This is a genomic window from Nonomuraea sp. NPDC049504 (assembly GCF_040676845.1).
GTDB classification, from domain to species: domain Bacteria; phylum Actinomycetota; class Actinomycetes; order Streptosporangiales; family Streptosporangiaceae; genus Nonomuraea; species Nonomuraea salmonea.
Genome location: NZ_JBFAPT010000017.1, coordinates 140871 through 197882, shown reverse-complemented (window position 1 = coordinate 197882; position 57012 = coordinate 140871). Strand labels below are relative to the sequence as shown.

At 69.5% G+C, this 57012-nt stretch carries 51 protein-coding genes (1 of these 51 cut by a window edge); 30 read left to right on the top strand and 21 right to left on the bottom strand.

Annotated features, from left to right (window positions below):
* Positions 1–1151 carry the 3' portion of a hypothetical protein gene (locus AB0K28_RS30250; protein ID WP_364376771.1) on the top strand. The gene continues 208 nt to the left of window position 1, outside the view, so only the last 1151 of its 1359 coding nucleotides appear in the window; its start codon lies off the left edge, out of view; it ends in the stop codon at positions 1149–1151.
* 72 nt (positions 1152–1223) lie between these two features.
* Here the strand turns inward: AB0K28_RS30250 and AB0K28_RS30245 are convergent, their stop codons facing one another.
* From AB0K28_RS30245 to AB0K28_RS30220, 6 genes are all read right to left on the bottom strand, one after another.
* Positions 1224–2708 (bottom strand): hypothetical protein, encoded by a 1485-nt coding sequence (locus AB0K28_RS30245; RefSeq protein WP_364376768.1) that lies wholly within the window; start codon positions 2706–2708, stop codon positions 1224–1226.
* A gap of 176 nt (positions 2709–2884) precedes the next feature.
* Positions 2885–4432: a hypothetical protein gene (locus AB0K28_RS30240; RefSeq protein WP_364376766.1), complete on the bottom strand. Its 1548-nt coding sequence runs from the start codon at positions 4430–4432 to the stop codon at positions 2885–2887.
* A 436-nt stretch (positions 4433–4868) separates the two neighbouring features.
* A complete protein-coding gene (locus tag AB0K28_RS30235) occupies positions 4869–6401 on the bottom strand; it encodes a hypothetical protein (RefSeq protein ID WP_364376763.1) in 1533 nt (510 codons plus the stop codon).
* A gap of 550 nt (positions 6402–6951) precedes the next feature.
* On the bottom strand, positions 6952–8112 hold the full coding sequence (locus AB0K28_RS30230) for a hypothetical protein (RefSeq protein ID WP_364376760.1): 1161 nt from the start codon (positions 8110–8112) through the stop codon (positions 6952–6954).
* A gap of 198 nt (positions 8113–8310) precedes the next feature.
* Positions 8311–9357 (bottom strand): trypsin-like serine protease, encoded by a 1047-nt coding sequence (locus AB0K28_RS30225; RefSeq protein WP_364376757.1) that lies wholly within the window; start codon positions 9355–9357, stop codon positions 8311–8313.
* Between the two features lie 345 nt (positions 9358–9702).
* The gene (locus tag AB0K28_RS30220) at positions 9703–10851 is read right to left on the bottom strand and encodes a serine protease (RefSeq protein WP_364376754.1); all 1149 of its coding nucleotides are present in this window, start codon (positions 10849–10851) and stop codon (positions 9703–9705) included.
* A 273-nt stretch (positions 10852–11124) separates the two neighbouring features.
* Here AB0K28_RS30220 and AB0K28_RS30215 point away from each other — a divergent pair, with 273 nt between their 5' ends.
* The 6 genes from AB0K28_RS30215 (at position 11125) to AB0K28_RS30190 (ending at position 16497) form a co-directional block, all read left to right on the top strand.
* Positions 11125–12585: an acetyl-CoA synthetase gene (locus AB0K28_RS30215; protein WP_364376752.1), complete on the top strand. Its 1461-nt coding sequence runs from the start codon at positions 11125–11127 to the stop codon at positions 12583–12585.
* 95 nt (positions 12586–12680) lie between these two features.
* Complete coding sequence (locus AB0K28_RS30210) at positions 12681–12944, top strand: DUF6364 family protein (protein WP_364376749.1); 264 nt, start codon at positions 12681–12683, stop codon at positions 12942–12944.
* The gene (locus AB0K28_RS30205) at positions 12931–13362 is read left to right on the top strand and encodes a type II toxin-antitoxin system VapC family toxin (protein ID WP_364376746.1); all 432 of its coding nucleotides are present in this window, start codon (positions 12931–12933) and stop codon (positions 13360–13362) included. Before AB0K28_RS30210 ends, AB0K28_RS30205 begins: the two co-directional genes overlap by 14 nt.
* 47 nt (positions 13363–13409) lie before the next feature.
* The gene (locus tag AB0K28_RS30200) at positions 13410–14291 is read left to right on the top strand and encodes a hypothetical protein (RefSeq protein ID WP_364376744.1); all 882 of its coding nucleotides are present in this window, start codon (positions 13410–13412) and stop codon (positions 14289–14291) included.
* Positions 14292–14604: 313 nt separating this feature from the next.
* On the top strand, positions 14605–15561 hold the full coding sequence (locus AB0K28_RS30195; RefSeq protein ID WP_364376741.1) for a zinc-binding dehydrogenase: 957 nt from the start codon (positions 14605–14607) through the stop codon (positions 15559–15561).
* Positions 15562–15636: 75 nt separating this feature from the next.
* Positions 15637–16497 carry an oxygenase MpaB family protein gene (locus tag AB0K28_RS30190; protein WP_364376739.1) on the top strand — a complete coding sequence of 287 codons (861 nt, stop codon included), beginning with the start codon at positions 15637–15639 and terminating at the stop codon, positions 16495–16497.
* 48 nt (positions 16498–16545) lie between these two features.
* Here the strand turns inward: AB0K28_RS30190 and AB0K28_RS30185 are convergent, their stop codons facing one another.
* From AB0K28_RS30185 to AB0K28_RS30165, 5 genes are all read right to left on the bottom strand, one after another.
* Positions 16546–17298 carry a helix-turn-helix transcriptional regulator gene (locus AB0K28_RS30185; RefSeq protein WP_345389496.1) on the bottom strand — a complete coding sequence of 251 codons (753 nt, stop codon included), beginning with the start codon at positions 17296–17298 and terminating at the stop codon, positions 16546–16548.
* Entirely contained in the window at positions 17295–18098 is an 804-nt protein-coding gene (locus tag AB0K28_RS30180; RefSeq protein WP_364376736.1) for a DUF4097 family beta strand repeat-containing protein, read from the bottom strand. Before AB0K28_RS30180 ends, AB0K28_RS30185 begins: the two co-directional genes overlap by 4 nt.
* A gap of 122 nt (positions 18099–18220) precedes the next feature.
* Complete coding sequence (locus AB0K28_RS30175; RefSeq protein ID WP_080045373.1) at positions 18221–18400, bottom strand: DUF6104 family protein; 180 nt, start codon at positions 18398–18400, stop codon at positions 18221–18223.
* A 102-nt stretch (positions 18401–18502) separates the two neighbouring features.
* On the bottom strand, positions 18503–22153 hold the full coding sequence (locus tag AB0K28_RS30170; protein WP_364376733.1) for a multifunctional oxoglutarate decarboxylase/oxoglutarate dehydrogenase thiamine pyrophosphate-binding subunit/dihydrolipoyllysine-residue succinyltransferase subunit: 3651 nt from the start codon (positions 22151–22153) through the stop codon (positions 18503–18505).
* 204 nt (positions 22154–22357) lie between these two features.
* Positions 22358–23002, bottom strand: a complete 645-nt coding sequence (locus AB0K28_RS30165; RefSeq protein WP_345389488.1) for a phenylalanine--tRNA ligase beta subunit-related protein — start codon at positions 23000–23002, stop codon at positions 22358–22360.
* Positions 23003–23076: 74 nt separating this feature from the next.
* Here AB0K28_RS30165 and AB0K28_RS30160 point away from each other — a divergent pair, with 74 nt between their 5' ends.
* Together AB0K28_RS30160 and AB0K28_RS30155 are read left to right on the top strand one after the other, a co-directional pair.
* Positions 23077–23643, top strand: a complete 567-nt coding sequence (locus AB0K28_RS30160; RefSeq protein ID WP_364376730.1) for a winged helix-turn-helix domain-containing protein — start codon at positions 23077–23079, stop codon at positions 23641–23643.
* The gene (locus AB0K28_RS30155) at positions 23640–24929 is read left to right on the top strand and encodes an MFS transporter (RefSeq protein WP_364376727.1); all 1290 of its coding nucleotides are present in this window, start codon (positions 23640–23642) and stop codon (positions 24927–24929) included. Before AB0K28_RS30160 ends, AB0K28_RS30155 begins: the two co-directional genes overlap by 4 nt.
* Here AB0K28_RS30155 and AB0K28_RS30150 read toward each other — a convergent pair.
* Complete coding sequence (locus tag AB0K28_RS30150) at positions 24877–25722, bottom strand: glutathione S-transferase C-terminal domain-containing protein (RefSeq protein ID WP_364376724.1); 846 nt, start codon at positions 25720–25722, stop codon at positions 24877–24879. The two genes, AB0K28_RS30155 and AB0K28_RS30150, sit on opposite strands and share 53 nt — an antisense overlap.
* A gap of 45 nt (positions 25723–25767) precedes the next feature.
* Between AB0K28_RS30150 and AB0K28_RS30145 the strand changes: the two genes are divergently transcribed.
* The 8 genes from AB0K28_RS30145 to AB0K28_RS30110 all read left to right on the top strand — a co-directional run bounded on the left by AB0K28_RS30145 (position 25768) and on the right by AB0K28_RS30110 (position 34811).
* Complete coding sequence (locus tag AB0K28_RS30145; protein WP_345389480.1) at positions 25768–26826, top strand: MBL fold metallo-hydrolase; 1059 nt, start codon at positions 25768–25770, stop codon at positions 26824–26826.
* Between the two features lie 51 nt (positions 26827–26877).
* On the top strand, positions 26878–27750 hold the full coding sequence (locus tag AB0K28_RS30140; RefSeq protein WP_345389477.1) for an SDR family oxidoreductase: 873 nt from the start codon (positions 26878–26880) through the stop codon (positions 27748–27750).
* Between the two features lie 179 nt (positions 27751–27929).
* Entirely contained in the window at positions 27930–29087 is a 1158-nt protein-coding gene (locus AB0K28_RS30135; RefSeq protein ID WP_364376721.1) for an ROK family transcriptional regulator, read from the top strand.
* 13 nt (positions 29088–29100) lie between these two features.
* A complete protein-coding gene (locus tag AB0K28_RS30130; protein ID WP_345389471.1) occupies positions 29101–30585 on the top strand; it encodes a sugar ABC transporter ATP-binding protein in 1485 nt (494 codons plus the stop codon).
* A complete protein-coding gene (locus AB0K28_RS30125) occupies positions 30585–31592 on the top strand; it encodes an ABC transporter permease (protein ID WP_364376719.1) in 1008 nt (335 codons plus the stop codon). Before AB0K28_RS30130 ends, AB0K28_RS30125 begins: the two co-directional genes overlap by 1 nt.
* Positions 31589–32638: an ABC transporter substrate-binding protein gene (locus tag AB0K28_RS30120; protein WP_345389462.1), complete on the top strand. Its 1050-nt coding sequence runs from the start codon at positions 31589–31591 to the stop codon at positions 32636–32638. Before AB0K28_RS30125 ends, AB0K28_RS30120 begins: the two co-directional genes overlap by 4 nt.
* Positions 32639–32655: 17 nt before the next feature.
* The gene (locus AB0K28_RS30115) at positions 32656–33807 is read left to right on the top strand and encodes a Gfo/Idh/MocA family oxidoreductase (RefSeq protein WP_345389459.1); all 1152 of its coding nucleotides are present in this window, start codon (positions 32656–32658) and stop codon (positions 33805–33807) included.
* Entirely contained in the window at positions 33804–34811 is a 1008-nt protein-coding gene (locus AB0K28_RS30110; RefSeq protein WP_345389456.1) for a sugar phosphate isomerase/epimerase family protein, read from the top strand. Before AB0K28_RS30115 ends, AB0K28_RS30110 begins: the two co-directional genes overlap by 4 nt.
* Positions 34812–34882: 71 nt before the next feature.
* Here AB0K28_RS30110 and AB0K28_RS30105 read toward each other — a convergent pair whose 3' ends face one another.
* Genes AB0K28_RS30105 through AB0K28_RS30095 form a run of 3 tightly spaced genes read right to left on the bottom strand, consistent with a single transcriptional unit; the run spans position 34883 to position 36640 of the window.
* Entirely contained in the window at positions 34883–35974 is a 1092-nt protein-coding gene (locus tag AB0K28_RS30105) for a Zn-dependent alcohol dehydrogenase (protein WP_364376714.1), read from the bottom strand.
* A 25-nt stretch (positions 35975–35999) separates the two neighbouring features.
* Positions 36000–36191, bottom strand: coding sequence for a ferredoxin (locus AB0K28_RS30100; protein ID WP_345389450.1), 192 nt, complete (start codon positions 36189–36191; stop codon positions 36000–36002).
* Positions 36188–36640, bottom strand: coding sequence for a pyridoxamine 5'-phosphate oxidase family protein (locus AB0K28_RS30095; protein ID WP_364376711.1), 453 nt, complete (start codon positions 36638–36640; stop codon positions 36188–36190). The genes AB0K28_RS30100 and AB0K28_RS30095 overlap by 4 nt, the downstream gene beginning before the upstream one ends.
* 79 nt (positions 36641–36719) lie before the next feature.
* On the opposite strand from AB0K28_RS30095, the gene AB0K28_RS30090 reads away from it, so the two are divergent.
* A complete protein-coding gene (locus AB0K28_RS30090; RefSeq protein ID WP_345389445.1) occupies positions 36720–37355 on the top strand; it encodes a class I SAM-dependent methyltransferase in 636 nt (211 codons plus the stop codon).
* Positions 37356–37359: 4 nt separating this feature from the next.
* Here the strand turns inward: AB0K28_RS30090 and AB0K28_RS30085 are convergent, their stop codons facing one another.
* From AB0K28_RS30085 to AB0K28_RS30070, 4 genes are all read right to left on the bottom strand, one after another.
* Complete coding sequence (locus tag AB0K28_RS30085; protein WP_364376708.1) at positions 37360–38340, bottom strand: DUF1702 family protein; 981 nt, start codon at positions 38338–38340, stop codon at positions 37360–37362.
* 145 nt (positions 38341–38485) lie between these two features.
* Positions 38486–39535 (bottom strand): prenyltransferase, encoded by a 1050-nt coding sequence (locus AB0K28_RS30080; RefSeq protein ID WP_364376705.1) that lies wholly within the window; start codon positions 39533–39535, stop codon positions 38486–38488.
* Complete coding sequence (locus AB0K28_RS30075; protein ID WP_364376702.1) at positions 39532–40242, bottom strand: class I SAM-dependent methyltransferase; 711 nt, start codon at positions 40240–40242, stop codon at positions 39532–39534. Before AB0K28_RS30075 ends, AB0K28_RS30080 begins: the two co-directional genes overlap by 4 nt.
* A 3-nt stretch (positions 40243–40245) precedes the next feature.
* Complete coding sequence (locus tag AB0K28_RS30070) at positions 40246–41496, bottom strand: glycosyltransferase family 4 protein (protein ID WP_364376699.1); 1251 nt, start codon at positions 41494–41496, stop codon at positions 40246–40248.
* A gap of 250 nt (positions 41497–41746) precedes the next feature.
* Between AB0K28_RS30070 and AB0K28_RS30065 the strand changes: the two genes are divergently transcribed.
* A complete protein-coding gene (locus tag AB0K28_RS30065; RefSeq protein ID WP_364376696.1) occupies positions 41747–42769 on the top strand; it encodes a GDP-mannose 4,6-dehydratase in 1023 nt (340 codons plus the stop codon).
* A gap of 223 nt (positions 42770–42992) precedes the next feature.
* On the opposite strand, the gene AB0K28_RS30060 is transcribed toward AB0K28_RS30065, so the two are convergent.
* Entirely contained in the window at positions 42993–43823 is an 831-nt protein-coding gene (locus AB0K28_RS30060; RefSeq protein WP_364376693.1) for an AraC family transcriptional regulator, read from the bottom strand.
* A gap of 51 nt (positions 43824–43874) precedes the next feature.
* On the opposite strand from AB0K28_RS30060, the gene AB0K28_RS30055 reads away from it, so the two are divergent.
* From AB0K28_RS30055 to AB0K28_RS30040, 4 genes are all read left to right on the top strand, one after another.
* Complete coding sequence (locus AB0K28_RS30055) at positions 43875–44453, top strand: helix-turn-helix domain-containing protein (RefSeq protein WP_364376690.1); 579 nt, start codon at positions 43875–43877, stop codon at positions 44451–44453.
* Positions 44446–45282 carry an SRPBCC family protein gene (locus AB0K28_RS30050; RefSeq protein ID WP_364376687.1) on the top strand — a complete coding sequence of 279 codons (837 nt, stop codon included), beginning with the start codon at positions 44446–44448 and terminating at the stop codon, positions 45280–45282. The genes AB0K28_RS30055 and AB0K28_RS30050 overlap by 8 nt, the downstream gene beginning before the upstream one ends.
* A 71-nt stretch (positions 45283–45353) precedes the next feature.
* A complete protein-coding gene (locus tag AB0K28_RS30045; RefSeq protein WP_364376684.1) occupies positions 45354–45764 on the top strand; it encodes a DUF2000 domain-containing protein in 411 nt (136 codons plus the stop codon).
* A gap of 563 nt (positions 45765–46327) precedes the next feature.
* Positions 46328–47116, top strand: a complete 789-nt coding sequence (locus AB0K28_RS30040; RefSeq protein ID WP_364376681.1) for a DUF559 domain-containing protein — start codon at positions 46328–46330, stop codon at positions 47114–47116.
* Positions 47117–47489: 373 nt separating this feature from the next.
* Here AB0K28_RS30040 and AB0K28_RS30035 read toward each other — a convergent pair whose 3' ends face one another.
* Complete coding sequence (locus AB0K28_RS30035; protein ID WP_364376678.1) at positions 47490–48674, bottom strand: cytochrome P450; 1185 nt, start codon at positions 48672–48674, stop codon at positions 47490–47492.
* Positions 48675–49423: 749 nt separating this feature from the next.
* On the opposite strand from AB0K28_RS30035, the gene AB0K28_RS30030 reads away from it, so the two are divergent.
* The 7 genes from AB0K28_RS30030 (at position 49424) to AB0K28_RS30000 (ending at position 56844) form a co-directional block, all read left to right on the top strand.
* Positions 49424–50269 carry a fumarylacetoacetate hydrolase family protein gene (locus tag AB0K28_RS30030; protein ID WP_364376675.1) on the top strand — a complete coding sequence of 282 codons (846 nt, stop codon included), beginning with the start codon at positions 49424–49426 and terminating at the stop codon, positions 50267–50269.
* Positions 50266–51561, top strand: a complete 1296-nt coding sequence (locus tag AB0K28_RS30025) for an L-fuconate dehydratase (protein WP_364376672.1) — start codon at positions 50266–50268, stop codon at positions 51559–51561. The genes AB0K28_RS30030 and AB0K28_RS30025 overlap by 4 nt, the downstream gene beginning before the upstream one ends.
* Complete coding sequence (locus AB0K28_RS30020; RefSeq protein WP_364376669.1) at positions 51558–52298, top strand: SDR family oxidoreductase; 741 nt, start codon at positions 51558–51560, stop codon at positions 52296–52298. Before AB0K28_RS30025 ends, AB0K28_RS30020 begins: the two co-directional genes overlap by 4 nt.
* Positions 52299–52419: 121 nt before the next feature.
* Positions 52420–53442: a sugar ABC transporter substrate-binding protein gene (locus AB0K28_RS30015; RefSeq protein ID WP_345389406.1), complete on the top strand. Its 1023-nt coding sequence runs from the start codon at positions 52420–52422 to the stop codon at positions 53440–53442.
* Positions 53442–54920 carry a sugar ABC transporter ATP-binding protein gene (locus tag AB0K28_RS30010; protein ID WP_364376666.1) on the top strand — a complete coding sequence of 493 codons (1479 nt, stop codon included), beginning with the start codon at positions 53442–53444 and terminating at the stop codon, positions 54918–54920. The genes AB0K28_RS30015 and AB0K28_RS30010 overlap by 1 nt, the downstream gene beginning before the upstream one ends.
* Positions 54917–55906 (top strand): ABC transporter permease, encoded by a 990-nt coding sequence (locus tag AB0K28_RS30005; protein ID WP_364376663.1) that lies wholly within the window; start codon positions 54917–54919, stop codon positions 55904–55906. The genes AB0K28_RS30010 and AB0K28_RS30005 overlap by 4 nt, the downstream gene beginning before the upstream one ends.
* Complete coding sequence (locus AB0K28_RS30000) at positions 55906–56844, top strand: aldo/keto reductase (RefSeq protein WP_364376660.1); 939 nt, start codon at positions 55906–55908, stop codon at positions 56842–56844. The genes AB0K28_RS30005 and AB0K28_RS30000 overlap by 1 nt, the downstream gene beginning before the upstream one ends.
* Positions 56845–57012 lie beyond the last annotated feature (168 nt).

The window sequence follows — 57012 nt, the reverse complement described above, 5'->3', positions numbered from 1 at the left end:
GGCTGGGCAGGCCGGTCACCCCTGAGGACCTCGGCATGCCGGCCACCATCACGCCCCTCGATCTCGGGCAGGAGTTCACGCACACGTGGCAGGAGGGGGTCGCGACCGTGACGGCACTGTGGCGGGCCGATGTAGAGAGACGGAGGTTCCTGATCGACTCGACGTTCGCGATAGGAGCCGGCTCCGTTGGAGCCGTACGCTGGCTGACGTCCCCGCAGGAGGGACGCATGAGCGGCATGGGGACGCGGCGGATAGGCCGCGCCGACATCGCCGCGATCCACGAGGTCACCCGTTCGTTCAGTGAGCTCGACAACCGGTTCGGCAGCGGCAGGGTCCGCTCGTCCGTGATCAAATACCTCGACACCGCCGTCTCCCCGTTGCTCAAGGACGGCGCCTACGACGAGGCCACCGGCCGCAAGCTGGCCTCCGCAGCCGCGGAGCTGACCAGGCTGGCCGGCTGGATGGCCTACGACATGGAGCAGCACGGTCTCGCCCAGCGCTACCTCATCCAGGCCCTGCGCCTGGCCAGGGGCGCCGACGACCAGACCCTGGGCGGCGAGATCCTGGCCGGGATGGCTCACCAGGCCATCTACATGGGCCAGCCGGCACACGCGCTCGACCTCGCCAGGGCCTCCCAGCTGGCGGCGCGCAAGGCCGGCGTGCAGACGCTCCTCGCCTCCGCCCACGTCCTCGAGGCGCACGCGCACGCCGGGCTGGGCGACTCCCGGTCCTGCGGCGCCTCGCTCAACGAGGCGGAGCGGGCCTTCGAGACCCGCAGGCCCGCCGACGAGCCCACCTGGCTCGGCTACTTCGACGAGGCCTATCTGTCCGCCAAGTTCGCCCACTGCTTCCGTGACCTCGGTGAGGGCGAGCGGGTCGTCCGCCAGGCGCGGCGGTCCCTCGACATGGACGGCCGTTACGTACGGGGGCGGATGTTCAACCTGTCGCTGCTGGCGGCGGGGCTGCTCCAGTGCGGCGAGCTGGAGGAGGCGTGCTCGGCCGCCGGCGGCGCGCTGGCGCTGGCGGGTGAGCTGCAGTCGGCGCGGTCCCGGTCGTACGCGGCCGACCTGCGGCGGCGGCTCGAACCGTACAAGAACGAGCGGCCGGTGATGGTGCTGCGGGAGCGCACCCGCGAGCTCACCGCCGTATGACCTGCCGTACGAACGCGCGAACGGCCCGCACTCCGGCGAAACGCCGGGGTGCGGGCCGTCGGTGGCGGGTGCTTACGTCAGCAGCTCGCCCTTGGGGGTCACGATGGCCCCGGTGTCCTTGAAGCTGGCCTTGTTGTAGACGTCGGCGACCTCGCCGTCGAAGATGGCCGAGCTGATGTGGTCGATCCGGTTGTTGCCGTCGTTGTCGGCGAACACGCTGGTCACGCCGTTGACGTAGCCGGTGCGCTTGCTGTTGTTGTACTTGATGAGCCAGGGGCCGCCGTCGGCGCCGCCGGTCATCGAGCACTTCAGCATCTGGTGCGTCTCGACCTTGAACGTGTTGACCTGCACGGACTTGGTGTAGGTCTTGCCGGAGCACCACTTGGGCGTCACACCGGAGTACGGCTTGTTGCCGTCGGGGTGCGGGGCGCTCGGGTAGCCGAAGGCCGTCACGCTCTGGCCCAGCGGCTGGTTCCAGGCCACGCCCTGGCCGCCGACCACGTCGCCGAGCGCGCCGAGGTCCTTGGCGATGCCGACCATCCACTGCGCCTGGTAGTACTTACGGCCGCTGTCGGGCTTGACCCACTTCTGCGTGTAGTAGTGGGTGATGGTGTAGTTGCCGACCTTGTCCTTGCCCTTGGTGCCGAGGCCCTTGTACGCCTGGTACTGGTTGGCCGTCACCTGCTCCACGATCGGCTCGCCGAACTTGAAGCCCTGGCCCCTGCCCTCGCCGGCACGGTCGTAGGTCGCCTTGCTGACCTCGACCCGCTCGAGCGCGGCGTCCGGGTGGTCAGGACCGACCAGCGACGGCGTCCCGTGACCCTGCGACCAGCACTCGCCCAGGTTGAGCTTGCACTTGACGAACTCCTGCGCGGTGATCTCGCGCGGCTTCATCCACTTGTCGCCGAGCCACTCGTTGAACTCCTTGCGGGAGACCGCCCGCTCGGGAGCCAGGGCGAAGCCGTTGTGGACCGCGACGAAGGCGAAGTCGCCGTCGTAGTCGTCGTAGGTGTCGAGATCGTAGGCGGTGAAGGCGTACGCGCCGACGTACACGCCCCAGGGGGCCTTGCCCTGGTAGTAGCCGGGGACGAAGACCCACTTGTCGAACACGTCGTCCTTGCCGTGCTCGAACACGCAGTGACCGGCGGTGGCGACGAGGTTGCGGTTCCTCGACTGGATGGAGGTGGCGGAGCACCAGCGGTACCGGCCCTGCTCGTCAAGGAAGAAGACCTTGCCGATCGTCTTGGGCAGGTTGACGTTCTTGCTGGTGGTGGCCTTGCTGGTGGTCGTCGGGCCGGTCATGCCCGGCTTGCCGTCCGGCACGGTCTTGCTCTGCGCGGAGACGAGCTTCGGGACGTCCTTGGTGTCCAGGGTGTACTGCGTCGCCTTGCGGAGCGCGGCTCCGTTGGCGTCCAGCCAGAAGAAGGCGTCGCCGTACGCGTCGGCCGCCTTCGGCGTGAGGTTCTCGGAAGCCCAGCTCGGCTGGGCTGAGGCGGGTGCGGCGAGTACTGCGGCGCTGAGGCCGGCGCTTACAAGGGGGATGAGCAGGCGCTTCAACGGGGGCTCCACTGTTGTCAAAAAGGGTGTAAAGACCCTATCGACCCACCAGTCACTCTGGTAAGGGATATTCCCAAATTGGGCCGAAAAAGGCCGAAGGGCCCGGCTGGCTGCCGAGCCCTTCGGTTCCTAGCTGCTGGACAGGAACAAATCGCTGTCCACGAAGCCGCGTCTTACTACGGGACGAGCTTGCCGGACCACGAGGCCGCAGCGGCCTTGTAGACGACGTTGGTCTCACCGTCGAAGTAAGGCGTGGTGATCGTGTCGTAGCGGTTGTTCTTGTCGGTGTCGGCGATGAGGCTGGTGACACCGTTGACGTAGCCGAGACGCTTGGCGTTGCTGTACTTGTACAGCCACGGGCCACCGTCGTAGCCGGCGGTCACGGCGCACTTGAAGGACTGCTGCTCCTCGACCTTGCGGGACGGGATCTGCAGGGCCTTGTGCGAGGTCTTGCCGTAGCACCACTTCGGCGTGACACCCGTGTAGGGCTTGTTGCCGTCGGGGTGCGCGCCCTGCGGGTAACCGAACGTCCGGACGTACTTCCCGGACGGCTGGTTCCACGCGAAGCCCTGGCCACCGACGTTGTCACCCAGACGGCCGCCGCTCTTGAGGCCGCTGACCACGGTGTAGAAGTCCTTGCGGACCCAGCCCTTGTCCTCGCCCTTCTTCACCCACAGCTGGGTGTAGTAGTGCGTGATGGTGCTGTTGCCCGCGCGGTCCAGCTTGACGGTGCCGGGGAACTCCGCGTTCGGCTTGGCCTCCGTGCCAGGCTTCCAGCCCTGACCCTTGAGGTACTCAAGCGCCTGGTTGTAGGTAACCTGCTCAACCTCGGGCTCACCGTACTTGCGGCCCTGGCCCTGGCCGGAGCGGGCGCGGAAGTACTCGCGCGCGGTGACCTCGTGCTTGGTCACCTCGGCGCCCGGGTAGTTGGGGCCGACAGCCTCGTCGGGGGTACCACCCTTGAAGTAGTAGACGTCCTTGTTGTGCGGGTCGAGGCGCTTGCGAGCCTCTTCCCGGCTAACCGGGACCTCCTTGACGAACTTCTCGCCGCGGTACTTGCGGTACTCGTCCCAGTACACCTTCTTGGGCTCCTTGGCGGAACCGGCGAGGGCGTCGTAGACGGTGACGAAGGCGTAGTCGCGGTCGAAGTCCTCGTACACCTCGAAGTCGTAGTGGGTGAAGGCCTGCTTACCCACGTACAGACCCCACGGAGCCTTGCCCTGGTAGTAACCGGGGACGAACACCCAGCGGGAGACGACTTCCTTGTTCGAGACCACGTCGTAGACGCAGTGCCCGGCCGTGGCGACCAGGTTGCGGTACTGCGACTGGATCGAGGTGCCGGAGCACCAGTACAGCTTGCCGTCGTGGCCCTCGAAGAACACCTTGCCGATGGTCTTCGGCAGGTTGACGTTCTGGACCTTGGCGGTGGTCTTCTTCTCCTCGCCGATGGGCTGCGTGGAGCCCGGCTTGGTGTCAGAGGTATAGCCGCCACCGGTCACGGTCTTCTTGACCTCGAGCGCGTCGGGGCTGAAGGCCGTGGCGCCCTTGAGCGCCGCGTTGTTCGACTTGGTCCAGAACTCGACGACTTCCTGGGCCTGGGCCGCGGTCTTCGCCAGGTCGGCGTTGGCCACGGTGTTGTCGGCCTGAGCGGTGCCGGCCAGGCCGGCAGCCAGGAGACCAGTGGCCAGAACGGCGCCACCGGCCGGGAGGAGGATGCGCTTCACGGTAACTCCTTGCGCTGTCGTGGAACGCCTCTTGCGTCCCATGCGTCAGTAAAGGGATGGCAGGAACATACAGTGTCGATCTTGAGGTCCGGTAGCCGCTTTGGAAGGAAAAGAGGCGACTCGTCGGGCGTGATCGATCTGTGATGTTTAAGAGGCGTTGGCGCAGAAGCTCGGAAGAAGGCGATCTCTCTCCCATTTGCCCTGATCAACATAAAGACGGTGTCAGTGGGGCGCCCGGGGAGCGAGGCGTTGCGTCGTTCCGGCCGGCGTTGGCCATGTGACGCACATCACATTGGGTTGATGGCACCGTATCGGGCTCCCGTGCGTCCAAAGCGCTTCACATCCGGGGACGGAACGCAGAAGGGCCCGGCAGATGCCGGGCCCTTCGCGTGTAACAGGTCTACGAACGGTTCAGGACCGGTCGCCGGCTGTTACGTCAGACAACCTTGCCGGACCACGAGGCCGCAGCGGCCTTGTAGACGGTGTTGGTCTCGCCGTCGAAGTACGGCGACGAGATGTAGTCAACGCGGCCGTTGCCGTCCTGGTCGTTGAAGGTGCTGGTGACACCGTTCACGTAGCCGAGACGCTTGGCGTTGCTGTAGTTGTACAGCCACGGACCACCGTCGGCGCCCTCGGTCATGGCGCACTTGAGGGCGACGTGCTCCTCGATCTTCTTGGCAGCCGAACCGACCAGCTTCTTGGTGGTCTTGCCGTAGCACCACTTCGGAGTAATGCCGGTGTAGTTCTTGTTGCCGTCGGGGTGCGCAGCGGCCGGGTAGCCGAACACGCGGATGGCCTTGCCCGTGGGCTGGTTCCACGCGAAGCCCTGACCGCCGACGTTGTCACCGAGCCGACCCGCGTCCAGGGACTTGTGGTCGATGATGTAGAAGACGGTCTTGTAGAACTTCGTGTCCGAGCCCGGCTTGTACCACTGCTGCACGAAGAAGTGCGTGATGGTCCAGTTGCCGCGACGGTCGCGCTCGACCTTGGCCGGGTACTTGAAGGAGTTCCGGCGCTGCTTGGCCTTGTAGGCAGCGGCGTCGTTGGCGGTCACGTTCTCGGTGACGGGCTCACCGAACTTGCGACCGTTGCCCTTGCCGATGCCGGCGCGGTTGTAACGACCCTCGGAGACCTCGACCTTGCCGACGGTGGCACCCGGGAAGTCGGGGCCCGTCGCCTCGGGGGCGGAGCCACGCTTGACCCAGTAGGACTCGGTCGACGTGGGGTCAACCGAACCCTTCAGGTACTCTTCCTTGCTGATCTCGACGTCCTTGGAGTCCTTCAGGCCCGTGTACTTGTCCCACTCGGCCTTGGAGACGTTCTTGCTGGACTCGGAACCGTCGACCTTGACACCGTTGTAAACGGTGACGAACGCGTAGTCGCGGTCGTAGTCCTCGTAGACGTCGAAGTCGTAGTGGGTGAAGGCCTGCTTACCCACGTAGATGCCCCAAGGAGCCTTGCCCTGGTAGTAACCGGGGACGAAGACCCACTTGTCCATCACGTCAGCGTTGGCGCCGGTGTCGTAGACGCAGTGCCCGGCCGTGGCGACCAGGTTGCGGTACTGCGACTGGATCGAGGTGGCGGAGCACCACTTCTTCTCGCCCTTGCCGTTGACGAAGAACACCTTGCCGATGGTCTTCGGCATGTTGACGTTCTGCACCTTGGCGGCGGTCTTCTTCTCCTCGCCGATCGGCGAGGTGGAGCCCGGCTTGGTGTCCGTGGTGGAGCCGCCCTTGCTCTGCAGCTTGGCGACGTCGCTCTTCTCCCAGACGTTGGACTCGGTGGCGGCCTTGAGGGCGGCACCGTTGTTCTCGGCCCAGAAAGAGGCGATCGCGTTCGCGTTGGCCGCAGAGGTCGCCAGGTTGTCCTTGGCGACGTCAGACGCGGCGGAGGCCGTACCGGCGAGGCCGGCGGCCAGCAGACCGGTGGCGGCGATAACGCCACCGGCGGGGATGAGGATGCGCTTCAAGGGAACTGCTCCTTGCTCTGTCGTGGGTCGCAATTTGCGTCCCATGCGTCAGTAAAGGGATAGCAAGGAACATAGCGTGGTGATCTCCGCAGGTGAAACCCGCTTGAGAAGATCCGGTAGCCACCCTTACCGCCGTGACCTTTCCGTTACCAGTCAGAGATCTTCGCGCGGCGTGACGAGGAGATCACGTTTTTGCAGGATACGCGTGGGGTGATGCTCTTGGTACGGAAGTTTCGTTAGTGCCCCGATACTCTCTGTGATCGGTTGATCGTGACTCAGATCACAGGAACCGAATTGGAGCCTCAGCCCGTCTAAGCTCACCCTCGCTCCCAGGTGATCTTCAGCTTCGGCCTATTGACCTCTCAGGAAGCCCGTCCGCACGGGGGTTCTGGACGCGTTCCCGGCATGTGCCCGACAGGTTCCCGACATGCGAAGACCTCCGTGCCGTTGGCCGGCCGGAGGTCTTCTGAGGGCGCCAGGGGCCTTTCTGAGCCCGTGAAAACAAGACGAGGGCCTCGGAGGCCGAGGCCCTCGCTTCCCCTGGTAGGGCTTACTTGTACAGCTCGCCGTTCGGGCCGACGATCTTGCCCGACCACACGTTCTTGGCCGCGTTGTAGACGGAGGCCGTCTCGCCGTCGAAGTACGGCGAGGTGATGTAGTCGATGCGGTCGTTGCCGTCCTGGTCGGCGAAGGTGCTGGTGACGCCGTTGACGTAACCGGTGCGCTTGCCGTTGCTGTAGTTCAGCAGCCACGGGCCGCCGTCGTAGCCCGGGGTCACCGCGCACTTGAGGCCGACGTGCTCCTCGATCTTCAGCCAGGAGGCGCCGAGCTTCTTGCCGGTGGTCTTGCCGTAGCAGTGCTTCGGCGTCACGCCGCTGTACGGCCGGTCGCCGTCGGGGTGCGGCGCGGCCGGGTAGCCGAACGTGCGGACCGGCTTGCCCGTGGGCTGGTTCCACGCGAAGCCCTGACCACCGACGTTGTCACCGAGCCGGCCCGCGTCCTTGACCACCAGGAGGTTGTAGCGGCCGCCCCAGGAGCGCTTGGGGCCGGTGAAGCGCTGGTAGTCGCGCTTGCTCACCGGCTTGACGCGCTGGAGGGTGATGCCGTTGTAGACGGTGACGAACGCGTAGTCGCGGTCGTAGTCCTCGTAGACGTCGAAGTCGTAGTGGGTGAAGGCCTGCTTGCCCACGTAGATGCCCCAAGGAGCCTTGCCCTGGTAGTAACCGGGGACGAAGACCCACTTGTCGAGGGTGTCCTTGTTGCTGTCGGTGTCGTACACGCAGTGGCCGGCCGTGGCGACCAGGTTGCGGTAGTTCGACTGGATCGAGGTGGCCGAGCACCAGCGGAACTTGCCGTGCGCGTCGACGAAGAAGACCTTGCCGACGGTCTTGGGCAGGTTCACGTTCTGGCCGCCGGCCGCCTTCGTGCCTCCGGTGGGCGCGGTCGTGCCGGGCCGGCCGTCAGGGGTGTAGCCGCCCTTGGAGACGACCTTCCTGACTTCCTTCGAGTCCCACGTGTACTGGGTCGCCGACCGGAGCGCGGCACCGTTGGAGGCGAGCCAGAAGGAGGCGATGGAGACCGCGGCCGAGGAGTTGCGGGCCATCGGGTCGTGGGCGACACGCGCGGCGGCCTGCGATGTCCCGGTCAGGCCGGTGGCGAGCAGACCGGTGGCCAGGACGGCGCCGCCGGCGGGCAGGAGGATTCGCTTCAACGTAACTCCAGGTTGCGCTGGCGAGGAGGCGCCTCGTGGCCCTCCTGAACTCAGCAAATGGACAGCCCGGAACCTACAGCTTTGATCCTCTTCCTGGGAATTTGCTGTAGATCATCCCCATGGTCTCCAAGCGCGCCGTGATCGTCTCGTGACAGAGAAGTTGCTGGACGTCTGAGGGTGCCGATCGGTTTCTATGATCTACGTCACATTTGCCGGCGTGGTCAGCCCGGCCGCGTGCCGGTAGACCTCCCCGGTGGTGGTGTCGAAGTAAGGGGACGACACCGCGTCATAGCCGCCCTTGGCGTCCCTGTTCCAGGTCAGGCTGTTGACGCCGTTGAGGCTGCCGAGCCGGCGCGTGTCGTCGTAGCCGATCACCCACGGGCCGCCGCTGGCGCCCGGGCTGAAGTCGCACGGCGCCAGCTCCACGCCCTTCTGCAGGTCGCGGCTGGGCGCGACGGTGAAGCGCGTCGTGCGCTCCCTGCACTTCATCAGCTTCTTGCCGTTGAACGGGGTCGAGCCGTCGGGCTGCACGCCCGCCGGGTAGCCGAAGGCGGCCGAGGTGTACGTGCCCGGCTTCTTGTTCAGGGCCATGCCGAGCCCGCCCACGTTGTCCTGGAGCCGGCCGACGTCCTGCATGACGTAGCCGCCGTCCTTGGCCGTCCAGGTGAAGCCCCGGTGCACGGTGACGAACGCGTAGTCGTAGTCGTAGTCGGCCCGGCCCGACCAGTCCTCGTGCAGGCTGATCGATGAGCCCACGTAGATGCCGTACGGCGTCTCGCCGTTGGGGCCGGGGTTGGGGACGAAGATCCAGTAGTCGGCGGGCTTGGCCTGGCGGGAGTCGTACGCGCAGTGTCCCGCCGTGGCGACGACGCTGCGGTTCCTGGCCGCGACCGAGCTGGCCGAGCACCAGTACTCCTTGTCGCCGAACCGGAAGAAGACCTTGCCCATGGTGGCGGCGGCCCCGCCCTTGCGCGGCGGCACGGCGTTGACGCTCTGCGCGGCGAGCGAGCGCCTGACCGCCGCCACGGGGGCGGCGGAGGCGGTGGTGGTCGCGGCGACGTTCTCCGAGGTGCCCGGCGTCGCCGGGTTGAAGCTGTCGGCCTTCTTCAGGCGGTCGGGCTTCCAGTACTCGGCGACCCGCTGGACGTCGGCGGCGGTCTTAGCCAGCGGAGCGGCGTAGACCTTGCTCGCCGGGGCGGCATGGGCGATCCCCGTGAATGTGGACAGGGTCAGCGCAGGCAGCATCAGCAGCGCGCTGCTGAGGGCAGCGGCCGCTAGGTGCCTGGCTCGGGGGATCATCAAATGCCTTTCTCGGGTCGTAAGGGTGGATTTTTCCAGAAGTGTTGACTGTATTGCAGCTCGGATAGAGATTCGTTACCTGATCAAGAGTGTGCCGTGAGGTATAAGGACTCCGTCAGGCATACGCGTAAATGATCATTAACTTGCTGTGTTTCCGCAGGTCGGGGGCGGGTTTGGCGTACCTGGAATTGTGTGTGGCGCGGCCCGGGGCGCCGGTGCTCGGCGCGATCGCATTTGGGCATGGCTGGAGGCCCCGGAACCAGGGGAACCGGGGCCCGGGGCGCCGTTCGATCACCGCGGCATGTTGCCGGTCCAGCGGTTGGCCGCGGCCTTGTAGACCTTGTAGGTGTCGCCGTTGAAGTACGGCGAGGAGATGTGGTCGTAGCGGTCGTTGCCGTCGGTGTCCCACGCGACACTGTTGACGCCGACGAGGTAACCCGTGCGTGACGCGCTCTTGTAGTTGTAGAGGAGCGGGCCGCCGCTCGCGCCGGCCGTGAACGAGCACTTGACGCCGATGTGCTCCTGGAGGTTGTACTTCTTGGCCTCCGGCATCGCCTTGGTCTTGCCGTAGCACCACTTCATCGTGCGCCCGGTGAACGGCTTGTCGCCGTCGGGGTGCTCACCCGCGGGGTAGCCGAACGAGAACACGTTCAGCTTGGTGCTCCTGTTCCAGGTGAAGCCCTGACCGCCGACGTTGTCGCCGAGCCTGCCGACGTTCTTGACCGTCCACCGCCACCGGTTGCCGGACTTCTCCCAGTTGACCTTGATGCCGTTGTAGACGTTGACGAACGCGTAGTCGTAGTCGTAGTCCTCCTTCACCACGAAGTCGTCGTGCGCGTTGAAGGTCTTGGCGGCGTAGATGCCGTAGGGGGCCTTGCCGGTCCAGGCGGTGTCGCCGTCCCAGTACGACGGGATGAAGACCCAGTTGTCGTAGAAGGTGTTCTTCTTCGTGTCGTACACGCAGTGGGCCGAGGTCGCCACGAGGTTGCGGTACTTGCCCTGCACGGAGCTGGCCGAGCAGTAGCGCCAGTTCTTCGGGTTGCGGGGGTCGGTCTTCGGCAGGGTGAAGAACACCCGGCCGACGGAGTTGGGCAGGTTGACCTGCTTGCTCTTCTTGGTCTTGCCGCTCTTCTCCCCGCCGATCGGCGGGACGGAGCCGGGCGGGCCGTCGGGGGTGTCGTTGCTGCCCTTGACGCCCCTGGTGGAGACGTCGACGCCGTCGTCGTAGTCGGTGGCTCGCTTGACGCGGTCGGGGGTCCAGAACTGGACGGCCTGCTCCGCGGGGGTGGCCGCGTTCCTGGAGATGACGTCGGAGCGTGCCGTCGTGCTCGTCGTGCCTGTCGCGGTGCTGGCCGCGGCGCTGCTGACCGTCCCTGCCGTGAGCCCTAAGGCCATCAGGCCGGCCAGGGGGATCGCGATGCGCCTTGCTCGGGAAAACATGGAGCTCCTCTCGGCTTTCGGCGGCCCAGAGCGGGGTACTGCGCCCCGGTGGGCCAGGAAAACGTTCGAAACGCTAATGAATGGCGCTCCTGGGTCGCCATAAAGCGACGAGAAAAAGCATGGGACGGTTCCGTTCCGTTATCCGAATAGCTAAGTCGCTGGTCTCGTCTGTAGGTATCTTCGCTGGTCAGAGCCGTGTTTTATTGTCCTGAACATCAGTGGTAACCGTTATTATCACGCGCCACTCGACGTGCGGTGCTTATCAACAGAGCGATGTTCTGGTTAGCTGTGGTCATGGATCCACGCACCCCCTGTCTCATCGGCATCGCGCAACGCACCATTCGCGAACAACCCGGCCCCGAACCGCTCGATCTGTGGGAGTCGGTCGCGCGCGAGGCCGCCGACGACGCGCGGCTGCCTCTTTCGCGGCTCGGCTCGCTCCAGGTCGTCTGGACCGACTCCTGGCAGTACGACTCGCCCGTCGGCCGGCTCGCGGAGCGGCTCGGGGCCGCGCCACGCCATCGCGCGTACTCGGCCGTCGGCGGCACCGCGCCGCAGCTCCTCATCGGGGCGGCGGCGGCCGGGATCGCGGCGGGCGAGTTCGACAGCGCGCTCGTGGCCGGAGCCGAGGCGCTGGCGACGCGGCGGGCGTACAGGAAGGCGGGGGAGCACGTGCCGTGGAGCCATCCGGCCGACCCCAAACCGCCGTACGGGTGGGAGCGCCCGCCGCACCCGTCCGCGCTGGCGCACGGGCTGTTCCTGCCCGTGCACACCTACCCGATCATGGAGACCGCCCGGCGGGCCCGTCTCGGGGTGACGATCGAGGAGGAGGTGCGCGAACGGGCCCTGATGATGGCGCCGATGACGGAAGTGGCCGCCGCCAACCCCCATGCGTGGCGGCGGACCGTGCGCACCGCCGGCGAGCTCGCCGCCGACCGGCGGTACGTCGGCTGGCCGTACACGCGCTCCACCGTGGCCGTGCTGGAGGTCGACCAGGCGGCGGCCGTCGTGCTCGCCGGCTCTGGGCTCGCCGACCGGCTGGGAGTGCCCGCCGAGCAGCGGGTGTACCTGCGGGGGTGGGCGTACGCGGAGGACACCTGGGAGGTGGCCGCGCGGCCCTCGCTGGGCTTGTCGCCGGCCGCCGGCGCAGCCGCCCGCGCCGCCTTCGACCGCGCCGGGCTCGGGCTCGGCGACATGGACGCGCTCGACGTCTACAGCTGCTTCGCGGTCGCGCTCCGGCAGGCGTGTGACGCGCTCGGGTTCGACCCGCTCGACCGGCGGGGGCTCACCGTCACGGGCGGGCTGCCGTACGCGGGCGGGCCCGCGAGCGACTACGTGCTGCACTCGACGGCCACCATGGCCGGGCTGCTGCGCGCCCAGCCGGGGCACGGGCTGGTGACCGGAGTCGGGATGCACCTGACCAAGCACAGCAGCGCGGTGTGGTCCAGCTCGCCGGGCGGACGGGCGGGGGACTCCGCGCCCGTTCACGTCGGCACGGAGGTGCCCCTGGTTCCGGCCTATTCGGGGCGTGGTGTGGTGGCCGGGTACACGGTGGCGCACGGGCGGGACGGGGGCTTCGAGAAGGGGTTCGTCGTGGTGGAGGTGCCGGGCTCCGGGCGGGCTTACGCGGTGGTCACGGAGGAGGAGCTGCTGGCCGAGGCCGAGTCGCGGGAGCTGGTCGGGCAGGAGGTGCGGGTGGTCACGGACGGCAAGGTCAATGTGGCTTCGTGGTGACGCAAAGTGAGTGCAAAGCTGTGACGATGTGACTACTGTTTGTTCTTGACATTTTTATGTCACCGGCACACGCTGGAGCCATGCGGAGGACAACAGTGCGCATCGACGAAGCGCTCCTCAACGAGGCGAAGGCGTACGCGGCCAGAAACGGACGAAGTCTCACCTCAGTGATGGAGGACGCCTTGCGCCAACTGCTCAACCGCTCCACGGAGGCGGCCGAACGGCCCCGCGTGGAGCTCGTCACCAGCAACGCGAAACTGAAGCCGGGGATCGAGCTGACCCCCGAGTACATCCACTTCCTGATGGAGCAAGACGACATCGAGAAGTATGGGCAGGTGCACGACGATGCTGCTCAGTGACGTCAACATCCTCGTCAACGCCTTCCGCACGGAAGCGCCGCACCACGTCGTCTGCCACAAGCTGCTCGAGGAACAGGTCAACGGCGAGTCCGCCTACGCGGTCTCCGACTTCGTGATCAACGGGTTCATCCGGGTGCTCAGCATCACGGCGATCCACTGCGACCCCCCACCGACCATGCGGCAGATCCTCGCCTTCGCCGAGCAGGTCCGCAACCAACGCCACGCCATCGTCGTCGCCCCCGGGGAGCGTCACTGGGAGATCTTCACGAGGCTCTGCAAGCAGACCGACGCCCGCAGAAAGCTCATCCCCGACGCCTATCTCGCTGCGCTCGCCATCGAGCACGGTTGTGAATTTGTGACCTGCGATACCGACTTCGCCCGGTTCGAGGGGTTGCGCTGGCGGTCGCCGCTCAACTGAACTGAGGACAAAGGGCGCAAGCCAGCACTACTCGGCTAGGAACGTCGGTGGCTGACCGGTTCGACGTCATCGAGGCAGGGGGGCGCGGCCGCCGCCGGTGGGTCGGCGTGACGGTGGTGGTGGCGCTCGTGGTCATCTGTGCCGTCAACCTGCTCAACCGGCGCGAGCCCGCCCCCATGACCGACGCCGAGGGGCCGACGCCCGCGCCGATCCGGTCCCTCACCAGAGTGCAGAGCGAGCCCAACATCCTCACCGCGCCCGCCACCCGCAAGGGCGGCGACCGGGTGCTGCGGGTCGTGTTCCCCGACGGCGCGCGGGGTGAGGTGCGTTATCCGGCCGAGCTGGGGCTCGCTGAGATGGGGTCGCGGCCGTTCTGGGGCGGGTGGGTCGACGGGCGGTTCCGGCAGTTCGTCGCTCCCTACCTCGGTGAGGTCGAGATCACCCGGGGCGGGCAGCCCATCAGGAGCTTCACCTCCAACGTCACCCTCTGGCCGCGGCAGGCCGGTGGCGGGTCCTACGGGCAGGTGCTGCTGTTCGCGTTCGGGCCGTGGCGGCTGGCCGTCTATGACCGAGGGCCGGGGCTGACGTTCGAGCAGCGGATGACGCTGGCCCGCCAGATGAAGGGCCGGGTGACCAAGGACGGCTACCTCGTGCTGGCGGCCGGCAAGGACGTCCGGCTGGCCCCGCCCGGCACGGTCGTGCAGGGCTATCCCGCGGGGCCGCAACTGTGGTTCGGCGGCGGGATGGGCGAGCTGGTGGCACTCGTCCCGACGCCCGACTGCGCGTCCAAGGCCAAGATGCCGGCGGTCACCGACGGCCCCGGGCGGCGCGGCGAGATGGTCTGCCGCGGCGACGTCCTGGTAGCGGTCACCGGCCCACCCGAGTTCCGCCGCACCGTCCTCAACGACCTTCGTGTCACCCTGCGCTGACCACCTCCTTTCACAGGGCCCCGACCCCCAGGTCACCGTCACCTGACGGAGGCGGCGGGAGGTGAGCGCTTTTTCGAGAGGGTCCGGCTCATCACCTCCCATCGCGCCACCTGACAGAGGGGGTGAGGGGTGAGCGCTTCCCCGTAGGGTCTGACAGTTCCGGGGTGCTCACCCGTAACCGGATTCGTGACCTGATCGCCGGACACGTGGCGGTGATCTCCGGTGGTGGGCTAGCTCTCTCTCCCCTCCTTTCCGCTGATGGTTGCGGCTCGGTAGGTGGGTGTGTGGGGGTGGGCTGAAGTAGGGTGCGGCCATGTTCGCCGTTACCGCCACGCAGATCGATCCCGACAACCCGCTCGCCGGACTGACGCTGGGCGAGCACCCCGAGCCGAAGGTGCCGGACGGGTGGACGACCGTCACCGTACGCGCCGCCGCGCTCAACCACCACGACCTGTGGACGCTCAAGGGCGTCGGCATCCGCCAGGACCGCCTGCCGATCGTGCTGGGGTGTGACGCCGCCGGCGTGGACGAGGACGGCAACGAGGTCATCGTGCACTCCGTGATCGGCTCCGGTCCCGACGAGACGCTCGACCCGAAGCGTTCGCTGCTGTCGGAGGTGCACGACGGCACGTTCGCCGACCGGGTGGCGGTGCCGCGGCGAAACCTGGTGCCCAAGCCGGCGGCGCTGAGTTTCGAGCACGCCGCCTGTCTGCCGACGGCGTGGCTGACCGCGTACCGGATGTTGTTCGAGAAGGCTGGGCTGGAGCCGGGCTCGACCGTGCTCGTGCAGGGGGCCGGCGGCGGCGTGGCGACGGCGCTGATCGCGCTGGGCCGGGCGGCCGGCTACCGGATCTGGGCCACCAGCCGGACGGAGGGCAAGCGGGCGGCGGCCCTGGAGCTGGGCGCGGACCAGGTGTTCGAGCCGGGGGCGCGGCTGCCCGAGCGGGTGGACGCGGTGATGGAGACGGTCGGGCAGGCCACGTGGGACCACTCGCTCAAGTCGCTCAAGCCGGGCGGGCGCATCGTCGTGTGCGGGGCGACCAGTGGCGCGGTGCCGCCCGCCGACCTCAACCGGGTCTTCTTCCTGCAGCTGTCGGTGGTCGGCTCGACGATGGGGACGCGGGAGCAGCTGCGGCGGCTGGCGGTGTTCCTGGAGCAGACGGGGGTGCGGCCGGTGGTCGACCGGGCGATGCCGCTGGCGGAGGCACGCGACGGGTTCTCCGCGCTGGCGTCGGGGGAGATCTTCGGGAAGATCGTTTTCACCCGTTAGATAAGTGACAAGTTACTTATGCTGACTCCTGGGTGATACAAGAAGGATGAGGCGTCTCACCCAGGAGTGATCAGCGTGGACGTTGTGCCGTTCGGCCCGGGTTCGATGCACTGGGACACCGCCGGGGAGTACCGCAACCTGCTCATCGCGGGCAGTGCGCTGGTGCTGCAGACCATGCATCCGGCCGTGGGGGCCGCGGTGGGGGAGCACTCGACGTACAAGCAGGATCCGTGGGGGCGGCTGCAGCGCACGCTGATCTCCGTGCAGAAGTGGGTGTACGGCGGCGCCGAGGGGCCCGCCGAGGGGCAGCGGCTCAGGCGGCTGCACGAGCCGATCGGCGGTGTGGACGAGCAGGGCCGGCGCTACCACGCTCTGAACGGTGAGGCGTGGGCCTGGGTGCATCTGACGTTGTTCGAGCGGTTCATCACGCTCAACCGCTATTTCGGCACCCCGTACACGAAGGGTCAGTTGGAGCGGTTCTACGAGGAGTCGCGGCAACTCGGGGCGATCCTGCGGGTGCCCGAGCGTGAGGTGCCCGCCGATCTGCCGGCGTTCCGTGCGTACTTCGACAGGATGGTGGCCGAGCGGCTCGAAGCCCACCCGACCGCCCTCGACGTGCTGGCCGCCATGCGCGGCACCCCCGCGCCGCCCGGACTGCCCGCTCCGCTGCGGCGGTTGTGGCGGCCGGTGGGGGCCGGAGCGGGGGAGCTGACGTCCTTCCTCACGGTCGGCACCCTGCCACCGGCTGTCCGGCGCAGGCTCGGCTTACGTTGGACGGCCCGCGACGAACGCCGCTTACGCCACCTGGGCCACGCGGTGGCGATGCTCAACCCGCGCCTCCCGGAACGCCTGCGTTACATGCCGCTCGCCTACCAGGCCCGCCGAGCCGCCCGCCGCACCCACCGCCCGGCCCCTCGGCACGTCCGCTCCGCCTGACTCCACGTTCGCCGGAGGAGACCCGCGCCGGCCAGAGGGGTGGGTGGGTCAGCGGTCGAGGATTTCGCGGATGCGGGTGGCGCTTTCGGTGAGGGTTGTGCGGAGTTCGGCAAGCTTGTCGGGGGTCAGGCGGGCCTCGGAGGCGTCGCGGCGGGCTTGGCCGACGAAGTCGGCGAGCAGTTCGCCCAGCTCGGCGTCCAGGTCGGCGCGGCCGGCGGGGCCGCCGGGCGGTGGGCCGCCGAGCGTGCTCCACGCCTCCTGCCAGATCCTGCGCCACTCCCTGCTGAGCCGCTCACCTTCGTCCTGCCAGTGGTAGGCGTGCTCCATCCACTGGCGTTTCTGTTCGTCCCGCAGCCGCTTGAGGTCCTCCTTCTGCTGGCGGCGCAGCCGCCTGGTGTCTTCGGCGGCGCCGGTGCGCACGTCCTTGGCCATCCTGGTCAGCTCGTCGCGCAGCGAGCGTACGGTGTCGCGGACGTCCTCCTTGACCTCGCGCGCGATGTCGCGGACGGAGGCGGAGATCTCCTGCTCCAGGTCGGCGAGCTCGTCGAGCCGGTCGTTGAGCTCCTCGCGGCCCTTGTCGGTGATGGAGAACACCTTCTTGCCCTCGACCACCTCGTGCGTCACCAGGCCCTCTTCCTCCAGCCTGGCCAGGCGTGGGTAGATGGTGCCGGGGGAGGGCGAGTAGACGCCGAGGAAGCGGTCCTGGAGCAGCCGGATGACCTCGTAGCCGTGGCGCGGGCTCTCGTCCAGCAGCTTGAGCAGGTACAGCCGGAGCCGGCCGTGACCGAAGACAGGGCTCATTCCTTCTCTCCCTTGAGCAGCGTGACCTCGCCGGAGACCGTGGTGGCCGACAGCGAGGCCATGCCGCCGCCGAGCCGCCCGGACATCGACTTCATGCCGGGGGAGCTCTTGGTGGACAGTTCCTCGAACGTGCTGACGAGCCGTCCGGAGGTGGATCGGGCGGTGACGTCCGCCTCCACGTTCTCGGGCAGCCTGACCAGGATGTCACCGGAGACGCTGTTGATGGTCACGTGTCCGGTGGGACGCAGTGACAGGTCGGCGGTGATGCGGCCGGAGACGGTGTTGGCCTTGAGCCGGTGCGGCGTGCCGTCGGCCACGGTGAGGTCGCCCGAGACGCTGATGAACGACAGGTCGCCGTCCATGGCGCGGGTCTCGACCGGGCCGGATACGGTGTTGGCCGTCACCTCGCCGCTGACGCCGTCGAGCACGATCTCGCCGGAGACGCTCTTGACGTCCGTGACGCGCTCGAACCCGGCGACCACGGCCGGCGCCGTGACGACGCCCGCTTTGACCCGGCAGGTCTTGGGGACGGCGATGGACAGCACGGTTCTGCGTTGGTCGCGGCGCAGCCAGCCGAGCAGGCCGTCCCAGGTGAGGTCGCGGTAGGCGACGGTGAGCGTGCGGGCCAGTTCGTCGTACGTGACGAGGAGCGGCGAGGCCGACGCGATCTCGGCGATCTCCAGGGTGGGTGGCCCGTCACTGGCCAGGACGTCGAGCCGGCCCGCGACGATGCGTACGTCGAGGTCGTCGACCTGGTCGAAGGTGAGCCGGTCCGGCGCGTCGATCGTCCACTGCTGCATGCTCCCGCCCTTTCCCTGACGTCATCCCTACACAAGACACGATATGTCGCGTTCGCCCGAGACTCAAGATGTATCGCGTTTTGCTTCGAGACTACCGCCGCACACCTTCAGGCGGGCGGCCGTCAGTCGTCCTCGTCGTCGTCGAGCCGGGCCAGCCACGTGGCCAGCCGCTCGATCGGCGTCTCGAACTCGGGGTTGAGATCGACGAACTCGCGCAGCCGCTCGCCCAGCCACAGCAGGCTGACCTCCTCCTCGCCACGCCGCTCGACCAGCTCTTCGATCCCCCGATCGGTGAAGTACATCGTTCTCCCTCGACTACCCGGGGCGACGCCGCCCCGTCTGACTGACAGCAGTGAGCCCCCGGCCACGAGGGGCAGGGGGCTCACCGTCGATCACCTGAATGCTCAGCCGAAGATCTGGTGCAGGATCTCCTCGAGCTCCCGGTCGTGCGCGTTGTGCGAACCGGTCGCCGGCGAGCTGTTGGCCGTCCGCGACACCCGGCGCAGCGACCGGCCGCCCAGCACCTGCGGGTCCTCGGCCAGCTTGAGCGTGAGGTACGGCCACGGGCCCATGTTGGTGGGCTCGTCCTGGGCCCAGACCAGCTCGGCCTGCGCGCCGTAGCGGGTCAGCTCGGCCGCCAGCTCCTCCGCCGGGAACGGGTAGAGCCGCTCGAGCCGGACCAGCGCCACGTCGTCACGCCCGCTCTTCTCGCGCTGCGCGAGCAGCTCGTAGTAGAGCTTGCCGGACGTGAGCGCCACCTTGGTCACCTTGGCCGGGTCGACGGTGGTGTCACCGATGACCGGCTGGAAGGTGCCCGAGGTGAAGTCGGACGCCTTGGACGTGGCCGCCTTGTGGCGCAGCAGCCACTTCGGCGTGAAGACCACCAGCGGCTTGTGCCGCTCGGACTCCACCTGCCAGCGCAGCAGGTGGAAGTAGTTGGCCGGCGTGGTGGGCTGGGCGACGGTCATGTTGTCGAGCGCGCACACCTGGAGGAAGCGCTCGATGCGGGCCGAGGAGTGGTCGGGGCCCTGACCCTCGTAGCCGTGCGGCAGCAGCAGCACGACCGAGGACCTCTGGCCCCACTTCTGCTCGCCCGACGAGATGAACTCGTCGATGATCGTCTGGGCGCCGTTGACGAAGTCGCCGAACTGCGCCTCCCAGCAGACCAGGGCGTCGGGCCTGACCACGCTGTAGCCGTATTCGAAGCCGAGCGCCGCGAACTCGCTGAGCAGCGAGTCGTAGACGTAGAACTTCGTGGTGCCCTGGTTGAAGGTCTTGAGCGGCGTGTGGTCGGCGCCGGTCATGCGGTCGACGAGGACGGCGTGGCGCTGGGTGAACGTGCCGCGCCTGGAGTCCTGGCCGACCAGGCGCACCGGGTGGCCGTCGATCAGCAGCGAGCCGAAGGCCAGCGTCTCGCCCATCGCCCAGTCGATCGAGTCCTGCTCGACCATCTGGCCGCGGCGCTGCAGCACCGGCGCGAGACGCGGGTGCGGCGTGAAGCCCTCGGGCAGGCTGAGCTGGGTGTCGACGATGCGCTTGAGCGTCTCGTCGCTGATCGCCGTCGGCGTGTCGGCGTGGGACCACTTGACGACCTCGGCGGGCGGCACCCGCATGGCGGCCGCCTCCTTGGGCTTCTTCGCCGCCTCGCGGACCTCGGTGAACGCCTGCTCCAGCTTGGCCTGGTAGTCGCGCAGCGCCTGCTCGGCCTCTTCGACCGTGATGTCGCCGCGGCCGATCAGGGCCTCGGTGTAGAGCTTGCGGGTCGAGCGCTTGGCGTCGATGAGGTCGTACATCAGCGGCTGGGTGAAGGCGGGGTTGTCGCCCTCGTTGTGGCCGCGGCGGCGGTAGCAGATGAGGTCGATGACGACGTCCTTGCGGAACGCCTGGCGGTATTCGTAGGCCAGCTGGCCCACCCGCACGACGGCCTCGGGGTCGTCGCCGTTGACGTGGAAGATCGGCGCCTGGATCATCCGCGCGACGTCGGTCGCGTAGACCGACGAGCGGGAGGAGGCGGGCGAGGTGGTGAAGCCGACCTGGTTGTTGACCACGACGTGGACGGTGCCGCCGGTGCGGTAGCCGCGCAGCTGCGACAGGTTGAGCGTCTCGGCCACCACGCCCTGGCCCGCGAAGGCCGCGTCGCCGTGGACGAGGACGGGAAGGACGGTGAAGCCCTCCTCGCCGCGCTCGAGAAGGTCCTGCTTGGCCCGGACGACGCCCTCCAGCACCGGGTCGACCGCCTCCAGGTGGGAGGGGTTGGCGACCACGGAGGCGGTGATCGTGTTGCCGCTCGGCGCGGTGAACGTGCCGGCGGCGCCCAGGTGGTACTTCACGTCGCCGGAGCCGTGGGCGGTGCGGGGGTCGATGTTGCCCTCGAACTCGCCGAAGATCTGCGCGTAGGACTTGCCGACGATGTTGGCCAGCACGTTGAGCCTGCCGCGGTGGGCCATGCCGATGACGACCTCGTCGAGGCCCTCGTCGGCGGCGTCGCTGATCACCGAGTCGAGCAGCGGGATGAGGGACTCGCCGCCCTCGAGCGAGAAGCGCTTCTGGCCGACGAACTTCGTCTGCAGGAACGTCTCGAACGCCTCGGCGGTGTTGAGCCGCGACAGGATGTTGAGCTGCTCGTCGCGCTCGGGCGACTTGTGCGGCTTCTCCACCCGCGCCTGGATCCAGGCCCGCTCTTCGGGGTTCTGGATGTGCATGTACTCGATGCCGACCGTGCGGCAGTAGGAGTCGCGCAGCACGCCCAGGATCTCGCGCAGCTTCATCAGCGGGCGGCCGCCGAAACCGCCGGTGGCGAACTCGCGCTCGAGGTCCCACAGCGTCAGGCCGTGGCTCTGGATGTCGAGGTCGGGGTGCTTGCGCTGCTTGTACTCCAGCGGGTCGGTCTCGGCCATGAGGTGGCCGCGCACGCGGTAGGCGTGGATCAGCTCGATCACGCGAGCGGACTTGGCCACGTCGTCGTCGTGGGAGGCCGAGATGTCCTGGACCCAGCGGACCGGCTCGTACGGGATCCGCAGCGCCTCGAAGATCTCGTCGTAGAAGCCGTCCTCGCCGAGCAGCAACCGGTGGATCTGGCGCAAGAAGTCGCCCGACTGGGCGCCCTGGATGATCCGGTGGTCGTAGGTGCTGGTCAGCGTCATGACCTTGGAGACGGCCAGGCGCGACAGCGTGTCGGGCGATGCGCCCTGGTATTCGGCCGGGTATTCCATGGCGCCGACGCCGATGATGGTGCCCTGGCCGGGCATCAGGCGCGGGACGGAGTGGACGGTGCCGATGGTGCCGGGGTTGGTCAGCGAGATCGTGGTGCCGGAGAAGTCGTCGACGCCGAGCTTGCCGGCCCGCGCCTTGCGTACGACCTCTTCGTAGGCCATCCAGAACTGGCGGAAGTCCATCTCCTCGGCGCCCTTGATGGAGGGCACGAGGAGCTGGCGGTCGCCGTTGCTCTTCTGGACGTCGATGGCCAGGCCGAAGCCGACGTGCTCGGGCTTGACCAGGGTGGGCTTGCCGTCGATCTCGGCGTAGGAGTAGTTCATCTCCGGCATGGCCTTCAGCGCCTTGACGATCGCGAACCCGATCAGGTGCGTGAAGGAGATCTTGCCGCCTCGACCCCGCTTGAGGTGATTGTTGATCACGATGCGGTTGTCGATGAGCAGCTTGGCCGGGATGGCACGGACGCTGGTCGCGGTCGGCACCGACAGCGACAGGTCCATGTTGGCGGCCGTGCGGGCCGCCGCACCGCGCAGCTTGACCTCCTCGGCGCCCTTGGGCACCGGGGTGGCCGGCTGCTTCGGCTTGTCAGCCGCGGCGGGAGCCGAGGGTGGCGCCTTCGGCGGCGCCTTGGGAGGCGCGGGCGCGGTCACAGTGCCGTTCGCCGCCTCCCTGACCGGGGGTCGGCCCGGTCCGTTATCAGGGTTGTAGTCAGCGAAGAAGTTCCACCAGGCCTTGTCGACCGACTCTGGATCTTGGAGGTACTTCTGGTACAGCTCGTCGACAAGCCATTCGTTCTGACCAAAGCTTGCCAGCGGGTTTGTCCGCGACGACTCAGACGACACGGCGGAAATCGCCCTCTTCCGCAGATCGGCGTTGATGTTAGAGAACCTGTCCAAGGCTACTCGCCCGGACCGGCAGTGCGCGCCCAAGAGGGCGTGCCGCCTCGAACGATCGTCCCAGGACCGTGCAAAGACGTCACGCCCCCCTAGTCAATCCGGGTGGTGCAGCCTTTATTACTCTTTGGTATCAACACCTGTGGGGGAGGTTTATTTCCCCGGCGTCAGCAGTCTGCGGGCGATCCGCACGTCAGGCGACAGCTCGGCGAGGAGCGCGGCGAGCTCGTCGCCGGCCTGCTCCAGCTCCTCCAGCGACATCGGCTCGAGGCGTTCGAGCAGGAAGATCGCGTTGGTGGTGTCCTCGGTGAGCCGGGTGCGCACGACCTGGCGCCAGTTCCAGCGGCGGCAGGTGACGCCCTCGTCGTCGCGCCAGATGACCTCACCTGGCTCGGGCTGACCGAGCGCCTCCTCCGACGGCTCGTCGCCGGCGGCCCGTACGAGCCGCGCGGGGCCGGCGTAGTGGTCGAGGTCCTCGCCGCCGATGGGCAGCGCGTGCTTGACGCTCACCGAGTTGTACGCGTCGACCGCCTGGTTGATCTCCGGCAGCGGCATGCGCCGGGTGAGCGCGTCGACCGAGGGGCGGGTGCGCTGCGGCTTGGCGCCGAACGCGCGGTAGGCCTCTTTCCAGGCGTCGATCTTGGCGGTCTGGATCTCCTCCTCGCCGGCCGCCTTCAGCCAGGCGCGCGACCGGTCGTCCGTGGGCCCGTTGCGCAGGCCGTGTGCGGTCATGACCAGCACCGCGAAGTCGGGGCGCAGTGCGAAGACGGAGTCGTCAACCCAGATGTCGTCGAGCATCCCCACAGTCTAGGAGCCGGAAAAACCGCAAAAATCCCTTTGCAAAAATGTCTTTGCGGCCTATCGTCAGGGACATGGAGGACCGGTACAAGATCAGTGACCCGCAGGCGCTCAAGGTGGCCGCGCACCCGCTGCGCGGCCGGCTGCTCGGCCTGCTGCGCTCGGAAGGCCCCGCCACGGCCAGCGAGCTCGGCCGCAGGACCGGCGAGAGCTCGGGCTCGACCAGCTACCACCTGCGCGAGCTGTTCAAGTACGGCTTCATCGAGGAGGACACGGAAGGCCGCGACGGCCGCGAGCGCCGCTGGCGCGCCCGCCACCGCTACACCTCGTGGAACAGCCGCGAGATGGTCGAGGTGCCGGGCGGGCGCGAGGCGGTCGAGGTCATCAGGACGCGGCAGGCCGAGGTGCTGGCCGAGGCGGCGCTGGGCTTCGACGAGGACGCCTGGTCGCCGGAGTGGGTCGAGGCGGCCGGCATCGACGACCACCTCTTCGAGCTGCCCCCCGCGGCGCTGACGGAGTTCCTGAGGCGGGCCCAGGACCTGCTGAACGAGCTCGCCGCCCGCCACGAGGGCGCCCCCGGCGTGCAGCCGGTCCACGTTTTCGTGGGGGGCTTCCCCCAGAAGCGGAGAGACGAGTCATGACAGCACGATCGGCACTGCGTCGCTACATGCTGGTCAATTTCCTGACCTGGCTGCCCATGGGGCTGATGGTGGCCGGCATGGTGCTGCTGATGAGCGAACGGGGGCTCGGCCTGGCCCAGATCGGGCTGGTCACCACCGTGTTCTCAATCGTCACCCTGAGCCTGGAGCTGCCCACCGGCGGGCTGTCCGACGTCGTGGGGCGCCGCGTGGTGCTGGCCGCGTCGGCCGCCTTCACGGTGGTCTCGCTCGCGATGCTCAGCGTGTCGACGACGCTCTGGATGTTCCTGGTGAGCGGCGTGCTCAAGGGCGTGGCCAGGGCGCTGTCCAGCGGCCCCGCCACCTCCTGGTACGTCGACACGCTGCACGCCGTCGAGGGTCACGACGCCGACCTCAGGCCGGGCCTGGCCAGGGGCGCGGTGATGGAGTCCGTGGCCTTGTGCGCGGGCGTGCTGGCCGGCGGCTGCCTGCCGCTGCTGGTGCCGCCCTCGCTGATGTTCCCGCTGGCCGCGCCCCCGCTGGCGGGCGCGGTGGCCGCCGCGGTGCTGCTGGTCGTGGTGCTGTTCGCGCTGCCCGAGCCGGCGCACGCCCGCAGGACGTTCGCGGACGTGCTGCGCGAGGTGCCCGCCACGATCGCCTCCGGCGTCAGGCTGGCGGCGGGCAGGCCGGTGCTGCGCCGCATGATGGGCGCCGCCGCGGTCTCGGGCGTCATGCTGACGAGCGTCGAGCTGCTCACGCCGGGCCGGCTGGCCGAGCTGGCCGGCACGGCCGAGCGCGGCAGCCTGTTCTACGCGGTGGTGGCGGCGCTCGGGTTCGCCGGCAGCGCGGCGGGCAGCGCGCTCGCGCCTCGCGCGGCCCGGCTGACCGGGAGCTCGGCGCGGGGAGCGATCGCGGGAACGGTGCTGAGCGCCCTGGCCGTCGCCGCGCTGGCCGCCACGGCGGAGCTGGACGGCCCGGCGGGCACGGCGAGCGCGGGCGTGGCCTACGTCGTGCTGTTCGTCGGCCTCGCGATCGCCTCGGTGCTCTGCCTGGAGCTGACGCACAAGGCGGTCACCGCGGCCGACCGCACCACCGTGACCTCGACCTCCTCGCTGGCCCTGCAGGGCGGCGGCGCGGCGGCGAACCTGGCGCTCGGCGCGCTGGCCGCCCAGGCGGGCCTGGCCACGGCCTGGGGGGTCGTGGTCGTGGTGCTGCTGGCCTCGACGACGCTGTTCGTCCGGATGCCGGCCGGCGGCGCTAGAGGCTCCAGTCCAGCTCAGGCCCTACCGGCACGATCCGGCTCGGGTTGATGTTCGTCTGGGTGAGGTAGTAATGACGCTTGATCTGGTCGAAGTCGGTGGTCTCGCGGAAGGCCGGGATGGCATAGAGGCGCCTGGCGTACGCCCACAGCGCCGGATAGTCCACCAGCCGCCGCACGGAACACTTGAAGTGCGTGTGGTAGACCGTGTCGAAGCGCGCCAGCGTGGTGTAGAGGCGCACGTCGCTGTCGGTGAGGGTGTCGAAGAGGAACTCCGACTCCGCCAGGCGCACCTCCAGGAAGTCGAGGGTGGTGAAGACGCGGGCCACCGCCTCCTCGTACACCTGCTGGTCACGGGAGAAGCCCGCCTCGTAGACCGCGTTGTTCAGGCCGTGATAGAGGCGGTCGTTCATGATGTCGATGTCGGGGCGCAGGCGCTCGGGATAGAGGTTGGGCGAGGTGCCCCATGACGTCTCCAGATCGAGGGTGATCTGGGGGAAGTCGTTGGTGACGATGCGCTCGTCCTGGGTGTCCCAGATGCACGGGACGGTGTAGCGGCCCACGTAGCCGGGGTCGGTGGCGTGGTAGAGCTCCGAGAGGTACTCGGGGTCGCCGCCGGGCACCCGCCAGCCCTTCTCGTCGCGGATGGGGTCGGTGATCGCGACGTCCAGCAGCTCTTCGAGGCCGAGCAGCTCGCGGACGATGAGCACGCGCTGGGCCCACGGGCGGGCGTAGGAGGCGTAGAGGCGATAGCGGCCGGGCTCGGGCGGGCCGAGCCGATCCGTGAAGCGGTTCGGCTGGCGGACGAAGCGGCCATCATTCGAGAGCTCGCGGCTCAGCTTCATGACCCCTAGTAGAACACGATTCTGCTACAGAACTATATTCGGCACGTGGCGAAATTCATGGTGACCCCTGCGAACGTGGCACAGCGGGAGGCGTGGCTCGGCGGGGCCGTCCCCGGCGTCGAGCGCGTACGTCCCGGTTTGTGGTCCATCCCGGTCCCGATCCCGATCAACCCCCTCCGGTACGTGCTGGTCTACGCACTCGAACTCCCCGACGGCGTGGCGATCATCGACGCCGGCTGGAACACCGACGAGGCGTACGACGCGCTCGTGGCCGGCCTGGGCGTGGCCGGATACGCGATCACCGACGTCAAGGGCGTGCTCGTCACCCACATCCACCCCGACCACTACGGCCTGGCCGGGCGGGTCCGCGAGGCGTCGGGCGCCTGGATCGCGCTGCACCCGGCCGACGCCCGCCTCATCCGCGAACGCTACGACGACGCGCTCATCGACTCCCTGGTGGAGCGCGAGCGCGCGCTGCTGCGCCGCTGCGGCGTGCCCGACCTGACCCTGGACGAGCTGGCCGGCGCCTCCATGATGATCAGGCACGTGGTCACGATGGCCAAGCCGGACCGCCTGGTCGAGGACGGCGACGACCTGAAGCTGCCCGGCTGGGACCTGCGCGCCGTCTGGACGCCGGGACACTCGCCTGGCCACCTGTGCTTCGTCTCGCCGGAGCGGCGGGTGCTGTTCTCCGGCGACCACGTGCTCGCCAAGATCACGCCGATCGTGGCCGTGCACCCGCAGTCGGGGCCGAACCCGCTGGCCGACTACCTCGACGCGCTGGCCGCCGTGCGCAAGCTGGAGGTGGACGAGGTGCTGCCCGCGCACGAGTACCGCTTCCTGGAGCTGGCCGAGCGGGTGGACACCGTGATGGCGCACCACGACGCCCGGCTGGCCGAGATCGAGCAGGTGCTGGCCGAGGGCGGCGCGGCGGCCTGCTGGGACGTCGCCACCCGGCTCACCTGGTCGCGGCCGTGGGAGACGATCCCGCCGTTCATGCGGCGCTCGGCCAACAACGAGACGCTGGCGCACCTGGCGTGGCTGGAGGCCAAGGGGAGAGTGGTCAGGGAGCCGGGCGAGCCGGACCTGTGGCGCGCGCCCTGAGCCGGTTATCGTAAGCGTACTAGAATGTTGTTCTCCTGCCTGGGAGGTTCGATGCTTCGGTTCGATGACAGGGTCGCGATCATCACGGGGGCCGGGCACGGCCTCGGCAGGTCGCACGCGCTCCTGCTGGCCGAGCGGGGGGCCAAGGTCGTCGTCAACGACCTCGGCGGCGCGCTCGACGGCACCGGCGCGTCCGCGGGCCCCGCCGCCGAGGTCGCCGACCTCATCGTCAAGAACGGCGGCCAGGCCGTGGCCAGCACCGACAACGTCGCCACCCCCGAGGGCGCCAGGGCCATCGTCCAGACCGCCGTCGACGCCTTCGGCAAGGTGGACATCGTCGTCAACAACGCGGGCATCCTGCGCGACAGGTCGTTCGGGAAGATGACCGTCGAGGACTTCGACCAGGTGCTGGCCGTGCACGTACGCGGCTCCTACCTCGTCAGCCAGGCCGCGTACCCGCTGATGAAGGCCGCCGGCTACGGCCGCGTCGTCAACACCTCGAGCCCGGCCGGCCTGTTCGGCAACTTCGGCCAGGCCAACTACTCCACCGCCAAGATGGGCCTGGTCGGCCTGACCAAGACGATCGGCATCGAGGGCGCGCGCAACGGCATCAGGGCCAACGCCATCGCGCCCATCGCCTGGACCCGCATGACCGAGGCGCTGCTGCCGGCCGAGTTCGAGGCCAAGTTCACCCCCGAGCGGGTCAGCGCGCTGGTCGCCTACCTCGTGCACGAGTCGTGCGAGACGAGCGGCGAGGTGTTCACGGTCGGGGGCGGCAGGGTGGCGCGGGTGTTCGTGGCGGAGGGTCCCGGCTTCAAGACCGACGACGTCACGCCCGAGGTGATCGCGGGCAACTGGGAGTCGGTGATGGCCGAGCAGCCGTACGTGCTGACCGCGGGCGACTCCATGAAGGCCATGCTCTAGTTCTTTCGCACGTCTCGCTCGGGGGCCCTGTCACCGCGCCGCGCGGTGACAGGGCCTATGTGTCAAAACGGTGGCTTTTTCAACACAAACAGGTCTTTGTTCGATCTTCGGCGGAAGTTAGGCGAGTTTGGTCGATTAAGGCTCTTGATTTGCCGCATCGGTGATCTTATTGTCGCGGCATGACCCCCCAGCCGGGTTCCGCCGGCGACGTGCTGACGCTCATCAGCGCGGGCTCGGCGACGACCCGTTCCGATCTGGCGAGGCTCACCGGCCTGGCCAGATCCACCATCTCCCAGCGTGTCGACGCCCTGATCGAGCGCGGCCTGATCGAGGAGACCGAGAGCGGCGAGTCCACCGGTGGCCGGCCGCCGCGCCAGCTGCGCCTGCACACCGAGGACCACGCCTTCGCCGGCGTGGATCTGGGCGCCACCCACTGCCGGGTCGCGCTCATGGACATCTCGGGCAACGTGCTCGCCGAGTGCGAGGACGGCCTGCTCATCGGCGACGGCCCTGAGAGCGTGCTCGCCCACGTGGACCAGCGCCTCGACCACCTGCTCGACCAGGCGGAACGGCCCCGCAGCGCACTGCGCGCGCTCGGGATAGGCGTGCCCGGCCCGGTCGAGTTCGCCACCGGCCGGCCCAACAACCCGCCGATCATGCCCGGCTGGAACGACTACCCCGTCCCCGAGTACTTCGACGGCGTCGAGGTCCTGGTGGACAACGACGTCAACGTGATGGCGCTGGGCGAGCACCGCAACGCCTTCCCCGACACCCGCCACCTGCTGTTCGTCAAGGTCGGCACCGGCATCGGCTGCGGCATCATGGCCGCCGGCCGGCTGCACAGGGGCGCCCAGGGCTCGGCCGGCGACATCGGCCACATCAGGGTCAGCGGCCACGACGACGCCGGCTGCCGGTGCGGCAACAGCGCCTGCCTGGAGGCCGTGGCAGGCGGCGCCGCCCTCGCGCGCCGCCTGAGCGAGCTCGGCCTGCCCGCCGAGTCGGGCGGCGACGTGGTGGCGCTCGTGCAGTCGGGCAACACCCAGGCGCTGCGCCTGGTCAGGGAGGCCGGCCGCCTCATCGGCGAGGTGCTGGCCAGCCTGGTCAACTTCTTCAACCCCGAGGTCATCGTCATCGGCGGCGCACTGTCGCGGGTGCACGAGCATCTGGTGGCCGGCATCAGGGAGACCGTCTACCGCCGGTCGCTGCCGCTGGCCACCCACCATCTGTCGATCACGCCGAGTCGTACGGGGAGCAACGCCGCCGCATTGGGCGCCGGGATCCTCGCGATCGAGCACTACCTGTCACCGGACAACATCAACCGCATCGTCAACGCCTGAAAGGGACTCCCCGATGCTGGTCATGAAGGGCATCGTCAAGCAGTTCCCCGGCGTGCGCGCGCTCGACGGGGTCGATCTGGACGTACGGGCGGGCGAGGTGCACTGCCTGCTCGGCCAGAACGGCGCCGGCAAGTCCACCCTGATCAAGGTACTGGCCGGGGTGCACCAGCCGGACGAGGGCACCATCAGCTTCAACGGCGCGGACGTGCGCCCCGGCAGCCCGATCGACGCCATCAGGCTCGGTTTCGCCACCATCTACCAGGAGCTCGACCTGGTCGACGGGCTCACCGTGGCCGAGAACATCTTCCTCGGCCACGAGCACGCCCGCCTCGGCTTCGTCAACAGGGCGGCGGGCCGCCGCGCCGCCACGGCCGTGCTGGAACGCCTCGGCCACCCGGAGATCCGCCCGTCGGTGGAGGTCGGGCGGCTGTCGCCGGCCGCCAAGCAGGTCGTCTCGATGGCCCGCGCGCTCTCCCACGACGCCCGCCTCATCATCATGGACGAGCCGTCGGCCGCGCTCGCCCACGACGAGGTGAACAACCTCTTCCGCATCATCCGCGAGCTGACCGCCCAGGGCGTCGCCGTGGTCTACATCTCCCACCGCCTGGAGGAGATCCGCGAGATCGGCGACCGGGTGACGGTGCTCAAGGACGGCCGCACGGTCGCGGTCGGCCTGTCCGCCCGCGACACGCCGACCACCGAGATCGTCTCCCTGATGACCGGCCGCAACGTCGAGTACGTCTTCCCGCCCAGGGCCGGCCGCGAACCGGGGGAGGAGGTGCTCAGGGTGGAGGACCTGGCCTCGCCGGGCGTCTTCTCCGGCGTGTCGTTCTCGGTGCGGGCGGGCGAGATCGTCGGCCTCGCCGGGCTCGTCGGGTCGGGCCGCTCGGAGATCCTCGAAGCCGTCTACGGCGCCCGCCCCGCCACCGGCCGTGTCCTGCTGGACGGCCGCCGGACGCGGCGCGGCGTGGTCGGCACCGTACGCCGCGGCATGGGGCTCGCCCCCGAGGAGCGCAAGGCCCAGGCCCTGCTCCTCGACCAGAGCGTCACCGCGAACATCACGCTGGGCACCCTGCCGGACTTCGCGACGTTCGGCTGGCTGGACAGGAAACGGGAGCGCGCCGAGGCCCGCCGCCTGTCGGAGATGCTCGACATCCGGCCACCCGACCCCGAACGCCCGATCAGGACCCTGTCGGGCGGCAACCAGCAGAAGGCTGTGCTGGCCCGCTGGCTGCTCGGCGGCCGCAAGCTGCTCCTGCTCGACGAGCCGACCAGAGGCGTGGACGTGGGCGCCAGGGCCGAGCTGTACGCGGTCATCCGCGACCTCGCCGAGCAGGGCATCGGCGTGCTGCTGGTCTCCAGCGAGGTGCCCGAGGTGCTCGGGCTCTCCGACCGGGTGCTGGTGCTGCGCGAGGGCCAGGTCATCCACGAAGGGGAGGCGGCCGAGCTGGACGAGCATCGCGTACTGGACATGATCATGAATGGGAGGGCGGCGTGATGAGCGAGCCCGCAACAGACCGGCGTGCCGGGAAGGCGAGCCTGCCGGCGCTGCCGTCGATCCGCGGGGTGAGCGAGATGCGCCACCTCGGGCTGATCGGCGCGCTCGCGCTGCTGGTGGTCGTCGGCCTGGTCACCAGATACGAGAACTTCGCGACCGCCTCCAACTTCGTCAGCATCCTGTCGCTGGCCGCCACGATCGGCGTCATCACGGTCGGGGCCACGTTCGTCATCATCGGCGGGGGCATCGACCTGTCGGTGGGCGCGGTCATGGCGCTGGCCAGCGTGTGGGCGACGACGCTCGCCACCCAGTCGTACGGGCCGGTGGTGATGGCGATCTGCGCCATCCTCGTCGGCACCGGGGCGGGGCTGGTCAACGGATGGCTCATCGCGTACGGGCGGCTGGTGCCGTTCATCGCGACACTGGCCATGCTGGTGGCCGCCCGCGGGCTCGCCCAGCGCATGTCCGACCGCAAGACGCAGCTCATCCAGGCCGACAACACGGCCATCGTGGACCTGTCGACCACCCGGCTGCTCGGCATCCCGCTGCTGGTCTACATCTTCGCGCTGGTCGTGGTGCTGGGCTGGATCCTGCTCAACCGCACGACCTTCGGGCGGCGCACGTACGCGGTGGGCGGCAACCCCGAGGCCGCCCGCCTGGCCGGCATCGACGTACGCAGGCACACGATGCTGCTGTACGCCCTGTCGGGGCTGTGCTGCGGCGTCGCCGCGATCCTCATCATGGCGCGTACGACGACGGGCTCGTCCACCCACGGCGACCTGTACGAGCTGGACGCCATCGCGGCCGTCATCATCGGCGGCACGCTGCTCACGGGTGGCCGGGGCACGATCATCGGCTCGATCCTGGGCCTGCTGATCTTCACCCTGATCACCAACCTCTTCATCCTCAACGGCCTCAACACCAGCGACCAGCTGATCGCCAAGGGCCTGATCATCGTCGTCGCCGTCCTTCTCCAGCGGCGGAACCTGAAGGAGAGAGCACCATGAGTGACAACGTCGCGCGCAGGGGATTCCTCGTCGGCGGAGCCGTGCTGTTGGCGGCGGGCTGCACCAGCAACGAGCCGGAGGCGGCGCCGAGCAGCGCGGCGCCCCAGCCGGCCCCCGCCGCCACCGGCGGCAACGAGCAGCCGGGCGAGAAGGTGGTGATCGGCTTCTCGGCCCCGGCGGCCGACCACGGCTGGATCGCCGCCATCGCCAAGAACGCCGAGGCGACCGCGAAGCAGTATTCGGACATCGAGTTCAAGCCGGTGGAGCCGACCAACGACATCAACCAGCAGATCTCCGCGGTGGAGTCGCTGATCGCGGCCAAGGTGAACGCGCTGGTGATCCTGCCCAACGACGGCCAGCAGCTCAACCAGGTCGCGCTGCAGGCCACCGAGGCGGGCATCCCGGTCGTCAACCTCGACCGCATCTTCCCCGACAAGCTGGCCTACCGGACGTGGGTCGGCGGCGACAACTACGGCATGGGCGTCGCGGCCGGTCACTTCATCGGCAAGCAGCTCAAGGACAAGGGCGTGTCGAACCCGGTGATCGTCGAGATCCAGGGCATCGCCACGCTGCCGCTCACCCAGGACCGCACCAAGGGCTTCGAGGACGCGCTGAAGACGTACGGGTTCAGCGTCACGGCCAAGCAGGACGCGCAGTTCACCGTCGAGACCGGCAACGAGGTCGCCACCTCGCTGCTGCAGGCGCACAAGAAGATCGACGCGATGTGGAACCACGACGACGACCAGGGCGTCGGCGTGCTGGCCGCGATCAAGGAGGCCAGCCGCGACGAGTTCATCATGGTCGGCGGCGCCGGCTCGCTGAACGCGATGCGGGAGATCCAGTCGGGCAACTCCGTGCTGCAGGCGACGGTCACCTACAGCCCGACCATGGCCTCCTCGGCGATCAAGCTGGCGCGTCTGATAGCACAGGGGAAGGGCATGAGTGATCTGGTGGAGAACCAGGTTCCCCAGTCCATCACGCTCGCGTCCGAGACCATCACCAAGGAGAACGTCGAGAAGTACCTGGCGCTCGGCTTCGAATCCTGATCCTGATCGGGGGTTGCATGTCAGACAGAACCACCATCGGCGTGGGCATGATCGGCTACGCCTTCATGGGCCGTGTCCACTCCCAGGCCTGGCGCAGTGTCGGAGCGTTCTTCGACCTGCCGCTGGCGCCGCGCATGGCGGTGCTCGCGGGCCGGTCGAAGGAACGTACCGCGGCGGCCGCGGCGCAGCTCGGCTGGGCCGACGCCGAGACCGACTGGAGAGAGGTCATCAAGCGTGACGACGTGCAGATCGTGGACATCTGCACGCCTGGCGACTCGCACGCCGAGATCGCCATCGCCGCGCTGGCCGCAGGCAAGCACGTGATCTGCGAGAAGCCGCTGGCCAACACCGTCGCCGAGGCCGAGGCCATGGCGGCGGCGGCCGCCACGGCGCCGGGCAAGAGCATGGTGGCCTTCAACTATCGGCGGGTGCCCGCGGTCGCGCTCGCCCGCCGGTACGTCGAGGAAGGACGCATCGGCGAGATCCGGCACGTCCGCGCGGTCTATCTGCAGGACTGGATCGTCGACCCGGAGTTCCCGCTGGTCTGGCGGTTGCAGAAGGACAAGGCCGGCTCGGGCGCGCTGGGCGACATCGGCGCCCACATCGTGGACGCCGCCCAGTTCATCACCGGCCAGAACCTCGTGGGCGTCTCCGCGCTGACGGAGACGTTCATCAAGGAGCGTCCGCTCGCCACCGAGTCGGCCGGGCTCGGCGCCACCGGCTCGTCGGCCAGGGGCGAGGTCACGGTGGACGACGCCGCCCTGTTCATCGGGCGGATGTCCGGCGGCGCGCTGGCCTCCTTCGAGGCCACCCGCTTCGCCAACGGGCGCAAGAACGCGATGCGCATCGAGATCAACGGCTCGCTCGGCAGCCTCGCGTTCGACTTCGAGTCGATGAACGAGCTGTGGTTCAGCGCCGGCGGCGGCGGGTTCGAGCGCATCCTGGTCACCGAGCCCGACCACCCGTACGTCGGCGCCTGGTGGCCGCCCGGCCACGGCCTCGGCTACGAGCACACTTTCACCCACGAGGTCAGGGACTTCCTGGAGGCGGTCGCCACCGGCGCCGACCCGACGCCCTCGTTCGCCGACGGGCTACGGGTGCAGCGGGTGCTGGAGGCGGTCGAGCGCAGCGCGGCTGACGGCAGCCGCTACACGAACGTGGAGGATTGATGAGACCAGTCACGCTGTTCACCGGACAGTGGGCCGACCTGCCCTTCGAGGAGGTGTGCAGGCTGGCGGCCGAGTGGGGCTACGACGGCCTGGAGATCGCCTGCTCGGGCGACCACTTCGACGTGGCGCAGGCGGTGTCCGACCCCTCGTACGTGGAGCAGAAGCGGGCCCAGCTCGACAAGCACGGCCTGAAGGTGTGGACGATCTCCAACCACCTGGTCGGCCAGGCCGTCTGCGACCACCCGATCGACGAGCGGCACAAGGCGATCCTGCCGGCCCGCATCTGGGGCAACGGCGACCCCGAGTCGGTGCGCCAGGCGGCGGCGGAGGAGCTGAAGAACACCGCGCGCGCCGCGGCGGCGCTCGGCGTGGACACCGTGGTGGGCTTCACCGGCTCGTCGATCTGGCACACGGTCGCGATGTTCCCGCCGGTGCCCGCCTCGATGGTGGACGCGGGCTACCAGGACTTCGCCGACCGCTGGAACCCGATCCTCGACGTCTTCGACGAGGTCGGGGTGCGCTTCGCCCATGAGGTGCACCCGAGCGAGATCGCCTACGACTACCACACCACCGTGCGCACCCTCGAGGCCATCGGCCACCGGCCGGCGTTCGGCCTCAACTGGGACCCCTCGCACATGGTGTGGCAGGACATCGACCCGGTCGGGTTCATCCTCGACTTCAAGGACCGCATCTACCACGTCGACTGCAAGGACACCCGGCTCCGCGTCGGCGACGGCCGCAAGGGCCGCCTGTCGTCGCACCTGCCGTGGGCCGACATGCGCAGGGGCTGGGACTTCGTCTCGACCGGCCGCGGCGACGTGCCGTGGGAGGACTGCTTCCGCGCGCTCAACGCGATCGGCTACGAGGGGCCGATCTCGGTCGAGTGGGAGGACGCCGGCATGGACCGGCTCGACGGGGCCAAGGAGGCGCTGGGCTACATCCGCACGCTCAACGCCATCACCCCGCCCACCACGGCCTTCGACGCCGCCTTCTCCACCACCTGAGCGGCGGGGGACCGAACCGGCCGGCGCCTCCCTTCCTCCGGGGGGCGCCGGCCGGCGTATGTCGTGGGGTGTCAGTCCATGATGACGATCTGCCGCAGCACCTCGCCGCCGCGCAGCGCCTCGACTGCCTCGTTGAGGTCGCCGAGCCGGATGCGAGAGCTGATCATCGACTCGAGGTCGAGCAGGCCGGCCTTGTAGAGCTTGGCGAAGTACGGGAAGTCGTGCCGCACGTCGGCCTCGCCGTACAGGCTGGACAGCAGGTTCTTGCCGTCGAACAGCAGGCTGAACGCCGAGATCGACACCATGTCGTCCATCGCGCCCGCCCCGACCACGATCACGTCGCCGCCCGCGCGGGTGAGCTGCCACGCGCTCTGGATGGTGGCGGACTTGCCGACCACCTCGAAGCCGTAGTCGAAGCCCGCGCCGCCGGTGAGCTCGCTGAGCGACTCCGGCACCTGCTCGGGGGTGGCGGTGTGGGTGGCGCCGACCTTCCTGGCCAGCTCGTGCTTGGACACCAGCGGGTCCACCGCCAGGATCGTCCTGGCGCCGGAGACGCGGGCGCCCTGGATGACCGACAGGCCGACGCCGCCGCAGCCGATCACCACGACCGTCGAGCCCGGCCGCACCTTCGCGGTGTTGATCGCGGCGCCGACGCCGGTCGTGATGCCGCAGCCGATCAGCGCCGCCGCCTCCCACGGCACGTCCTCGTCGATCTTGATCGCGCCCTGCCAGGGCACGATCACCTCCTCCGCCCAGGTGCCGCAGCCGGCCATGCCGAACGCCGTCGCCCCGTCGCCGCCGAAGCGGAAGTTGCCCTTGCTGAAGGACTCGATCACGTACTTCATGCACAGGTACGGCTGCCCGCCCACGCACAGGTCGCACTCGCCGCACGCCGGGCGCCAGCTGATGATCACGTGGTCGCCCGGTTCGACGGTGCTGACGTGCTCGCCCACCTCGACCACCTCGCCCGCGCCCTCGTGGCCAGGGATGAGCGGCACCGGTTGCGGCAGCACGCCGGACATGGCCGACAGGTCCGAGTGGCACACGCCGGTGGCCCGGATCCTGACGCGCACATCGGTCGGCCCGACGGGGGCCAGGGTGACGTCGTCGCGGAGGTCGAGCTTGCTGTCGGTGCCTACGGCGTGCAGGATCGCGGCGCGCATGAGGTTCCTCCTCGTGCCTGGGGGGCTAGTCCTCGATGGACAGGGCGGCTTTCGGGCAGGACCTGACCGCGTGGCGGACGCGGTCCTGCAACTCGGGGGGCGGTTCGGGGAGCAAAATGTGGAGCTGGTCGTCGTCGTCCACCTCGAACACCTCGGGCGCGAGCCCCATGCACACGGCGTTGGCCTCGCAGACCAGCTCGTCGACCTTCACCTTCATCTGAGCCTCCTGTGATCCCATGAGACCACTTTGGTGCTCTCGACGACGTACGCAACCCGCTTGAGCCCGGTCTTCTCCACGTACGGGAGCAGCAGCTCGTCGGCCACGCCCGGCGTCGTGCGGCGGGCGACCTTGAGCCCGATGGCCATGACGTGCTCGCGGTCGTCCACGAGCGCGGCGGTGCCGTAGACGAGCACGCCGCGCAGCTCGTCGTAGCTCTCGCCGGCCTCGACGAGGCAGCTCACGCGGGGGTCGCGGGCGAGGTTCCTGGCCTTCTGGGACTTGGCGTACGTCCAGAACGCGATGCGGCCCTCGTCGAGGCCGTAGAACATGGTGACCAGGTGTGGTGTTCCGTCAGGATTGATGGTGGCCAGCTGCAGTTTGCCGGAGTTCTCGACGAACGCGGTGACGTCGTCGTCCGGCATCGCGATGCGAGCGCGCTGATTCACGTGCCAAGTAGAACAGGTTCCAGAACGGCCCGGCAAGAGCCCGGCGGAATGTTGTTCGGTTCGGCTAGGGTCAGAGGCTATGACGATGCCGCCAGAGCTGCTGCGCGCGGCCCGCGAGGCCAAGGGATTCATGCCCGACGACGAGGGCCTGGCCCTCTATGAGGCGGCCCGCCACTACGGTCCGCTCGGCCCCATCGGCGAGATCGGCACCTACTGCGGCAAGTCGGCCGTCTACCTCGGCGCGGCGGCCCGGCAGACCGGCTCCGTCGTCGTCACCGTCGATCACCACCGCGGCTCCGAGGAGATCCAGCCCGGCTGGGAGCACCACGACCCGAGCCTGGTCGACCCGCGCTTCGGCAAGATGGACTCACTGCCGGTCTTCCGCGCCACGATCGCCGCGGCCGGGCTCGAGGACGAGGTGATCGCCGTCGTCGGGCGCTCCGAGCAGGTGGCCCGGCTCTGGAGCACCCCGCTCGGCCTGCTGTTCATCGACGGCGGCCACTCCGACGAGCCGGTCACCCGCGACTACGAGGGCTGGGCGCCCCACGTCATGGAGGGCGGCGCGCTCGTCTTCCACGACATCTACCCCGACCCGGCCGACGGCGGCCAGGCCCCCTACCGGGTCTACCTGCGTGCCCTGGCCTCCGGCGCGTTCAAAGAGGTGTCGGTGACCGGGTCGCTGCGCGTGCTGGAGCGCGTCGCACCCGGCGTCTGAGCGCTCAGTAGCGGTGGCGGCGGGTCCAGGCGCCGCGGATCCGCGACTGCCACTTCTGGAAGTCCTCGTGGGTGTGCGCCTCGTGGCCGAGCGCGATGAGCGCCTCGTCCGTCCACGCGGCCGCCTCGTCGGGCTCGGCGCCCGCCAGGATCGGCACGGCCTGCGCCAGATGGTCCGGCAGCAGCCCCGAGCGCAGCCGCGCGCTCACCGCGAACGCGCAGCCCTGCGCCAGGTACGCACGGAACCCGTCGCCCCCCGCGTGCTCGGTCAGCCACCACAGCTCGTCGGCCTCGGCGCCGCCGGTGTACGTCGCCGCGAACCCGACCCCGCTCCACAGGTCGGCCCGGCGCGAGGGCGGGTAGCTCGCGACGCGCGCCGCCACGTCGTCGGGCGAGGCGCAGTCGTGATACCACAGCAGCCGCCCGAGCCCCTGGTCGAACACCGCGCAGTGCGCCCTGGTCAGCAGGTCGGGCATCGTGCGCTCGCCCACCATGCGGTCGGTCCTGGACAGGCCCCACTGGAAGCCGAACCCGTCCACGGCCAGCCAGCGCAGCAGCGGGTGCGCCCGCCGCGCGCCCCACACCGGGCGCAGCCGCAGCAGTGCGTAGCCGCGCCCGGCGCCGACGTACGCGGCGTGGCGGTGATGCTGGGCGGGGCCGGCCAGTAGCTCGTGAAGGCGCCGGCCCCGAGTCAATGTGAGCAGGTCGAGCACGGTGCACGCGGCGGCGGCTCCCTCGTAGCCGAAGGGCCGCTGCTCCTGCGGGATCTCCTCGACCTTCTCGACCTCGCGGGAGATCGCCGCGTTGAAGCCGAAGACGTACGACTGCTCGGCCTTGCCGAAGACCGTACGGGGAGCGCCGCCCCTGAGCCGGAACCTGCGCCGGCTCAGATCGGACTCCAGCGGATCCTTCGCCAGCCATCTCAGCAGCCCCTTCGGGCGCGAGAGTGCCGGCAGGGTTGTCGGCTCGGTCCCGACCTGGTCCAAGAACGAAGTTGTGCCCGTGTCGCCCACGCTTCCCCCGAAGACGCCTCGTACGGCCAGACACGAAGCTAGTAACCCCATTGCGGCGTTCGGCGGCGGCGCACCGGATTTCCCCGGCAAAGAACCGGCAAAAGCGCTTGTGCCCCGGTCAGCGGCCTTCTTCGGCCCCGCGTACGGCGGCGCATCCGCACACCTCGGGATCCGACACCGCGGTCCCGTCCACGTCGCGGAAGATCCCGGCGCCCGGCGACAGCCCGAGCAGGGCGTCGGCCGCCAGCACCGCCGCCGCGGCGGTGTAACCGGAGCGCTCGTGCGGGAAGTGCCTGCGGTTGGCGAACTGCCAGCCGGTCCAGTACGAGCCGTCCTCGTGCCGCAGGTGCTGGATGTCGGCGAAGAGCGCGCCGGCCCGCTCGCCGTCGCCCAGCGCGTCGAGCGCCAGCACCAGCTCGCACGTCTCGGCACCGGTGACCCACGGCTGGTCGGAGACGCACCGGATGCCGAGCCCCGGCACCACGAACGTGGCCCACTCGCGCTCCAGCAGCTCCAGCGCCTGCCGCCCGCGTACGGCGCCGCCCAGCACCGGGTAGTACCAGTCCATCGAGAAGCGGCTCTTGTCGGCGAACGCCTCAGGGTGCGCCGCCACCACGTGCGCCAGGCGGCCGGCGGCCAGCTCCCAGTGCGGCTGCGGGTCGCCCAGGTGCTCGGCCAGCCGTACGGCGCAGCGCAGCCCCTGGTGGATGGAGGAGCAGCCGGTCAACAGCGCGTACGAGGCGGCCCTGCCCTCGGCGTCGCGCTCCCAGACGATCTCGCCGCGCTCGGTCTGCAGTCCCGCCACGTAGTCGAGTGCCGCCTTGACCATCGGCCAGTGCTCCTCGGTGAAGCCCTGGTCGCCGGTGACGAGGTGGTGGTGCCACAGGCCCACGGCGACGTAGGCGGCGTGGTTGCTCTCGCCGCCCCGCTCGGCCGCGACGCCGTCCATGAGCGTCATCGGCCAGGAGCCGTCGGGGCGCTGGTGGCGGGCCAGCCAGGCGTAGCCGCGGCGTACCGGCTCGCGCAGGCCCGCCACGGACATCGCCATCAGGCACTCGACGTGGTTCCACGCGTCGACGTGGCCCTCGGGCCACGGAACGCCGCCGTCGTCCTGCTGGATCGCGGCGATGCTCTCGGCCGTCCGCACGACCTGCGCGCGGGAGATCATGGCTTCCTGATGTAGAGGACCACGCTCTTGCCGATGACCGGGTTGAGCAGGCTCTCGGCGATCCTGGTCGCGGCCGGGCGCTTCATGATGTCCCATACCAGCAGCTGGTGGTAGGCCTTGGCGAGGGGATGGTCGTCGTTGTTCACGCCGACCGCGCACTTGATCCACCAGTAGGGCGCGTGCAGGCCGTGGGCGTGGTGGCGCGGGCCGATCTCGAACCCGACCGACTTCAGCTTCGCCGACAGCTCCGCCAGCGTGTAGATGCGCACATGGCCGCCGGGCGCCGTGTGGTACGCCTCGTCCAGCGCCCAGCAGATCCGCTCGGGCAGGAAGCTCGGCACCGTGACCGCCGCCGTGCCGCCGGAGCGCAGCACGCGGAAGATCTCCCGCATGGCCGTCATGTCGTCGGGGATGTGCTCCAGCACCTCGGCCGCGATCACCCGGTCGAAGCTGCCGTCCTCGAACGGCATGTCCAGCGCCGTGCCCTGGACGATCTCGCCGGTGGCGCCGTCCGGCACCTCGCCCGCCTTGTCCATCGCCGTGAACATGGCCGCGACGCCGTCCAGCTCCGCCTGGTCCATGTCGAACGCGGTCACGTCGGCGCCCCTGCGGAGCACCTCGAACGCGTGCCTGCCGCCGCCGCAGCCCAGGTCGAGTACGCGCACGCCGGGGCCCACGGGAAGCCGGGCGAAGTCCACGGTCAGCACTGCTCAGCCTCTCCTCTTGTGGTTGTCGATGGCCTCGTGGTACGCCTCGACGGTCCGCTTGGCCACGACGTGCCAGGTGTAGCGCTCCATGACGCGGTCGTATCCCGCCTTGCCCACGCGCTCGCGCTCCTCGGGGGAGTCGTGCAGCCGGCGCAGCACCGCGGCCAGTTCCTCGGCGTCGCCCGGCGGCACCTGCACGGCGGCGTCGCCGACCACCTCGGGCAGCGCGCCCGTTCGGCTGGCGACCAGCGGCGTGGCGCAGGCCATGTGCTCGACGGCCGGCAGGGAGAAGCCCTCGTACAGGGAGGGCACGACGGAGATCTCCGAGGTGGCGATCAGCTCGCCCAGCTCGTCGTCGGAGATGCCGTGCACGAAGCGCACCCGGTCCTGCAGCGACAGCTCCTGGACGAGCTGCTCGGTGGGACCGCCGGGGGTGGGCTTGCTGACGACGGTGAGGTTCACGTCGCGCTCGGTGGCGAGCTTGGCCACCGCGCGCAGCAGCGTCGCGACGCCCTTCATGGGGGAGTCCGCGCTGGCCACGGCCACGATCGAGCCCTTGCGGCGGGGCTTGTCCGGCCGGGGGTGGAAGTAGCGGGTGTCCACGCCGAGGGGGATCAGCCGCATGTTGGCCTGGGGGACGTTGAAGTCGCGGTGGATGTCGGCCAGCGACGACTCGCTGACGGTGAGGATGGGGCTGAGCCTGGGCGCGACGCGGGACTGCATCTTCACGAAGCCGTACCAGCGGCGCAGGCTCAGCTTCTTGGCGCCCTCTGCGGCCTCCAGCTCGATGCGGCGGTCCACGCTGATCGGGTGGTGGATGGTCCCGACCACGGGGAACAGGCGCTGGATGCCGAGCAGGCCGTAGCCGAGCGTCTGGTTGTCCTGCACCACGTCGAAGTCGCCGACGCGCTTCTTCAGCTTGCGGTAGGCCCGCAGGGTGAACGTCAGCGGCTCGGGGAAGCCGGCCGTCCACATCGTGCCGACTTCCAGCCAGTCGATCCAGTCGCGGTATTCGTGCAGCTTGGGGGTCCGGAACGGGTCCTCGTCGCGGTAGAGGTCGAGGCTCGGCACCTCCCGCAGGATGACGCCCTCGTCCAGCTCGGGGTACGGCTGGCCGGAGAAGACCTCGACGTGGTGCCCGAGCGCCACGAGCTCCCGGCTCAGATGACGGAGGTAGACACCCTGACCACCGCAGGTGGGTTTGCTGCGGTAGGACAGAAGCGCGATCCGCAGCTTTGGCTCCCGCACGGACACCCCTTTCTCCGCCGGTAGGGCCCTGAGTCGGGCGTGTACCGTGAAAGATGACCTTAGTCCGAAAAGGCTACCATTCGGTAGGTCGGCTGGAATTGTTCACAACCGGGCTCACAGGTCGTGCGAACTGCGACGTTGCCGTGACCGAGCGTGGTTCGGTGGAACGTGTTCTAGGCGGCTCGGTACCTCAAAGAGGTGCTTGGCGGTACATTCCGTCCCTAAGGGATGGGGCAGGCGATCGTTGGAGGACCCCTTGGCCAGGCGCGCGCTGATCACCGGCATCACCGGCCAGGATGGTTCCTACTTGGCGGAGCACCTCCTGGAGCAGGGGTACGAGGTGTGGGGGCTGGCCCGCGGGCAGGCGAACCCGCGCGTGTCGCGGATGCGCAAGCTGCTCGCCGACGTCCAGGTGGTGCGGGGTGATCTGCTCGATCAGGGGTCGCTGATCTCGGCGGTGGAACGCGTTCAGCCCGATGAGGTCTACAACCTGGGTGCGATCTCGTTCGTGCCGATGTCGTGGGAGCAGGCGGAGCTCACGGCCGAGGTGACCGGGATGGGCGTCCTGCGGATGCTCGAAGCGATCCGGGTGTGTTCCGGGGTGTCGCGGGGCGGGTCGGCGTCCGGACAGATCCGCTTTTATCAGGCTTCGTCCTCTGAGATGTTCGGGCAGGTCAGCGAGACCCCGCAGAACGAGCGCACCGCCTTCCACCCGCGCTCCCCGTACGGCGTCGCCAAGGCGTACGGCCACTTCCTCACCCAGAACTACCGCGAGTCGTACGGGATGTTCGCCGTCTCCGGCATCCTGTTCAACCACGAGTCGCCGCGGCGCGGGGCCGAGTTCGTCACCAGGAAGGTCTCGCTCGGCGTCGCCCGGATCAAGCTCGGGCTGGCGAACGAGCTGCGCCTCGGGAACCTGGAGGCGCGCCGCGACTGGGGCTTCGCCGGCGACTACGTCAAGGCCATGCACCTGATGCTGCGGGCCGCCACCCCCGAGGACTACGTCATCGGCACCGGCCGGATGAAGTCGGTCAGGGAGCTGGTGGAGGCCGCGTTCAGCGCGGCCGGCCTGGACTGGGAGCAGTACGTCGTCACCGACCAGACCCTGCACCGCCCCGCCGAGGTCGACCTCCTCTGCGCCGACCCGAAGAAGGCACGGGCCCAGCTCGGCTGGGAGCCCAAGGTGTCGTTCGACGAACTGGTCGCCATGATGGTCGAGGCTGATCTGCACCTGCTGAGGGACGGCGGCGACCCCCACGACGACAGCTCCTGGCCCTGACCAGGCCGGCGACCCCTCCGGCGCCGCCCCGTCGGTCCGGCCGCTGCGGCGCCCCCTGGCCTTGGTCATGGCGGCAGCCCTCGCCACGACAGCTCCTGGCCCTGATCCGGGGGCGGCCCCCGGCGCCGCCCTGTCTGGTCCGGCCGCCCGGCGGCGTTCCCCCCTTCCCCCTTATGACCTCTCCCTCTCCTGTCGTTCCTGGCTCCTCACCGCGCCTCGCCTCTTACGGCGCTCGGTGGGTGATCGCTGCCCGGTAGGCCCCCGGGGTCAGGCCGAAGTAGCGGGTGAACCAGCGGGTCAGGTGGCTCTGGTCGGCGAAGCCGGACGCGGCGGCCGCCCCCGCGATGGGCGTGCCGGTGGCGATCAGGTCGCGGGCCCTCCTCAGCCTGAGCTGGCGCTGGTAGTCGCTGGGTGCCATGCCGTAGGCGGCGTGGAAGGCGCGGTAGACGGCGTACCGGCTGGCGCCCGCCGACGTGGCGAGGTCGTCGATGGTGAGGTCGTCGGTCAGGCGGTCGTGCAGGACGCTCCTGGCGCGGGCGGCCATGGCGCCGGTGCTTACGCGGGCAGTTGCCACGGGGGAGGCCGCGGCGCGACGTACGATGGCCGCGACCGTGGCGGTGAGCAGCTCGTCACGGCGCAGGGCGGTCGCGCGGTCGTCGAGGAGCGCGGCGTGCAGGGCGCGCAGCGCGCCCGCGAGCGCCGGATCGTCCACCACGGGGCTGGCGAACAGCGGCAGGCCCGCGCGGCGGCCGGTGGCGTCCTCCAGCGCGTCCGTGACCAGGGCGGGCCCGATGTGCACCATCCGGTACGTGAAGCCGAGCGCGTTCGCGGCGTGCCCGTCGTGCGGGTCCTCGGGGTTGAAGGCCATGACCATGCCGGCCGCGCTCGTGTGCGCCGCCCCCCGGCACGTGAACGCCTGTGCCCCGTGCTCCGTGACCCCGAAGGAGTAGGTCTCGTGGCTGTGCCGGTGGTAGACGTGCCGCTCGAAGTGGGCGTGCATGGCCTCGAGCGGCCGGTCGGGCGACCTCCAGTAGCGGGACCAGTCGTGCGTCACCCTTCCACTCTATTGACAAAGAGAGTTTTTACGTAAAGGATTCCTTTTGCGATGAGAGACGTCCTGTACTTGGAAGAGATCGAGCAGGCAGAGGCCCTGCTCAAGCCGCAGCGCGTGGAGGTGCTGCGGCAGCTGGCCGAGCCCCGCACCTGCTCAGAGGTGGCGGAACGACTCGGCCAGACGCCGCAGCGGGTCTACTACCACGTCAAGCGGCTGGTCGAGGCGGGCCTGGTGGACCAGGTGGCCGAGCGCAAGGTGCGCGGCGTCCACGAGGGCATCTACCAGGCGGGCGCGCGGTCGTACTGGCTGTCGCCCCGCCTCGTCGGCCGCATCGGGCTGCGCAAGGCCCGCGACGAGCTGAGCCTCGGCTACCTGCTCGACCTCATGGAGGAGGTGCAGGCCGACATCGCGGCGCTCGACCGCAGCGCCCCCGAGCTGCCGTCCATCGGGCTGTCCGGCGAGATCCACGTGCGCCCTGAGCGACGGCAGGAGTTCCTGAACGAGCTGCAGACCCTGCTGCAGGACCTTTTCACCCGATACGGCGGGGACGAAGGCGACGCCTTCAAGCTGGCCATCGCCTGCTACCCCCATGCCGCACCCCAGCCAGAAGGAGAACGAGACGATGTCTGAGCCGTTGATCGTGCGTGCCCGGATCCCCGCCGGCGTCGAGGAGGTGCGCAGCGCGCTCACCGATCCCGAGGCGCTGCGCGGGTGGCTGGCCGAGCACGTGGACGTGAACCTCGCCGAGGGGCGCTTCTGCTTCTGGGGGCGTACGACGCCCGAGGGCGACGCGCCGCACCAGCGGCTGCTGCACGCCGACGAGCGTACGCTGCGCTTCGCCTGGCTGCTCGACGGCGAGGAGACGACGACCGAGCTGACCTGGGAGGCCGACGGCGAGCACACCGTGGTGACGCTGTCGCAGACGCACTTCGACTTCCAGGACGTCATCACCGGCAAGAGCATCAGGGGCGTGCTGCAGACGTACTGGTGCCTGGTGCTCACCAACCTCGCCGAGCACCTCGAAGGCCGCCCGCTCACCGACAAGATCGACTTCACCTCGGCGGAGATGCGCACCACCGTCGAGATCGCGGCCTCGCCCGAGCGGGTCTTCGAGTCGCTCACCTCGTCCGAGGCGGTCTCCAAGTGGTTCGGCTTCCCCATCGAGATCGAGCCGCAGGTCGGCGGGCGGTTCGCCATGGGCGGCTTCGACAACGACCCCGAGCCCGCGCGGATCCTGGAGCTGGAGCCGGACCGCAAGCTCTCCGTCGGCTGGGGCGAGAACGGTGTGGGCTCGTGGGAGCTGGAGGGATCCGGCGGTAGGACGCGGCTGACGCTGGTGCAGAGCGGCTTCGACGAGTCGCGGCCGCCGTACGCCGCGTGGGGCGGGTTCGTGTCGGGGCTGGCGGAGCTGCGCCGCTACCACGAGATCCCGGGCTGGCAGCCGATCATCACCGCGTAGTTGTGCCGGGTCTCTGGGCTGGCGCACGAGCGTTCAAGACACCGCCTTATCGGCCCGGAATGCTGCTGGCCATGCGTTTCGACACCAAAATCGGCATCGTCGTCCGCTCGGACCTCGCCGCCTGGCAACGCTTGAACGTCACCGCCTTCCTCGCCAGCGCCATCGCCGGTGGGCGGCCGGAGGCGATGGGGGACGATTACGAGGACGGGTCGGGGAACACGTACCTGCCGATGTTCCGCCAGCCTGTGGTCATCTACCAGGCGGACCTCGCCACGCTGCGCAAGGTCCGAGAGAAGGCCGTGGGACGGGGGTTGGGCGTGGCCGTCTACACGGAGGACATGTTCAAGACGGGCAACGACGAGGACAACCGGGCCGCCGTACGCGCGTACCTGGCCGGGGACCTCAACCTGGTCGGACTAGCCCTGTACGGCCCCAAAACCCCGATGGACAAATCCCTGAAGGGCCTCACCCTCCACCCCTGACGGGAGAAAGGCCGCCAGTAGAGCGGCCGCAGGGACCGGCCGCAGAGGGCGCAGGTGCTGGTCGCAGGGCGGCGCAGGGGCTGGTCGCAGGGTGGCGCAGGGGCTGGTCGTAGGGAGCAGCCGCTCCCGGCGGCAGGACCTCCGAACCGAATGCGGTCCTGTGGATGACCCCCCTCATCCACAGAACCGCATTCGGCCCTGGTTCCACGGCCCCGAGCCGCCATCCTCAACCCATGACCCGCCCCACCACCCACACACCCCAGCCCACCACCCACACACCCCAGCCCACCACCCGCCGCCCACAACCAACCAAGACACTTCAACCCCTACCGCCTGCGGCACGACCACTCGCGCCCCCAGAACAGCCACTTGCTGTTGGGCGACCGCAGGCACCCATGGGGCGACCAAGGACCTTCGCGAACCGACCAGAAGCACTCACGAGGCGAGCGGCGGCACCAGCGGATCGACCTGAGGAGCCAGCGGGTCGACCTGAGGAGCCAGCGGATCGATCAGAAGAGCTCTCGGGCCGGCCACGTTCACTCTCAGGACGGACACCCGCCTTCGTGCCACTGATCGAGCGGGCCCGCACCATCACCATGGCCGTCCCGCACGCCGTCGCCTGCGGTCAGACAGCCGCCCACATCTGGGGCCTCCAGATCACGGCCACTCCCGACCACGAGTGGCCCGTCGAGGTGATAGCCCCCACCCACCTGGCGATCCCCGGCTGCGTGACCTACCTGATCCCACTCCCGCAAGAAGACATCACCGGCCACAAAGGCGTCCGCCTCACCACTATGGAACGCACGGCCCTCGACTGCGCCCGCTGGCTACCCCGCACGGAAGCGGTCGCCATCCTCGACCGGTTCGCCCGCCGAGGCGTGGACCTGGAAGCCCTGTGGCACCGCCCCCTCAACTCCTGGCGCCTGCGCGACACCCTCAGCCTCGCCGACAGAGGAGCCGCCTCACCCAGGGAAAGCTGGCTACGGGTGATCCTCGTGGACGGCGGCCTCCCCAGGCCGACCACCCAGATCAAGGTGCAACTGAGCGAAGACCGCTCCGCCTACCTCGACCTCGGCTGGGAGGAGTACAAGGTCGCCGTGGAGTACGACGGCCGCGAACACCACACCTCACCCGCCGACCAGCAACACGACACGGACCGGCGAGAGGAGTTGCGCCGCCAGGGCTGGCGAGTGATAGCCGTCCGCCGAGACGTCATCCCCGCCCAAATAGCCGACCTCCTCCACCAGGTGGCCAACACGTTGATCGAACAAGGCTGGCAACCCGGCCCCCAAGGAACGACCCGCATCCTCTCCCGAATCCGCGCCGCCCGCCGCAAACCCCGCTACCGCTGACCCAGCGCCACCCACCGACGGATCCCATAGCCGACGCCCCCGGTCCACAGTTCGGCTAGCCGACGATCCGTGCATGGTGGTTCCCTCGCTTGTGGGTCTTCCACGCATCGGCCACATACCTGCGAGTCCTCACCGGTGGGTCGTCCACGCTCAGGCCGCCCGCCTGGGGGTCGCCCGCGCGTGGACCGCCTGCGCGTGGACCGCCCGCGCGTGGACCGCCCGCGCGTAGGCCGCCCGCGCGCGGGCGGCCACTTGAGGGTCGTCCGTCGGCAGGTCGTCGAGCCGCAGGTTGCTTGTTCGAGGGCCCCTTGCCCGGTGTTCTGGCTCCAGGGTTGAGCGAGTGACGGTTCGCCGAAGGGCTGCCGATCGTCCACTAGCCGATGGTCACGGGCAGTTCTTTGAGGCCGTTGATGAAGTTCGAGCGGAGGCGGCGGGGGGCGCCTGACTGGTGGATGTGGGGGTGGCGGCGGGCCAACTGCTCGAAGAGGATGCGGAGTTCCAGTTTGGCGAGGTGGTTGCCGAGGCAGAAGTGGGCGCCGCCGCCGCCGAAGCCGATGTGCGGGTTCGGGTCGCGGCCGATGTCGAAGACGTCGCCGTCCTGGAAGACGGAGGTGTCGCGGTTGGCGGAGGCGTAGAAGACGACGACCTTGTCGTCCGCCTTGATCTCCTGGCCCCCGAGCACCTGGTCGGCGGTCGAGGTGCGGCGGAAGAGGTTCACGGGGGAGACCCAGCGGACGATCTCGTCGGCCGCCGTCTTCGCCAGCGCGGGGTCGGCGACCAGCCGGTCCCACTGGTCGGGGTGCTCGAAGAAGGCGAGCATGCCGCCTGAGGCCGCGTTCCGCGTGGTCTCGTTGCCGGCCACCACCAGCAGGAGGACGAACAGGTCGAACTCATCCTCGGCGAGCGTCTCGCCGTTCTCGTTGGGCTGGAGGAGCCGGGTGACGATGTCGTTCCTGGGGTTGGCCTTGCGCTGGGCGGCCAGCTGGTTGGCGTACGCGTACACCTCCATGGCCGCGCCCGAGCCCTTTTCCGGAGTGTCGGCGAAGTCGGGGTCCTGGGCGCCGATCATGCGGTTCGACCAGTTGAAGAGCTTGTCGCGGTCTTCGACGGGGGCCCCGAGGAGTTCGCAGATCACGTACAGGGGGAGGGGTGCGGCGACCTCGGTGACGAAGTCGACCTCGCCCGTGACCTTGTCGAGGAGGTCGTCGCAGATGTCGCGGATGTGCTGCTCGAGGGCGCCGATCGTGCGCGGGGTGAAGCCCCGGTTCACCAGGGCGCGCCGTCGTGTGTGCTCGGGCGGGTCCTGGTTGAGCATCATGAGGCGCTGCAGCGCGATCTGGTCCTCCTCCAGCTCGTCGAAGAGGGCGAGCCTGCGGTGGGAGGAGAAGAGCTCGGAGTGGCGCGACACGTGGACGACGTCGTCGTAGCGGGTGACGGCCCAGAAACCCGGGTCGCCCTCGTGCCAGTGGACCGGGGAGTTCGCGCGCAGCCAGGCGAGCTGGGCGTGGGGCGGTCCAGCGGTCGCGTATAGGTCCCTGTCGACCAGGTCGATGTGCACGCGGGGTCACCTCGTAGGTCAAGCGCTTGGTTGGGTAATCGACACCGTACTTGAAACGTGTTCTATTACGCCACTGTACGCCCGTCAAGGAGGAGTGGGGATGGCTCCGGATGTGCTCCCGGTGCGCTTCCGATGGGCTTTCGCTGTGCTCCCGCTGGTGCTGGTGGCGGGCTTGGTAGGGGGTGAATGTGATGGCGGGAAGGAAAGGCGAAAGGGGTATATCGGGTGGCGTTTCGGTTATATCCGGATGTTCCTTGGGCGAGGGCGAGGGCGAGGGCGGGGGCGGGGGCGGGGGCGGGGCTGGGGGCCTGGGGGCCTGGGTTCAGGTAGGTGGCTCGGCTGATGCTCGGTCGCGGGTCGCGGGTTGCCGGTGTGTGGGTCGCCGGTGCCTAGTGCCTAGTGCCCGGTGCCCGGTGCCCGGTGCCCAGTGCCCAGCGCCCAGTGGCCGGTACCCGGTGCCCCGCGCCCCGCGCCCCGCGCCCCGCGCCCCGCCGTGCCCCGCGCCCCGCGCCCCGTGCCCGTGCTCAGCGCCCCGTGCCCCGTGCCCCGTGCCCCGTGCCTGGTGCCTGGTGGTCGGGGTCGGAGGGAGTGGGTGGTTTGTCGGAATGTGTGGCGCCTCAACTGCCTCTCAGGTATCGGTCCAAAGCTCGCTGGGAAACATCGGACGACACTGCGCCTCTTGACACGTTGCACTTTGCCGCACGAGCATCGTGAGGCGAGACATCCGATGTATAGGTGAAGGATGCGGTGTGAAGCTGCTGCGAGTAGGACCTGTCGGCCAGGAGCGGCCGGTGGTCATGGACGACGCCGGCAACCTGCGTGACATTGGCGTACCCGAGATCGACGGGGCTTTTCTCGCCTCCGGGGGAGTGGCGCGGGTCAGAGAGGCGCTGGAGCGGGGCGACCTGCCCGTCGTGGAGGCCGAAGGGCTGAGGGTCGGGGCACCGATCGCGCGGCCGGGAAAGATCGTATGCATCGGGCTGAACTTCAGCGACCACGCCGCCGAGTCGGGCGCGGCGGTGCCGGCGGAGCCGGTGGTGTTCATGAAGGCGAGCAACACCATGGTCGGCCCGTACGACGAGGTGCTCGTGCCCCGCGGCAGCGTGAAGACCGACTGGGAGGTGGAGCTGGCGATCGTGATCGGGCGGGAGGCCCGCTACCTCGGCAGCCGGGAGGAGGCGCTGGAGGTCGTCGCCGGGTACGCGATCTCGAACGACGTCTCCGAGCGGGAGTTCCAGCTTGAGCGCGGCGGCCAGTGGGACAAGGGCAAGTCGTGCGAGACGTTCAACCCGCTGGGCCCCTGGCTGGTGACGGCCGACGAAGTGGGCGACCCGCAGAACCTGGCGATGCGCCTGTGGGTGAACGGCGAGCTGCGCCAGGACGGCGACACCAAGAACATGATCTTCGACGTGGCGGAGGTCGTCCGGTACCTGAGCCAGTTCATGGTGCTGGAGCCGGGAGACGTGATCAACACGGGCACCCCGGCCGGCGTCGCCATGGGCATGCCGGGCCAGCCGTACCTGCGCGCGGGTGACGTGATGGAGCTGGAGATCGAGGGCCTCGGCCGGCAGCGGCAGACGGTGGGGCAGGCATGACGACCTCGACGTACCGGATCGTGGGCATGGAGACGCACGACGTGCGTTTCCCGACGTCCCGCGAGCTCGACGGCTCCGACGCGATGAACCCCGACCCCGACTACTCCGCCGCGTACGTCGTGCTCAAGACGGACGACGGGTACGAGGGGCACGGGTTCGCGTTCACCATCGGCCGGGGCAACGACGTGCAGACGGCGGCGATCGGCGCGCTGCGGCCGTACGTGATCGGCAAGGACGTCGAGGACCTCGGCGCGCTCTACAAGGAGCTGGTCAACGACTCGCAGCTGCGCTGGCTGGGCCCGGAGAAGGGCGTCATGCACATGGCGATCTCCGCCGTGGTCAACGCGCTGTGGGACCTGAAGGCGAAGCGGGCCGGCAAGCCGCTCTGGCGGCTGCTCGCGGACATGTCGCCGGAGGAGATCGTCGAGCTGATCGACTTCCGCTACCTGAGCGACGCGCTGACCAGGGACGACGCCTTGGAGATCCTGCGCGCGGCAGAGGGCGGCAAGGCGGAGCGCGTCGCGCGGCTGCAGGAGACCGGCTATCCGGCGTACACGACGTCGCCGGGCTGGCTCGGCTACGACGACGAGAAGCTGCGCCGGCTCTGCAAGGAGGCGCTTGAGCAGGGCTTCGGCCAGATCAAGCTCAAGGTGGGCGCGGACCTGGAGGACGACAGGCGGCGCTTCAGGGTGGCCAGGGAGGTGTGCGGCGCCGGCTTCCCGATCGCCATCGACGCCAACCAGCGCTGGGACGTCGGCTCGGCCATCGAGTGGGTGAACGCGCTGCGCGAGTTCGAGCCGCACTGGGTCGAGGAGCCGACGAGCCCCGACGACGTGCTGGGGCACGCGGCGATCGCGCGGGGCATCGCGCCGATCCCGGTGGCGACCGGCGAGCACGTCCAGAACCGCATCGTCTTCAAGCAGTTGCTGCAGGCCGAGGCGCTGTCGTACGTGCAGATCGACGCCGCCAGGGTGGGCGGGCTGAACGAGAACCTCGCGATCGTGCTGCTGGCGGCCAAGTTCGGGGTGCCGGTGTGCCCGCACGCGGGCGGCGTGGGGCTGTGCGAGCTGGTGCAGCACCTGTCGATGTTCGACTACGTGGCGGTGACCGGCACGATGGACGGCCGCGTCATCGAGTACGTCGACCACCTCCACGAGCACTTCGTCGACCCGGTGGTCATCAAGGACGGCAGATACGCGGCCCCGTCGCGCCCCGGCTTCAGCGCGGAGCTGCGCGAGGAGTCGATCGCCGCCCACACCTTCCCCGGCGGCGAGGTCTGGAGGGACGCATGAGTGACGCGCTGAAGGCGGTCGTGACCGGCGGCGGCTCGGGGATCGGCCTGGCGGCGGCGTCGGCGCTGGCGGTGCGCGGCATGCGGGTCGCCTGCCTCGACCTCAATCCGCCGGGTGAGCCGTTCATCGGCATCAAGGCCGACGTCACCGATGACGCCGCGGTACGCGCCGCGGTGGCGGAGGCGGCCGAGCGGCTGGGCGGCATCGACGTGCTGGTCAACAACGCCGGCATCGGCGCCCAGGGCACGATCGAGGACAACCCGGACAGCGAGTGGCATCGGGTGTTCGACGTGAACGTCCTCGGCATGGTCCGGGTCGCGCGGGCGGCGCTGCCGTACCTGCGCAGGTCGGAGCATGCCGCGATCGTCAACACCTGCTCGGTCGCGGCCACCGCGGGGCTGCCCCAGCGGGCCCTCTACAGCGCCACCAAGGGCGCGGTGCTGTCGCTGACGCTCGCCATGGCCGCCGACCACATCCGCGAGGGCATCAGGGTCAACTGCGTCAATCCGGGCACCGCCGACACCCCGTGGGTGGGCAGGCTGCTGGACGCGGCCGAGGACCCCGAGGCCGAACGCGCGGCGCTCAACGCCAGGCAGCCGATGGGCCGCCTGGTCACCGCAGAGGAGGTCGCCGCGGCGATCGCCTACCTCGCGAGCCCCGAGTCCGCCTCGACCACGGGCACCGCGCTCGCGGTGGACGGCGGCATGCAGGGCCTGCGACTGCGCCCCGCCAACTGAACAGCCGCCGCCAGAAGGGCGGCACGGCCGTAAATGCGCCGACCGATGGCCGGCGGCCCCGCAGGCCGCCGGCCGACGGCCCTCCGACCAGAGGGCCAGGCAACTAAGGAAGGTACCCCCCATGAAGTTCGGACGGGCGGTCGCGGCAGCGGCCATGCTGGCGGTCGTGACCGCGTGCGGTTCAGGCGGCACGACGGCGGAAGGAGGCGGCGGCGGGAAGGTCGGCATCGACCATCCCCGCGCCGACTCCGACTTCTGGAACTCCTACATCAAGTACGTCCCGCAGATGGCCGGCGAGCTCAAGGTGGACCTCATGCCGGCCACGAACTCGCAGAACGACGTGGCCAAGCTGGTCAACAACGTGCAGGCGCTGGTCGGCCAGGGCGCCAAGGTCATCGTCATGGCCCCGCAGGACACCGGCGCCGTCGCCACCACGCTGCAGCAGCTGGAGAACAAGAAGATCCCGGTCGTCACCGTGGACACCCGCCCCGACAAGGGCAACGTCTACATGGTCGTCCGCGCCGACAACCGCGCGTACGGCACCAAGGCGTGCGAGTTCCTCGGCGAGAAGCTCGGCGGCAAGGGCAAGGTGGTGCAGCTCCAGGGCTCGCTCGGCTCGATCAACGGCCGCGACAGGTCGGAGGCGTTCCTCGACTGCATGAAGAGCAAGTTCCCCGGCATCACGGTGTTCAGTGAGCCGACCGAGTGGGAGGGCACGAAGGCGGCGTCGATGCTGCAGACCCGCCTGGAGCAGAACCCCGACATCAAGGGCATCTACATGCACGCGGGCGGCGTGCACCTGGCGCCGACGCTGCAGGTGCTCAAGCAGAAGGGCCTGCTGCTCCCCACCGACGACCCCAAGCACATCTTCGTGATCTCCAACGACGGGATCCCGCAGGAGTTCGAGGCGATCCGCAAGGGCGACATCGACGCGACGGTCTCGCAGCCGGCCGACCTGTACGCCAAGTACGCCCTCTTCTACGCCAAGGCCGCGGCCGAGGGCAAGACGTTCAAGCCCGGCCCGACCGACCACGACAGCACGATCATAGAGCTGCCGAACGGCTTGGAGGACCAGCTCCCCGCGCCGCTCGTGACGAAGGAGAACGTGGACGACCAGGCCCTCTGGGGCAACCAGGTCAAGTGATGAGCACCCACGTCGAAGCCAGGAACGTGGTCAAACGCTTCGGCCCGACGACCGCGCTCGACGGCGCCGGCATCACGATCGCCGAGGGTGAGACGCACGCGCTGGTCGGCAGGAACGGCGCCGGCAAGTCCACGCTGGTGTCGATCCTGACCGGGCTGCAACGGCCGGACGAGGGCGAGGTGCGCTTCTCGGGCGAGCCCGCCCCCGCGCTCGGCGACCGGGACGCCTGGCGGCGGCGGGTGGCGTGCGTCTACCAGAAGTCCACGATCATCCCGGCGCTGACGGTGGCCGAGAACCTGTTCCTCAACCGCCAGTCGGAAGGGCGCACGATCAACTGGCGGGCGCTGCGGGCCAGGGCCAGGGAGCTGCTGGACACGTACGAGGTGGACGTCGACGCGCAGGCGCTGGCCGGCGACCTGAGCGTCGAGCAGCGCCAGCTCGTGGAGATCGCCCGCGCGCTGTCGTTCGGCGCCCGGTTCATCATCCTGGACGAGCCGACCGCGCGGCTCGACGGCCCGGCGATCGAGCGCCTGTTCGCGCGCATGCGCTCGCTGCGCGAGCAGGGCGTGACCATGATGTACATCTCCCACCACCTCGACGAGGTCTACGAGATCTGCCAGAGCGTCACGGTGTTCCGCGACGCCCGGCACGTCCTGACCAGGCCGGTCGCGGGGCTGCCGCACGACGAGCTGGTGGCCGCGATGACCGGCGAGGCGACGGCGGCGTACGAGGCCCGCCAGCACACGCCGGCCGAGCGGGTCGTGCTGGAGGGCGCCGGGCTGTCGCTGGCCGGCCGCTACACCGGCGTCGATCTCGCGGTCAGGTCGGGCGAGGTCGTCGGCCTGGCCGGATCGGCGAGCAGCGGCAAGGTCGGCCTGGCGGAGACGCTGGTCGGGCTGCGCAGAGCGGACGCCGGCACGGTCACCGTCAACGGCACCCAGGTCAGGGCGGGCGACGTGCCCGCCGCGATGCGGGCCGGGCTCGGGTTCGTCCCGGAGGACCGCCACCACGAGGGCTTCGTCCCGCTGCTGTCGGTGGGCGAGAACGCCACGTTCCCGATCGCCCGCAAGCTCGGCCGCTTCGGCACGGTCTCGCCCGCGCGGCGCCGCGCCGAGGCCGAGCGGTTGATCGGCTCCCTCGACATCAAGACCGAGGGGCCCGACCAGCCGGTGGGCGACCTGTCAGGAGGCAACGCGCAGAAGGTGGTGTTCGCGCGGGCGCTGGTGGACGACCCGGCCGTGCTGGTGGTGATCAACCCGACCGCCGGCGTCGACGTCAAGGCCAAGCAGGCCCTGCTCGGCGCCGTCGAGGACGCCGTCGAGCGCGGCGCGGGGGCCGTGGTGGTCTCCGACGAGCTCGATGACCTGCGGATCTGCGATCGGGTGCTGGTGATGTTCCACGGCAGGGTCGTCAAGGAGGTGCCGCGTGGCTGGAGTGACCACGAGCTCGTGGCCGTGATGGAAGGCATAGAAGAGTGACTGCTTTGACGGCTCCCGCCCCCCGGGTGCGGCTGGCCAAGTTCCGCGATCTGACGCTCGTCCCGGTGATCGTGCTTCTGCTCGTCGTCGGCGCGTTCCTCGACCCGACCTTCCTGACGGCGGGCAACCTGACGAACGTGCTCCAGCAGCAGGCCGCGATCTCGCTGCTGGTGCTGGCCGAGGCGATGATCCTGATCGCCGGCAAGTTCGACCTGTCGCTGGAGTCGACGGTCGGCACCGCGCCGGCGATCGCGGTGATGCTGGTCATCCCGGTGTCGGCGGGCGGCTTCGGCATCGGCCTGCCCGGGGTGCTGGTGATCCCGCTGGCGCTGCTCGTCGGAGCCGCGATCGGCGCGTTCAACGGCTTTCTGATCGTACGGTTCCAGCTGTCGGCGTTCATCGTCACGCTGGCCATGCTGATCATCGTGCACGGGCTGCTTCAGGGGCCGACCGAGGGCAAGACGCTGTTCGAGCTCCCCGACTCGATCCTCTACCTGGGCAGCGCCATGTGGCTGGGCCTGCCCGCCGCCATCTGGATCGCCGGCGCGCTGTTCGCGGCCGGTATCTTCGGCCTCGGCTACCTGCGGCTCGGCCGCGCGCTCTACGCGATCGGCGGCAACCTCGACGCCGCCCGCGCCGCCGGCATCCGGGTCGACCGGGTCCTGTACGGCGTGTTCATCCTGGGGGGCACGCTCGCCGCGCTGGCCGGCGTGCTGGAGACCGGCCGCCTCGGCGCCATCGGCAACCAGCAGGGCGTCGGCTGGATCTTCATGGTGTTCGCCGCGGCCGTCATCGGCGGTGTCAGCATGGACGGCGGCAAGGGCACCATCCTCGGCGCGCTCACCGGCGTGCTGGTGATCGGCCTCGTGCAGAACATCCTCACCCTCATCGGGGTGTCAGGCTTCTGGCAGCCGGTCATCTACGGCTCGATCATCCTCGTCGCCCTCATGATCAGCAGGATCGCCGGCGGAAAGGCACAAGATTGATGGACCGGATCGACCTGCCCCGCGTCGGCTTCGGTGGCGCGCCCATCGGCAACCTCTACGACGCGGTGACTGAGGACCAGGCGCGGTCCACCGTCGAGGCCGCCTGGCAGAGCGGCATCCGCCTGTACGACACCGCGCCCCACTACGGGCTCGGCGTGTCGGAGCGGCGGATCGGCGCGGCGCTGACCGGCCGGTCGGGTTACCTGCTGTCCACGAAGGTCGGAAGGCTGCTGCGGCCGGTCACCGTCACCCCTTCCGAGCGGGGCGGGCGCGCGGAGCTGGGCTTCGACGAGCCCGACGACCTGGAACGGGTGTGGGACTTCTCCGGCGATGGCGTACGCACGTCGCTGGCCGAGTCCCTCACCCGCCTCGGCCTGCCCGGCGTGGACATCGCCTTCATCCACGACCCCGACGACCACGCCGAGCAGGCGATCAAGGAGGCTTATCCGGCGCTGGCCGAGCTGCGTGCCGAGGGGCGGATCCGGGCGGTCGGCGTCGGCATGAACCAGTGGCAGGTGCCGCTGCGGTTCGTCCGCGAGACCGACATCGACGTGGTCATGCTGGCCGGTCGCTACACCCTGCTCGACCAGTCCGGTTTGCCCCTCCTGGAGGAGTGCGCGGAGCGGGGCGTCGCGGTGCTGGCCGCCGGCGTCTTCAACAGTGGCCTGCTCGCCACGCACGAGCCCGCGGGCACCTTCGACTACCTGCCCGCCCCTGAGCACCTGGTGGTGAAGGCGCGGCGCATCGCCGCGGTCTGCGAACGCCACGACGTCACCCTGCCCCAGGCGGCGCTGGCCTTCCCTCTCCGCCACCCGGCGGTCGCCACGATCGTGGTGGGTGCCCGCACCCCCAAGGAGGTCCAGGAGAACACCACCCTCCTGGACCGCCCGGTCCCCGAGTCCTTGTGGACGGACCTCGCGGCAGAAGGCCTGCTATGACGGCTCGCCTCCGGCCTCGCCCCTGAAAAGGGGGAAGGGTGGGGTGGCGGCGGGCACGCACGCCCCGGCCTTCCGGCCTTCCGGCCTTCCGGCCTTCCGGCCTTCCGGCCTTCCGGCCTTCCGGCCTTCCGGCCTTCCGGCCTTCCGGCCTTCCGGCCTTCCGGCCTT

Bases quoted from the DNA above. Each gene is read 5' to 3' on its own strand.
- AB0K28_RS30160 (WP_364376730.1), top strand. From the start codon at position 23,077: ATGGAGGACCGGTACAAGATCAGTGACCCGCAGGCGCTCAAGGTGGCC.
- AB0K28_RS30045 (WP_364376684.1), top strand. From the start codon at position 45,354: ATGCGTTTCGACACCAAAATCGGCATCGTCGTCCGCTCGGACCTCGCC.
- AB0K28_RS30015 (WP_345389406.1), top strand. From the start codon at position 52,420: ATGAAGTTCGGACGGGCGGTCGCGGCAGCGGCCATGCTGGCGGTCGTG.
- AB0K28_RS30180 (WP_364376736.1), bottom strand. From the start codon at position 18,098: ATGCAGCAGTGGACGATCGACGCGCCGGACCGGCTCACCTTCGACCAG.
- AB0K28_RS30000 (WP_364376660.1), top strand. From the start codon at position 55,906: ATGGACCGGATCGACCTGCCCCGCGTCGGCTTCGGTGGCGCGCCCATC.
- AB0K28_RS30130 (WP_345389471.1), top strand. From the start codon at position 29,101: ATGCTGGTCATGAAGGGCATCGTCAAGCAGTTCCCCGGCGTGCGCGCG.
- AB0K28_RS30025 (WP_364376672.1), top strand. From the start codon at position 50,266: ATGACGACCTCGACGTACCGGATCGTGGGCATGGAGACGCACGACGTG.
- AB0K28_RS30175 (WP_080045373.1), bottom strand. From the start codon at position 18,400: ATGTACTTCACCGATCGGGGGATCGAAGAGCTGGTCGAGCGGCGTGGC.
- AB0K28_RS30155 (WP_364376727.1), top strand. From the start codon at position 23,640: ATGACAGCACGATCGGCACTGCGTCGCTACATGCTGGTCAATTTCCTG.
- AB0K28_RS30220 (WP_364376754.1), bottom strand. From the start codon at position 10,851: ATGTTTTCCCGAGCAAGGCGCATCGCGATCCCCCTGGCCGGCCTGATG.
- AB0K28_RS30215 (WP_364376752.1), top strand. From the start codon at position 11,125: ATGTTCTGGTTAGCTGTGGTCATGGATCCACGCACCCCCTGTCTCATC.
- AB0K28_RS30105 (WP_364376714.1), bottom strand. From the start codon at position 35,974: ATGCGCGCCGCGATCCTGCACGCCGTAGGCACCGACAGCAAGCTCGAC.
- AB0K28_RS30100 (WP_345389450.1), bottom strand. From the start codon at position 36,191: ATGAAGGTGAAGGTCGACGAGCTGGTCTGCGAGGCCAACGCCGTGTGC.
- AB0K28_RS30225 (WP_364376757.1), bottom strand. From the start codon at position 9,357: ATGCTGCCTGCGCTGACCCTGTCCACATTCACGGGGATCGCCCATGCC.
- AB0K28_RS30115 (WP_345389459.1), top strand. From the start codon at position 32,656: ATGTCAGACAGAACCACCATCGGCGTGGGCATGATCGGCTACGCCTTC.
- AB0K28_RS30195 (WP_364376741.1), top strand. From the start codon at position 14,605: ATGTTCGCCGTTACCGCCACGCAGATCGATCCCGACAACCCGCTCGCC.
- AB0K28_RS30090 (WP_345389445.1), top strand. From the start codon at position 36,720: ATGACGATGCCGCCAGAGCTGCTGCGCGCGGCCCGCGAGGCCAAGGGA.
- AB0K28_RS30165 (WP_345389488.1), bottom strand. From the start codon at position 23,002: ATGCTCGACGACATCTGGGTTGACGACTCCGTCTTCGCACTGCGCCCC.
- AB0K28_RS30135 (WP_364376721.1), top strand. From the start codon at position 27,930: ATGACCCCCCAGCCGGGTTCCGCCGGCGACGTGCTGACGCTCATCAGC.
- AB0K28_RS30120 (WP_345389462.1), top strand. From the start codon at position 31,589: ATGAGTGACAACGTCGCGCGCAGGGGATTCCTCGTCGGCGGAGCCGTG.
- AB0K28_RS30140 (WP_345389477.1), top strand. From the start codon at position 26,878: ATGCTTCGGTTCGATGACAGGGTCGCGATCATCACGGGGGCCGGGCAC.
- AB0K28_RS30125 (WP_364376719.1), top strand. From the start codon at position 30,585: ATGAGCGAGCCCGCAACAGACCGGCGTGCCGGGAAGGCGAGCCTGCCG.
- AB0K28_RS30055 (WP_364376690.1), top strand. From the start codon at position 43,875: ATGAGAGACGTCCTGTACTTGGAAGAGATCGAGCAGGCAGAGGCCCTG.
- AB0K28_RS30205 (WP_364376746.1), top strand. From the start codon at position 12,931: ATGCTGCTCAGTGACGTCAACATCCTCGTCAACGCCTTCCGCACGGAA.
- AB0K28_RS30020 (WP_364376669.1), top strand. From the start codon at position 51,558: ATGAGTGACGCGCTGAAGGCGGTCGTGACCGGCGGCGGCTCGGGGATC.
- AB0K28_RS30150 (WP_364376724.1), bottom strand. From the start codon at position 25,722: ATGAAGCTGAGCCGCGAGCTCTCGAATGATGGCCGCTTCGTCCGCCAG.
- AB0K28_RS30185 (WP_345389496.1), bottom strand. From the start codon at position 17,298: ATGAGCCCTGTCTTCGGTCACGGCCGGCTCCGGCTGTACCTGCTCAAG.
- AB0K28_RS30050 (WP_364376687.1), top strand. From the start codon at position 44,446: ATGTCTGAGCCGTTGATCGTGCGTGCCCGGATCCCCGCCGGCGTCGAG.
- AB0K28_RS30010 (WP_364376666.1), top strand. From the start codon at position 53,442: ATGAGCACCCACGTCGAAGCCAGGAACGTGGTCAAACGCTTCGGCCCG.
- AB0K28_RS30080 (WP_364376705.1), bottom strand. From the start codon at position 39,535: ATGATCTCCCGCGCGCAGGTCGTGCGGACGGCCGAGAGCATCGCCGCG.